General features: G+C 72.8%; 49 protein-coding genes and 1 tRNA gene (1 of these 50 running past the window's edge). 21 read left to right on the top strand and 29 right to left on the bottom strand.

From position 1 onward, the window contains the following. The 4 genes from ACLFMI_RS11100 to ACLFMI_RS11085 all read right to left on the bottom strand — a co-directional run. A protein-coding gene (locus ACLFMI_RS11100) for a cytochrome P450 (RefSeq protein ID WP_410947701.1) crosses the window boundary here: on the bottom strand, positions 1-994 show its 5' portion. The gene continues 239 nt to the left of window position 1, outside the view; 994 of the gene's 1,233 nt are visible here — the first part of the coding sequence; it begins with the start codon at positions 992-994; its stop codon lies beyond the left edge, outside the window. A gap of 322 nt (positions 995-1,316) precedes the next feature. Continuing rightward, entirely contained in the window at positions 1,317-2,216 is a 900-nt protein-coding gene (locus tag ACLFMI_RS11095; RefSeq protein WP_410947700.1) for an MIP/aquaporin family protein, read from the bottom strand. A gap of 64 nt (positions 2,217-2,280) precedes the next feature. Next, positions 2,281-3,813, bottom strand: coding sequence for a glycerol kinase GlpK (gene glpK, locus ACLFMI_RS11090; RefSeq protein ID WP_410947699.1), 1,533 nt, complete (start codon positions 3,811-3,813; stop codon positions 2,281-2,283). Further along, complete coding sequence (locus tag ACLFMI_RS11085) at positions 3,810-4,571, bottom strand: IclR family transcriptional regulator (protein ID WP_410947698.1); 762 nt, start codon at positions 4,569-4,571, stop codon at positions 3,810-3,812. The genes glpK (ACLFMI_RS11090) and ACLFMI_RS11085 overlap by 4 nt, the downstream gene beginning before the upstream one ends. A 145-nt stretch (positions 4,572-4,716) precedes the next feature. On the opposite strand from ACLFMI_RS11085, the gene ACLFMI_RS11080 reads away from it, so the two are divergent. From ACLFMI_RS11080 to ACLFMI_RS11060, 5 genes are all read left to right on the top strand, one after another. Continuing rightward, positions 4,717-5,565: an MIP/aquaporin family protein gene (locus ACLFMI_RS11080; protein WP_410947697.1), complete on the top strand. Its 849-nt coding sequence runs from the start codon at positions 4,717-4,719 to the stop codon at positions 5,563-5,565. 52 nt (positions 5,566-5,617) lie between these two features. Continuing rightward, complete coding sequence (glpK, locus tag ACLFMI_RS11075; protein ID WP_410947696.1) at positions 5,618-7,135, top strand: glycerol kinase GlpK; 1,518 nt, start codon at positions 5,618-5,620, stop codon at positions 7,133-7,135. A gap of 144 nt (positions 7,136-7,279) precedes the next feature. Beyond that, complete coding sequence (locus ACLFMI_RS11070) at positions 7,280-8,992, top strand: glycerol-3-phosphate dehydrogenase/oxidase (protein WP_410947695.1); 1,713 nt, start codon at positions 7,280-7,282, stop codon at positions 8,990-8,992. A gap of 264 nt (positions 8,993-9,256) precedes the next feature. Then, a complete protein-coding gene (locus ACLFMI_RS11065) occupies positions 9,257-9,844 on the top strand; it encodes a DinB family protein (protein ID WP_410947694.1) in 588 nt (195 codons plus the stop codon). A gap of 10 nt (positions 9,845-9,854) precedes the next feature. Further along, on the top strand, positions 9,855-10,409 hold the full coding sequence (locus ACLFMI_RS11060) for a DinB family protein (RefSeq protein WP_410947693.1): 555 nt from the start codon (positions 9,855-9,857) through the stop codon (positions 10,407-10,409). Here ACLFMI_RS11060 and ACLFMI_RS11055 read toward each other — a convergent pair. The 5 genes from ACLFMI_RS11055 to ACLFMI_RS11035 are packed head-to-tail and all read right to left on the bottom strand — an operon-like array spanning position 10,406 to position 15,381. Next, positions 10,406-11,431, bottom strand: a complete 1,026-nt coding sequence (locus ACLFMI_RS11055) for an LLM class flavin-dependent oxidoreductase (protein ID WP_410947692.1) — start codon at positions 11,429-11,431, stop codon at positions 10,406-10,408. The genes ACLFMI_RS11060 and ACLFMI_RS11055 overlap by 4 nt on opposite strands. A gap of 3 nt (positions 11,432-11,434) precedes the next feature. Next, positions 11,435-11,809, bottom strand: coding sequence for a nuclear transport factor 2 family protein (locus ACLFMI_RS11050; RefSeq protein WP_410947691.1), 375 nt, complete (start codon positions 11,807-11,809; stop codon positions 11,435-11,437). After that, entirely contained in the window at positions 11,806-12,927 is a 1,122-nt protein-coding gene (locus tag ACLFMI_RS11045) for an LLM class flavin-dependent oxidoreductase (protein ID WP_410947690.1), read from the bottom strand. The genes ACLFMI_RS11050 and ACLFMI_RS11045 overlap by 4 nt, the downstream gene beginning before the upstream one ends. An 18-nt stretch (positions 12,928-12,945) precedes the next feature. Next, the gene (locus ACLFMI_RS11040; protein WP_410947689.1) at positions 12,946-14,331 is read right to left on the bottom strand and encodes a phytoene desaturase family protein; all 1,386 of its coding nucleotides are present in this window, start codon (positions 14,329-14,331) and stop codon (positions 12,946-12,948) included. A 45-nt stretch (positions 14,332-14,376) separates the two neighbouring features. Further along, positions 14,377-15,381, bottom strand: a complete 1,005-nt coding sequence (locus tag ACLFMI_RS11035; RefSeq protein WP_410947688.1) for a MaoC family dehydratase — start codon at positions 15,379-15,381, stop codon at positions 14,377-14,379. Between the two features lie 82 nt (positions 15,382-15,463). Between ACLFMI_RS11035 and ACLFMI_RS11030 the strand changes: the two genes are divergently transcribed. Next, positions 15,464-17,113: an AMP-binding protein gene (locus ACLFMI_RS11030; RefSeq protein ID WP_410947687.1), complete on the top strand. Its 1,650-nt coding sequence runs from the start codon at positions 15,464-15,466 to the stop codon at positions 17,111-17,113. On the opposite strand, the gene ACLFMI_RS11025 is transcribed toward ACLFMI_RS11030, so the two are convergent. Next, on the bottom strand, positions 17,114-18,817 hold the full coding sequence (locus ACLFMI_RS11025) for a class I adenylate-forming enzyme family protein (protein ID WP_410947686.1): 1,704 nt from the start codon (positions 18,815-18,817) through the stop codon (positions 17,114-17,116). Positions 18,818-19,053: 236 nt separating this feature from the next. Here ACLFMI_RS11025 and ACLFMI_RS11020 point away from each other — a divergent pair, with 236 nt between their 5' ends. After that, entirely contained in the window at positions 19,054-20,010 is a 957-nt protein-coding gene (locus ACLFMI_RS11020) for a pyridoxal-phosphate dependent enzyme (RefSeq protein ID WP_410947685.1), read from the top strand. Between the two features lie 77 nt (positions 20,011-20,087). Beyond that, positions 20,088-21,203, top strand: a complete 1,116-nt coding sequence (locus ACLFMI_RS11015) for a flavin-containing monooxygenase (RefSeq protein ID WP_410947684.1) — start codon at positions 20,088-20,090, stop codon at positions 21,201-21,203. Between the two features lie 15 nt (positions 21,204-21,218). On the opposite strand, the gene ACLFMI_RS11010 is transcribed toward ACLFMI_RS11015, so the two are convergent. From ACLFMI_RS11010 to ACLFMI_RS11000, 3 genes are all read right to left on the bottom strand, one after another. After that, positions 21,219-21,740: a DUF2127 domain-containing protein gene (locus ACLFMI_RS11010; protein ID WP_410947683.1), complete on the bottom strand. Its 522-nt coding sequence runs from the start codon at positions 21,738-21,740 to the stop codon at positions 21,219-21,221. A 100-nt stretch (positions 21,741-21,840) separates the two neighbouring features. Then, the gene (gene gndA, locus ACLFMI_RS11005) at positions 21,841-23,277 is read right to left on the bottom strand and encodes an NADP-dependent phosphogluconate dehydrogenase (protein ID WP_410947682.1); all 1,437 of its coding nucleotides are present in this window, start codon (positions 23,275-23,277) and stop codon (positions 21,841-21,843) included. A gap of 290 nt (positions 23,278-23,567) precedes the next feature. Then, positions 23,568-24,431 (bottom strand): alpha/beta fold hydrolase, encoded by an 864-nt coding sequence (locus tag ACLFMI_RS11000; protein WP_410947681.1) that lies wholly within the window; start codon positions 24,429-24,431, stop codon positions 23,568-23,570. Between the two features lie 83 nt (positions 24,432-24,514). Here ACLFMI_RS11000 and ACLFMI_RS10995 point away from each other — a divergent pair, with 83 nt between their 5' ends. Next, entirely contained in the window at positions 24,515-25,435 is a 921-nt protein-coding gene (locus ACLFMI_RS10995) for a TSUP family transporter (protein WP_410947680.1), read from the top strand. Between the two features lie 23 nt (positions 25,436-25,458). Here the strand turns inward: ACLFMI_RS10995 and ACLFMI_RS10990 are convergent, their stop codons facing one another. The 4 genes from ACLFMI_RS10990 to ACLFMI_RS10975 form a co-directional block, all read right to left on the bottom strand. After that, positions 25,459-26,349, bottom strand: a complete 891-nt coding sequence (locus ACLFMI_RS10990; RefSeq protein WP_410947679.1) for an SCO1664 family protein — start codon at positions 26,347-26,349, stop codon at positions 25,459-25,461. Further along, positions 26,346-26,939 carry a DUF3090 domain-containing protein gene (locus tag ACLFMI_RS10985; RefSeq protein WP_410947678.1) on the bottom strand — a complete coding sequence of 198 codons (594 nt, stop codon included), beginning with the start codon at positions 26,937-26,939 and terminating at the stop codon, positions 26,346-26,348. Before ACLFMI_RS10985 ends, ACLFMI_RS10990 begins: the two co-directional genes overlap by 4 nt. A 133-nt stretch (positions 26,940-27,072) precedes the next feature. Then, a complete protein-coding gene (locus tag ACLFMI_RS10980; protein WP_410947677.1) occupies positions 27,073-27,789 on the bottom strand; it encodes a histidine phosphatase family protein in 717 nt (238 codons plus the stop codon). Positions 27,790-27,875: 86 nt separating this feature from the next. Beyond that, positions 27,876-28,697, bottom strand: coding sequence for an undecaprenyl-diphosphate phosphatase (locus tag ACLFMI_RS10975; RefSeq protein ID WP_410947676.1), 822 nt, complete (start codon positions 28,695-28,697; stop codon positions 27,876-27,878). Between the two features lie 135 nt (positions 28,698-28,832). On the opposite strand from ACLFMI_RS10975, the gene ACLFMI_RS10970 reads away from it, so the two are divergent. Next, entirely contained in the window at positions 28,833-29,783 is a 951-nt protein-coding gene (locus ACLFMI_RS10970; RefSeq protein WP_410947675.1) for an aldo/keto reductase, read from the top strand. 116 nt (positions 29,784-29,899) lie between these two features. Next, the gene (locus ACLFMI_RS10965) at positions 29,900-30,178 is read left to right on the top strand and encodes a DUF5703 family protein (protein WP_410947674.1); all 279 of its coding nucleotides are present in this window, start codon (positions 29,900-29,902) and stop codon (positions 30,176-30,178) included. Between the two features lie 102 nt (positions 30,179-30,280). On the opposite strand, the gene ACLFMI_RS10960 is transcribed toward ACLFMI_RS10965, so the two are convergent. The 3 genes from ACLFMI_RS10960 to ACLFMI_RS10950 form a co-directional block, all read right to left on the bottom strand. Next, a complete protein-coding gene (locus tag ACLFMI_RS10960) occupies positions 30,281-30,658 on the bottom strand; it encodes a VOC family protein (protein ID WP_410947673.1) in 378 nt (125 codons plus the stop codon). A 53-nt stretch (positions 30,659-30,711) separates the two neighbouring features. Then, positions 30,712-31,482, bottom strand: a complete 771-nt coding sequence (locus ACLFMI_RS10955) for an SDR family oxidoreductase (RefSeq protein WP_410947672.1) — start codon at positions 31,480-31,482, stop codon at positions 30,712-30,714. 89 nt (positions 31,483-31,571) lie between these two features. Beyond that, entirely contained in the window at positions 31,572-32,915 is a 1,344-nt protein-coding gene (locus ACLFMI_RS10950) for a M20/M25/M40 family metallo-hydrolase (protein ID WP_410947671.1), read from the bottom strand. A 98-nt stretch (positions 32,916-33,013) separates the two neighbouring features. Between ACLFMI_RS10950 and ACLFMI_RS10945 the strand changes: the two genes are divergently transcribed. After that, positions 33,014-33,098: transfer RNA gene (locus ACLFMI_RS10945), tRNA-Leu, on the top strand. 291 nt (positions 33,099-33,389) lie between these two features. Next, positions 33,390-34,100, top strand: a complete 711-nt coding sequence (locus tag ACLFMI_RS10940) for a hypothetical protein (RefSeq protein WP_410947670.1) — start codon at positions 33,390-33,392, stop codon at positions 34,098-34,100. A 162-nt stretch (positions 34,101-34,262) separates the two neighbouring features. Here ACLFMI_RS10940 and ACLFMI_RS10935 read toward each other — a convergent pair whose 3' ends face one another. Genes ACLFMI_RS10935 through ACLFMI_RS10920 form a run of 4 tightly spaced genes read right to left on the bottom strand, consistent with a single transcriptional unit; the run spans position 34,263 to position 42,095 of the window. Continuing rightward, the gene (locus ACLFMI_RS10935; RefSeq protein WP_410947669.1) at positions 34,263-37,436 is read right to left on the bottom strand and encodes a type I restriction endonuclease subunit R; all 3,174 of its coding nucleotides are present in this window, start codon (positions 37,434-37,436) and stop codon (positions 34,263-34,265) included. After that, the gene (locus ACLFMI_RS10930; RefSeq protein ID WP_410947668.1) at positions 37,437-38,582 is read right to left on the bottom strand and encodes a restriction endonuclease subunit S; all 1,146 of its coding nucleotides are present in this window, start codon (positions 38,580-38,582) and stop codon (positions 37,437-37,439) included. It lies immediately after the preceding gene. Continuing rightward, the gene (locus tag ACLFMI_RS10925; RefSeq protein ID WP_410947667.1) at positions 38,579-40,192 is read right to left on the bottom strand and encodes a class I SAM-dependent DNA methyltransferase; all 1,614 of its coding nucleotides are present in this window, start codon (positions 40,190-40,192) and stop codon (positions 38,579-38,581) included. The genes ACLFMI_RS10930 and ACLFMI_RS10925 overlap by 4 nt, the downstream gene beginning before the upstream one ends. A gap of 1 nt (position 40,193) precedes the next feature. Continuing rightward, complete coding sequence (locus ACLFMI_RS10920; protein WP_410947666.1) at positions 40,194-42,095, bottom strand: hypothetical protein; 1,902 nt, start codon at positions 42,093-42,095, stop codon at positions 40,194-40,196. Between the two features lie 183 nt (positions 42,096-42,278). On the opposite strand from ACLFMI_RS10920, the gene ACLFMI_RS10915 reads away from it, so the two are divergent. From ACLFMI_RS10915 to ACLFMI_RS10905, 3 genes are all read left to right on the top strand, one after another. Beyond that, on the top strand, positions 42,279-43,676 hold the full coding sequence (locus ACLFMI_RS10915; RefSeq protein ID WP_410947665.1) for a Fis family transcriptional regulator: 1,398 nt from the start codon (positions 42,279-42,281) through the stop codon (positions 43,674-43,676). Between the two features lie 645 nt (positions 43,677-44,321). Continuing rightward, on the top strand, positions 44,322-44,684 hold the full coding sequence (locus tag ACLFMI_RS10910; protein WP_410947664.1) for a type II toxin-antitoxin system RelE/ParE family toxin: 363 nt from the start codon (positions 44,322-44,324) through the stop codon (positions 44,682-44,684). Beyond that, positions 44,681-44,998 (top strand): helix-turn-helix domain-containing protein, encoded by a 318-nt coding sequence (locus ACLFMI_RS10905; RefSeq protein WP_410947663.1) that lies wholly within the window; start codon positions 44,681-44,683, stop codon positions 44,996-44,998. The genes ACLFMI_RS10910 and ACLFMI_RS10905 overlap by 4 nt, the downstream gene beginning before the upstream one ends. Positions 44,999-45,465: 467 nt before the next feature. On the opposite strand, the gene ACLFMI_RS10900 is transcribed toward ACLFMI_RS10905, so the two are convergent. The 3 genes from ACLFMI_RS10900 to ACLFMI_RS10890 form a co-directional block, all read right to left on the bottom strand. Then, positions 45,466-46,575 carry a plasmid pRiA4b ORF-3 family protein gene (locus tag ACLFMI_RS10900; protein WP_410947662.1) on the bottom strand — a complete coding sequence of 370 codons (1,110 nt, stop codon included), beginning with the start codon at positions 46,573-46,575 and terminating at the stop codon, positions 45,466-45,468. A gap of 151 nt (positions 46,576-46,726) precedes the next feature. Continuing rightward, positions 46,727-47,191 carry a hypothetical protein gene (locus tag ACLFMI_RS10895; RefSeq protein WP_410947661.1) on the bottom strand — a complete coding sequence of 155 codons (465 nt, stop codon included), beginning with the start codon at positions 47,189-47,191 and terminating at the stop codon, positions 46,727-46,729. A 164-nt stretch (positions 47,192-47,355) separates the two neighbouring features. Beyond that, positions 47,356-48,531 (bottom strand): MFS transporter, encoded by a 1,176-nt coding sequence (locus tag ACLFMI_RS10890; protein ID WP_410947660.1) that lies wholly within the window; start codon positions 48,529-48,531, stop codon positions 47,356-47,358. A gap of 181 nt (positions 48,532-48,712) precedes the next feature. On the opposite strand from ACLFMI_RS10890, the gene ACLFMI_RS10885 reads away from it, so the two are divergent. From ACLFMI_RS10885 to ACLFMI_RS10875, 3 genes are all read left to right on the top strand, one after another. Further along, the gene (locus tag ACLFMI_RS10885; RefSeq protein ID WP_410947659.1) at positions 48,713-49,906 is read left to right on the top strand and encodes an aminotransferase; all 1,194 of its coding nucleotides are present in this window, start codon (positions 48,713-48,715) and stop codon (positions 49,904-49,906) included. A gap of 16 nt (positions 49,907-49,922) precedes the next feature. Continuing rightward, positions 49,923-51,365, top strand: a complete 1,443-nt coding sequence (locus tag ACLFMI_RS10880; RefSeq protein WP_410947658.1) for an MFS transporter — start codon at positions 49,923-49,925, stop codon at positions 51,363-51,365. An 81-nt stretch (positions 51,366-51,446) separates the two neighbouring features. Further along, positions 51,447-52,583 carry a sensor domain-containing diguanylate cyclase gene (locus ACLFMI_RS10875; protein ID WP_410947657.1) on the top strand — a complete coding sequence of 379 codons (1,137 nt, stop codon included), beginning with the start codon at positions 51,447-51,449 and terminating at the stop codon, positions 52,581-52,583. A 35-nt stretch (positions 52,584-52,618) separates the two neighbouring features. Here ACLFMI_RS10875 and ACLFMI_RS10870 read toward each other — a convergent pair whose 3' ends face one another. Next, positions 52,619-54,271 (bottom strand): FAD-dependent oxidoreductase, encoded by a 1,653-nt coding sequence (locus ACLFMI_RS10870; RefSeq protein ID WP_410947656.1) that lies wholly within the window; start codon positions 54,269-54,271, stop codon positions 52,619-52,621. Positions 54,272-54,385: 114 nt separating this feature from the next. Here ACLFMI_RS10870 and ACLFMI_RS10865 point away from each other — a divergent pair, with 114 nt between their 5' ends. Further along, the gene (locus ACLFMI_RS10865) at positions 54,386-55,540 is read left to right on the top strand and encodes a DegT/DnrJ/EryC1/StrS family aminotransferase (RefSeq protein WP_410947655.1); all 1,155 of its coding nucleotides are present in this window, start codon (positions 54,386-54,388) and stop codon (positions 55,538-55,540) included. Between the two features lie 103 nt (positions 55,541-55,643). On the opposite strand, the gene ACLFMI_RS10860 is transcribed toward ACLFMI_RS10865, so the two are convergent. Further along, on the bottom strand, positions 55,644-56,309 hold the full coding sequence (locus tag ACLFMI_RS10860; protein ID WP_410947654.1) for a Dph6-related ATP pyrophosphatase: 666 nt from the start codon (positions 56,307-56,309) through the stop codon (positions 55,644-55,646). A 72-nt stretch (positions 56,310-56,381) separates the two neighbouring features. Here ACLFMI_RS10860 and ACLFMI_RS10855 point away from each other — a divergent pair, with 72 nt between their 5' ends. Continuing rightward, positions 56,382-56,993: a sigma-70 family RNA polymerase sigma factor gene (locus ACLFMI_RS10855; RefSeq protein WP_410947653.1), complete on the top strand. Its 612-nt coding sequence runs from the start codon at positions 56,382-56,384 to the stop codon at positions 56,991-56,993. The last annotated feature ends 53 nt before the right edge of the window (positions 56,994-57,046 follow it).

The following is a 57,046-nucleotide window of genomic DNA, read 5'->3' as shown; positions in this document are numbered from 1 at the left end:
GGTCGTCGCGGTGCAGGTCGAACTCGTCCGGCCGGGCGAACCGCTCGGGATCCCGGTTCGCGGCACCGATCAGGCAGGTCACGGTCCGGCCGGCCTCGATCACGCCACCGGAGAGCTCGACGTCCTCGGACGGCTGGCGCATGATCATGTGCACCGGCGGGGTCAGCCGCAGGGCCTCGGCGAACGCGGCCGGGATCAGCGCGTGGTCCGCGCGCACCGCGGCCAGCTGGTCGGGATGCGCGACCAGGTTGGACATCAGGCTCGCGATCGCCTTGTCGGTCGTCTCGCCACCGGCGGTCAGCAGCAGGCTGCAGAACGCCTTGATCTCGTGGTCGGTCATCCGGACGCCGTCGATCTCGGCCGTGCACAGCACCGACAGCAGATCGTCGCCGGGGTCCGCGCGGCGGGCGGCGATGATCGGGACCAGGTACTCGGCGAACTCGTCGCGGGTGCGCAGGCCGTCCGCGGCCACCTGCTCGTCGCCGGAGAGGTTCGACAGGAACCCCATGATCGAGGTGTACCAGCGGTGGAAGTGCTCGTGGTCGGACGTCGGCAGCCCGAGCATGTCGACGATGACGTTGATCGGGAACCGGGTGGCGTACTGTCCGACCAGCTCGACCTCGCCGTCGCCGGCGAACGCGGCGACCAGCTCGGCCGAGTTGCGCCGGATCACCGGCACGAACCGCTCGGCCAGCTCCCGGCCCCGGAAGGCCGGGGCGACCAGGTTGCGGTGGGTCGAGTGCTCCCGGCCGTCCATCTGCAGGATCGTCCGACCGTGCACCGGCTCGAGCTGCCAGTCGTAGTTCCGGCTGGTGAAGACCGGATCCTTGAACGCCCGCTCGACGTCGGCGTAACGGCTGATCACGTAGCTCCGCGTCGGCTCGTGCCAGATCAGCGGGTGCTCGTCCCGCATCACCCGGTACGCCGTGTAGGGATCGGCGGCGAACTCCGCGGAGAGGATGTCGGGCGCGCTCGGGGCGGCGGGTGCGGACACGGGCACCTCCGGTCTGTCGGTCCTCGTCGACCACCTGCGACCTGCTATGACCTACGACCGTCTGTCTACCGGTCGTTTGGTAGCGGCGACGCTAACAGGATCGAGCCGTGACGCACAACACCGCTTCGTCAGGACGGATGCGTTCCCGCGTTCAGCCCGGCGACCGCCGCACGGACCCCGGGCGTCACCGACCCGGGGGCCGAGCAACGCCGAGCAACGCGGAGCTACGTGCAGGTGACCGGCTCGGTGCGCACCGGGTGCGAGGCGCCCGACCTTCCGCCGATTCCACCGGAACGGGCCGCAGCAACCCGGTCCGGTCCCGTCACTCCGGGACGCGGCTCGCGCCGCCGGCGGCGTCCGGATCGTCGGGGTTCCGCGCCGCGAGCACCTGCCCGATGAACATGTCGTAGACCACGATTCCGACCACGCCCCCGATCAGCGGCCCGACGATCGGGACCCACCAGTAACTGCCGAAGTAGTCGCCGCCGCCGGGGAAGGCCAGCCGCCCCCACCCCTCGATGTAGGTCCACAGTCGCGGGCCGAGGTCACGGGCAGGGTTGATCGCGTAGCCGGCGTTCGTCCCGTAGGTCAGTCCGATCGCGACCACGACGAGCCCGATGAGGAACGGGCCGGTGTTGGCCGCCGGGGCCTGGTTGCGCTTGTCGATCAGCGCCGCGATCAGCGCGAGCAGAATGGCGGTGCCGACGATCTGGTCGAGCAAGGGACCCCACAGGCCCCCGTTGAAGTAGGGCGCGGGGTACGTGGCGAAGATCGCGAACGTGGACAGCGACCCGCTTCGGTCGGCGATCTGCTCGGTCGCGTTGAACGCGTCGATGGCCGGTGCGTACACGGCGTAGACGAGCGCGGCCGCGACGAACGCCCCGAGGACCTGGGCCAGCCAGTACAGGGGCACCTTGGCCCAGGAGAAGCCCCGGCGCACCGCGAAGGCCAGGGTGACGGCCGGGTTGATGTGCGCGCCGCTGACCCCACCCGCGACGTACACCCCGAAAACGACGCCCAGGCCCCATCCCCAGGCGATGATCAGCCAGTTCGCCGCGCCGAACGGATCGGACTGGCGATCCGAGCCGGGCAGCCCGACGACGGCCACCGCGACCGAGCCGCACCCGATCAGGATCAGGACGAACGTTCCGAGAAACTCCGCCAGCAACTCCCCACCGGTTCCCGCGCGCCACCGCTGCACAGCCGTTCTCCCAGTCACCATGAGACGAGCATCACACCGCCGGCACCTGCCGTCCAGGAGCGGCACAGGACGCCGCCGTCCCGGGTCACCAGGTCCGCGCCCAGCCGATGCTGCGCTCCACGGCCCGCTGCCAGTCGGCGTGCTCGCGCTCGCGCAGGCCCGGGTCCATGGCGGGCTCCCAGGCCGCGGCCCGGTGCCAGTTGCGGCGCAACACGTCCGGGTCCGGCCAGTACCCCACGGCGAGGCCGGCCGCGTAGGCCGCGCCCAGCGACACCGCCTCCGACCCGAGCGGGCGCTCCACGGTCAGGTCGAGCACGTCCGCGACGCACTGCATGAGCAGGTGGTTCGCCGTCATCCCGCCGTCCACCTTCAACCGGGTGACGCCGACGCCGGAGTCCCGGTTCATCGCGTCCAGCACCTCCCGGGTCTGCCACGCGGTCGCCTCCAGCACCGCCCGCGCGAGGTGCCCGCGGTGGATGTAGGACGTCAGCCCGACGATCACGCCACGGGCGTCCGGGTTCCACCGCGGGGCGTAGAGCCCGGAGAACGCCGGCACGACGTAGCAGCCGCCGTTGTCCGGCACCGACAGCGCGAGCGTCTCGATCCGGGCCGCGGTGGAGATCATCCCGAGCGCGTCCCGGAACCACCGCACCAGCGAGCCGGTCATCGCGATCGACCCCTCCAGCGCGTACACCGGACGGTCGCCGAGCAGGTACCCGACGGTCGGGATCAGCCCGGCCTCGGACGAGGCGATCCGGGATCCGGTGTTCTTCAGCAGGAACGCGCCGGTGCCGTAGGTGCACTTGGCCTCGCCCGGCGCGAAGCAGGTCTGCCCGACCAGCGCGGCCTGCTGGTCCCCGAGCGCCCCGGCCACCGGGACGCCCGGCAGCAGCCCGGTGCAGGTGCCGTAGACCTGCGCGTTCGGCACGATCCGCGGCAGCATCGCCTGGGGCACTCGCAGCGCCGCGCACAACCGCGGCGACCACTCCAGCGTCCGCAGGTCCATCAGCATGGTCCGGCTGGCGTTGGTGACGTCGGTGACGTGCACGCCGCCGTCCGGGCCGCCGGTGAGGTTCCAGATCAGCCAGCTCTCCACGGTCCCGAACAGCACGTCACCGCGCTCGGCGCCCTCGCGCGCGCCGGGGACGTGGTCGAGCAGCCACTGCAACCGCGGCCCGGCGAAGTAGGTGGCCGGGCCGAGCCCGGAGACCTCGCTGTAGAGCACGGCCGAGTCCGCCAGGCCGGAGACGATGCCGTCGGTGCGGGTGTCCTGCCAGGTGATCGCCCGGGCGAGCGGGACGCCGGTGTTCCGGTTCCACACCACGGTCGTCTCGCGCTGGTTCGCGATGCCGAGCGCCGCCACGTTCTCCGGGCCGAGCCCCGCCCGGCGCAGCGCGGCGGGCACCACCCGGGTCACCGCGCGCCAGATCTCGACGGCGTCGTGCTCGGCCCTGCCGGGCGCCGGGAAGTGCTGCCGGTGCTCGCGCTGGGCCACCGCCACCATCCGGCCGGAGCGGGTGAACAGCAGGCACCGGGTCGACGTCGTGCCCTGGTCGATCGCGGCGACCACGCGTTCCCCGGCCGGGACGCCGGCCCGGCCCGGCCCCACCCGGTTCACGTCAGTTCCTCCAGCCCGGCGGCGATCTCCGCCGCGGCCGCGGCCAACTCCACCACCGGCTCCGACCGGGCCCGGCCGTCCGGCCCGAACAGGTCCTCGACCGGCGCCCCGACGCCGAGCGCGGCCACCGTCAGACCACCCCCGCTGCGGACCGGGACGGCCAGCCCCCCGACCCCCGGTTCCCAGCCGCCCGGGTCGGACGCCCAGCCGCGGCGCCGGGCCCCGTCCAGCTCCCGGGCCAGCACCGCGGGGTCGGTCAGGGTACGCCGGGTGTAGCGCTCCATCGGCTCGGACGCCCGCACGGACGCCGGGGCGAAGGCCAGCAGGCACATCCCCCACGCCGTCGCGTGCAGCGGTTGCACGGTGTTGGTCAGCAGTCGCTGCGGGGTGCCGTCCGGCCGGAACACGTGGTGCACGACGTCCACCCCGGCCCCGTCGCCGGACGGGACTCCCAGGAACACCGCGCAGCCGGTACCGGCGGCCAGCGCGTCCGCCCAGTTCATCGCGCGGGCCCGCAGATCGTGCCGGTCCCACGGGGTGCCGAGCCGGTCCAGGGCGTCGCCGAGCAGGTAGCGGCCGGTGTCCGGGTCCTGCGCGACCAGCCCCTCCTCCCGCAGCGTGCGGAGGATCCCGTGCGCGGTGGGCCGGGGCAGGTCCAGCGCCGCGGCCAGCTCGGCCAGTGCCAGCGGGCGCCCGGCGCCGCCGAGCAACCGGAGCAACGCGGCGGCCCGTTCGACGGACTGGATCGGACGCGGCACGGGCCCATCATAAGCCGATCTTGACCCGCAGCGTTCGACATTGCCGAACGTTCTCCGTTGCCGCCGGTCCGGTCCGCTCCTAGCGTGCCTCCGCACGGCGGGGCCGCCCGGCCCCGACGAGGGCGAACCACGCGAAGGACGTTCGATGACGAGCTCCGAGAAGGCCGGAACCCCGGCCGCAGCACCGCCACCGACCGCGCCGGCCGAGAAGGCGCCGTCGTTGCTGGGTGAGATGAGCGCCGAGTTCGCCGGGACGATGATCCTGGTCCTGTTCGGTGTCGGTGTCGTCGCGCAGATCAGCACGACGCCGGACGGCTCGGCCGGCGGGCACGACTCGGTCGCCTGGGCGTGGGGGCTGGGCGTCGTCCTGGGCGTCTACGTCGCCGGGCGGATCTCCGGCGCGCACATCAACCCGGCGGTGACCGTCGCGTTCGCGGTCTACGACGGGTTCCCGTGGCGCAAGGTCGGGCCGTTCATCCTGGCCCAGACGCTGGGCGCGTTCGTCGCGGCGCTGATCGTCCGGGTCACCTACGCCGACTTCATCCGCTCGGTCGACCCGAACCTCACCGAGACCCAGGACATCTTCTCCACCCTGCCCGGCGACCCGGTCACGATCCCGACCGCGTTCCTGGACCAGGTGGTCGGCACCGCCATCCTGGTGTTCGTGATCTTCGCGCTGGTGCACCCGCGCAACAAGGGCCCGCTGGCCAACATGGCCCCGTTCATGATCGGCCTGATCGTCGTCGGCATCGGCATGGCCTGGGGCTCGAACGCCGGCTACGCGATCAACCCCGCGCGCGACTTCGGCCCGCGGCTGGCATCGTGGCTCACCGGATACGACACCGCCTGGGTCACCGGCGACGGCACGCCCTACTGGTGGCTGCCGATCATCGCCCCGATCGTCGGCGCCGTCCTCGGCGGCGGCCTGTTCAAGCTGCTGATCGACCGGTTCATCCCGGCCGATGAGGCACCACAGGAGGTCGGGCGGGTCTGACCGGACCACGCCCGCCCGCACACCCGCAACCGTTCGAGACACAGGAGAACTCATGGCCGAGTTCGTCGGCGCCATCGACCAGGGCACCACCAGCAGCCGCTTCATGATCTTCGATCACTCCGGCAACGAGGTGGGACGCCACCAGCTGGAGCACGAGCAGATCCTGCCGCAGGCCGGCTGGGTCGAGCACAACCCCGTCGAGATCATCGAGCGCACCAACGCCTGCCTGCAGTCCGCACTCAACGCGACCCGGCTCTCCGCGTCCGACCTGGTCTCGCTGGGGGTCACCAACCAGCGCGAGACCACGGTCGTCTGGAACCGGCGCAACGGCCGCCCCTACTACAACGCGATCGTCTGGCAGGACACCCGCACCGACCGGATCGCCACAGCGCTCGAGCGCGAGGGCAAGGGCGAGGTCATCCGGCGCAAGGCCGGCCTGCCCCCGGCCACCTACTTCTCCGGCGGCAAGATCCAGTGGATCCTGGAGAACGTCGACGGCGTCCGGGAGGCCGCCGAGCGCGGCGACGCGATCTTCGGCAACACCGACACCTGGGTGATCTGGAACCTGACCGGGGGCCCGAACGGCGGGCAGCACGTCACCGACGTCACCAACGCCAGCCGCACCATGCTGATGGACCTGGAGACCCTGAACTGGGACGACGAGCTCCTGGGCTTCTTCGGCATCCCGCGGCAGATGCTGCCCGAGATCAAGCCGAGCTCGTACGCCCCCGGCTACGGGACGACGCTGCGCAGCGGCGCGCTCGGCGGCGAGGTCCGGATCACCGGCGACCTCGGCGACCAGCAGGCCGCGACCGTCGGCCAGGTCTGCTTCGCCCCCGGCGAGGCCAAGAACACCTACGGCACCGGCAACTTCATGCTGCTCAACACCGGGAACGAGCTGGTCCGCTCGGAGTCCGGGCTGCTGTCCACGGTCTGCTACAAGTTCGGTGACGAGCCGGTGGTCTACGCCCTGGAGGGCTCGATCGCGGTCACCGGCTCGGCCGTGCAGTGGCTGCGCGACCAGCTGGGCATCATCTCCGGCGCGTCGCAGTCGGAGTCCCTCGCGCGCCAGGTCACCGACAACGGCGGCGTCTACTTCGTACCGGCGTTCTCCGGGCTGTTCGCGCCCTACTGGCGCTCCGACGCCCGCGGCGCGATCGTCGGCCTGTCCCGTTTCAACACCAACGCGCACCTGGCCCGGGCCACCCTGGAGTCGATCTGCTACCAGTCCCGCGACGTCAGCGAGGCGATGTCGAAGGACTCCGGCGTCGCGCTCGACGTGCTCAAGGTCGACGGCGGCGTCACGATGAACGAGCTCTGCATGCAGATCCAGGCCGACGTCCTGGGCGTGCCGGTGTCGCGTCCGGTCGTCTCCGAGACGACGGCGCTCGGCGCGGCCTACGCGGCCGGGCTGGCCGTCGGGTTCTGGAAGAACGCCGACGAGCTGCGGGAGAACTGGAACGAGGCCCGCCGCTGGGAGCCGCAGTGGGACGCGGAGACGCGCGACGCCGGCTACGCCCAGTGGAAGAAGGCCGTGCAGCGCACGCTCGACTGGGTCGACGTCGGCTAGCCGGGGCGCTCGTCGCCCCGCCGACCCCACACGACGGGGCGACGGGCGGCACAACCGTGCACGTCCGCGCGGGGAACGGGTACTCCCCTTGCGAGACACGACGACCCGAGACACGACCCGAGATTCGACCCGAAAGGCCTGATCATGAAATCGGTGGCACTCTCCCCGGAGGCCCGTACGTCCGCGCTGCGCGGGATGGGCGATCGCGAGCTGGACGTGCTCGTCGTCGGCGGCGGTGTCGTCGGTGCGGGGGCCGCGCTGGACGCGGCGACCCGTGGCCTCTCGGTCGGCCTGGTCGAGGCCCGCGACTTCGCCTCCGGCACCTCGAGCCGGTCCTCCAAGCTGATCCACGGCGGCCTGCGCTACCTGGAGATGCTGGACTTCCGGCTGGTCGCCGAGGCGCTACAGGAGCGCGGGCTGCTGATCCAGCACCTGGCGCCGCACCTGGTGCGCCCGGTGCCGTTCATCTACCCGCTCCAACACCACGTGTGGGAGCGGTTCTACGCCGGTGCCGGCGTCGCGCTCTACGACTCGCTCGGGCTGCTGTCCGGGCGCTCGCGGGGGCTGCCGCACCACCGGCACCTCACCCGCCGCGGCGCGCGCAAGGTCGTGCCGTCGCTGCGCCGGGACGCCCTGGTCGGCGCGCTGGAGTACTACGACGCGCAGGTCGACGACGCCCGGCACACGATGATGATCGCCCGTACCGCGGCCGCCTACGGCGCCCACGTCGCCACCCGGGCGCGCGTCGTGGAGCTGCTCAAGGACGCCGGACGGGTGGTCGGCGCGACCGTGCAGGACCTGGAGAGCGGCGAGCGGGTCGACGTCCGCGCGAAGCAGGTCATCAACGCGACCGGCGTGTGGACCGACGAGATCCAGGGCATGGCCCACGAGCGCGGGCAGTTCGAGGTCCGCGCCAGCAAGGGCATCCACCTGGTCGTGCCGCGCGACCGGATCCGCGGCGAGGCGGGGCTGATCCTGCGCACCGAGAAGTCGGTGCTGTTCGTCGTCCCGTGGGGCCGGCACTGGATCATCGGCACCACCGACACCGACTGGAACCTGGACAAGGCGCACCCCGCGGCCAGCGCGGCGGACATCGACTACCTGCTGCAGCACGTCAACCAGGTGTTGGAGCAGCCGCTCACGCACGAGGACGTGGAGGGCGTGTACGCGGGGCTGCGGCCGCTGCTCTCCGGTGAGTCGGAGGCGACCTCGAAGCTCTCCCGCGAGCACGCCGTCGCGACGCCGGTGCCCGGGCTGGTCGTGGTGGCCGGCGGCAAGTACACGACCTACCGCGTGATGGCCCGCGACGCCGTCGACGCGGCCGTGCACTCGCTGGACGCCAAGGTCCCGGCCTCCTGCACGGAGGACGTGCCGCTGCTCGGCGCCGAGGGCTTCGCGGCCCTGCGCAACTCGACGCAGCTGCTCGCCGCACGCAGCGGGCTGCACCCGGTCCGGATCGAGCACCTGCTCGGCCGGTACGGCTCGCTGATCGACGAGGTGCTGGAGCTCGTGGCCGAGGACCCCACCCTGGCCGAGCCGCTCGCCGGGGCCGACGACTACCTGCGGGCCGAGGCCGTCTACGCCGCGTCCCACGAGGGTGCCCGGCACCTGGACGACATCCTCGCCCGGCGCACCCGGATCTCGATCGAGACCTTCGACCGGGGTATCGGGGCAGCCGGGGAGACCGCGCGGCTGGTCGCCCCGGTACTCGGCTGGAACGACGAGCAGGTCGAGCGCGAGGTCGACCACTACCTCAAGCGGGTGGAGGCCGAGCGGGAGAGCCAGAAGATGCCCGACGACGCCACCGCCGACGCCGCCCGCCTCGGCGCTCCGGACGTGGTGCCGGTCAGCGGCTGACCGCCAGTACCCCGGCGCCCACCCGAACGCGCGCCCCGCAGGACCGAACGCGCGCGACACCGGAAGGACGCGCGGCTCCGGGGAGAGCGCGCGCGGCGCGTCGCGCGCGTTCTCCGGAGAGGTGCGCGTTCCGCTCGCGACGCGGGCCGCGCCGCAGGAAAGTCGGGACCGTCCGACATCGAGGACCAGACCTGTCCGCATCGGGTCCTACCGTTGTTCTCGTCGGGCCGGGAGCCCCGGCCCCCGAGCGAGAGGCGGCCCCGCATGAGCGTCACCGATACCGACACCCCGGCCACCGTCACCGGCGAGCGCGCCGAGCTGATCGCGACCCTGGAGCGGCACCGCGGCTTCCTGCTGCACACCGCCGCCGGGCTCACCGAGGAGCAGGCACGGACCGCGAGCACGGTCAGCGCGCTGACGATCGCCTCGCTGCTCAAGCACGTCGCGGACACCGAGGAGCAGTGGTTCCGGTTCGCGGTCGAGGGCGCGAGCGCCTTCGAGCAGGTCTACACCGACGACGTCGACTGGTCCGCGGTCGACGCCGAGGCCGCCACGAACGGCGGCGACTGGTCGGGCTCGGAGTGGGAGGACACCCGGTTCGTGCTCGCCGAGCACGAGACGTGTGCGTACCTGCGGGCCCGGATCGAGCAGGTCGCCGCCCGCACCGAGGAGGTGCTGCGGAGCGCGGACCTGGACACCACGCACGCGCTCCCGGTCGCGCCCTGGTTCGAGCCGGGTGCGTCCTGGTCGGTGCGCCGGGTCGCGATCCACATGCTGGCCGAGATCAGCCAGCACGCCGGGCACGCGGACATCGTCCGCGAGGCCATCGACGGCCAGAAGACGATGGGCTGAGGAGACGACGATGAGCACCGCGGATTCCATGACCGACCTGATGACAGGCGCCGCGAAGGGCCTCACCGGGGAGCGCGCCGCCATCGTGGAGACGCTCGCCAAACACCGGATGCTGCTCCGGCACACCTTGGCGAACCTGTCCGAGGACGATGCCCGTCGCCGCTCGACGGCGAGCGCGCTGACCCTGGCCGGCATCCTCAAGCACGTCGAGGGCGTCGAGCGGGGCTGGGTCGACTTCATCCTGACCGGCGTCGTGGCGGGCGCCGAGGACTGGGAACGCCTCGCCGATGCCGGCGACGAGCGCGACGACTTCGCGCTCGACGGCTCCGACACCCTGGAGGCGCTGCTCGCCCGCTACACGGCGACCGCGGCACGGACCGACGAGCTGGTGGCGACCGTCGACCTGGACCTGGCACACCCGCTGCCGCCGGCACCGTGGTTCCCCGCGGAGTCGACCTGGAGCGCCCGGCAGGTGCTCGCGCACATCATCGGCGAGACCGCCCAGCACAGCGGGCACGCCGACATCATCCGGGAGAGCGTCGACGGTCAGAAGTCGATGGGCTAGGTCGACGGGCCCGGGCAGAGGGGCCGGGTCCGCGTGATCGTGTCCAGCGGGCCCGCCACGTCACCGGGTTCCGCGCCGGGAGTGAGCAGCACCGGCAGGGCGATCCCGGCGGCCCGCAGGTCGGCGGCCCGGTCGGCGACGTGCGCGCCGTCGCCGACCGCGCAGAGCCGGTGCACCGCGGCGTCCGGCACCAGGCCCAGCGCGCCGGGTCGGTCGCCGCCGTGCCACAGCTCGGTGGCGCGGTCCAGGTCGTCCCAGGCCCCGGCGAACGAGCCCCGGTGCGTCGGCACCATCGCGTACTGCAGCACCAGCCGGCGCATCCGGGTCATCGCGTCGTCGTACCGGTCGCCGGCATAGGCCCAGTACGACGCCATCGCCCACACGCTGCCCGGCGGGCGCCCCGCCTCGGCCTCCCCCGCCCGGACGTGCGCGAGCAGTCCCGGCACCTCGTCCGGTGGGCACCAGGTCAGGAACACCCCGTCGGCGATCCGCCCGGCCAGGCGCAGCATCCGCGGGTTCATCGCGGCCAGCACCACCGGCGGCGCCTGCGGCGGCAGCAGCGACGACCGGAAGCCCCGGGTGCGCGGGTGCTCCACACGGACCCGCTCCCCCGCCCAGGCCGACCGCAACGCCGTCACGTACCCCTCGACGGTGGCCAGCGGCCGGTCGTGATCGCGGCCGTGCCAGTCCCGTACGACCATCGGGCTGCTCGCGCCGAGCCCGGCCAGCACCCGCCCGGGCGCGGCCGAGGACAGCGTCGCGAACCCCATCGCGGCCAGCGCCGCGGAACGGGCGTAGACGTTCGCGATGCCGGTGCCCAGCCGGACCTGCGACGTGCTCGCGGCCAGCACCCCGAGCAGTGAGAACACCTCGGGACCGGCCACCTCGCCGCACCAGACCGAGTCGTAGCCGGCCGCCTCCGCCGCCCGGGCCAGCGCCACGTAGTCCGGCACGTCCAGCCCGTCGTCGACCGGCATCGTCACGCCCAGCGGCGGCATCCCCTGCGGCGTCTCCTGGGGCACCCGTCAGCCCTTGATCTGGCGGGCCACCGAGCGGGTGTCGAACCAGGTGCCGACCCGGGTGACCCACCCGTCCGCGGTGTCGAAGACGTCGAGCGCGTCGAACGTGACCGCCCGGCCGTCGGTGAGCGTCCCGCTGAAGGCGATCTCGCAGACGACCGTGTCCCCGGCCTCGATCCAGCGGGTGACCGCGTCGTCGTGGCTCGAGTACCCGGCGAGGACCACCGGGAAGTGCGCGAGCGCCGCCTCCCGCCCGATCACCGGCGGCGCACCGGTGGTGACGATCTCGACGTCGGTGGCGAACACCGCGGCCAGGTCGGCGAACCGGTCGGAGTTGATCGCCGCGAAGTACGCGTCCACCGCGGTGCGTGCACTGCTCACATGCCCACCCGCTTCTTCAGTTCGGCCATCGCCCCGAACGACCACTTCGCCAGTGACGGGTCCCCGAACGGCGTGATGTTCCACATCGCCAGGTGCTCCAGCCCGGCCTCCCGGTACTCGTGGAGCTCCTCGGCGACCTGCTCCGGGGTGCCGCAGAAGGCGTAGTGCCGCACCACCTCCGGCGGGATCGCGTCGATGATCCGCAACGACTCGGCCCGCTCGATCGTGGACGGGATGAAGTCGTGGAACCCGGACCCGTGCGGACCGCCGTCCAGCGGCGGCTCCACGCCGAGCTCCCGGAACACCTGCGAGGGCAGCAGCACGCACAGCGCCCGCACCAGCGGGGCCTCGGTGAGCCGCCGCACGGTCTCCTCGTCCGGTCCCATGAGGACGTAGCCGAGCATGCCGGGGGTGAACCGGTCCGGGTCGCGCCCCTTCTCCTCGGCCGAGCGGCGGATCGTCGCCAGCGACGAGGCGTAGTCCGGGGCGGTCATCTTCGTCGGCAGCCAGCCGTCGGCCTTGGCCCCGGTGAGGCGCAGCATCCGCGGTCCGTGTGCCGCGGTCCAGATCTCCGGCGGCTCCTCGCCGTAGGGCGAGAGCCCGAGTACCGCGGAGTCCAGCCGGTGGAACCGGCCCTCGTAGTCGACCGGCCCGTCGGCCTCCCAGAGCAGCCGCATCACGTCGATGCCCTCGGACAGCTTGGCGACCGGCTTGTCGAAGTCCATCCCGTACGGGGTGACGTTGAGCTTCTCGCCCGACCCCAGGCCGATGATCGCCCGGCCCTTCGTGACGTGGTCCAGCGTGAGCGCGGTGGCCGCGGCCATCGCCGGGTGCCGGCGGATCAGGTCGGTGACGACGACCCCGACCTTGATCCGCTCGGTCTGCGCCCCGACCACGCCCATCATCACCATCGGGTCGAAGTAGACGTGCGGGTTGGACTGCACGTCGGCGAGCGGGGTGAGGTCGGGGGTCCACATCGTGTCGGCGTGCCAGCCCATGAGGTGGTCCGGCCACCAGACGGCGTCGTAGCCGTCGTCCTCGGCGCGGCGGGCGAAGCGCACCGCGGCATCGGCCGGCGGCATGATCTGGCCCGGCACACCCAGCTGCAGCGGCTTCACCTCAGTACCTCCACCATTTCAGTACCTCCAGCCGTCGCCGAACGCCGGGATCCGGGCACCCAGGTAGTCCTCGACGCAGGTCAGCGCGGCACGGGCGGCACGGTCGGTGCCGATCCCACGGCTGCGGAACGTCTCGCTGGCGAACCACAGGCCCTCGACGTTCGGGGCCCGCCAGTGCGGCCGGTAGCGCCCGACCAGCCCGGGCATCTGGATCACCCCGAAGCTCGGCTCGAACACCTTGTGCCTGCGCCGCCAGACCGGCTTCGCGAACTGCGGCCACATGGTCTCCGCGTCGCGCTCGAAGGCCTCCAGGGTGGCCCGGCACCACTCGTCGTCCCGCCCCTTCGCGCCGGGGATGATCGCGCCCATCACGTGCAGGTGCGTGCCCGGCGGCGAGCAGGACGGGTCCATCGCGCTCTGGTCGAACATGAAGCCCGAGCAGTCCGTCGACGGCGTCGACGTCCAGGTGGACAGCTCGCGCGGGTCGAACCTGGCGACCGGCTCCTCGGTGGCCAGGTAGAGCCCCAGCCAGGCGATCCGGAACTTGTCCTGGGCCAGGAAGTCGATCTGGCTCGCGTACCACTCGGGCAGCGCGGTGCGCGGCACCACGTTCAGCACGTTCCATACCGGCAGCGTGGAGATCACCGCGTCGGCCTCGAGGATCTCCTCCTCGAAGAACTCGTTGGGCAGCACCTTCGGCTCGCGCCCGACCGCGACGCCGCGCACCTCGCCGTCCTCGATCACGACTCGCTCGACGGACGTGCCGAGCCGCAGCTCACCGCCGTGCTCGGTGATGGCGTCGGCCAGGTCCCGCCAGATCCCGTCCCAGCCCTGACCGGGCCAGCACGAGTAGGCGGCGGTGCCCTTCTCCTCGAAGTGCATCTTGCGCACGTAGAGGTTGTCCGAGGCGGAGTGGTCGTACCAGTTGTCGGTCATGCACTCGAGCACCGAGATGAACTCGAACAGATCGACGACGCCCTGGTCGTCGGTGTACTGGTGGATCCACTCGCGCAGCGGCCGGTCGTCCCACGCGTCGAGCGCGTCGTAGGGGGTCTCGACCAACGCCTTGATGACCTTCTTCAGCTCGGTCCGGTCGGTGTAGCGGTCCCGGATCGAGGTCCAGCCCCGCTCGTTGTCCCAGATCGGCATGTCGTTCGAGACCTCGCCGTGGACCAGCTCCTTGCCCACGTGCTCGAAGACCTTGGTGATCCCGGAACCACCGTCCTCGATCAGGTGCCCACCCAGGTTGACGGTGAACCCCTCGTCCGGGACGGCCATCGCCCGCCCACCCAGGTACGGGCTGCGGTCGAGCACCACCACCCGCTTGCCCTCCCGGGCCAGCAACGCACCCGCGGACAGGCCCGCGGCCCCGGCACCGATCACCACGACGTCGTAGCGCGGCATGACACCCCTTACGGCAGTCGCCTACCAAACGATCGTTTTACAGTGTCACGAGCTGCGGTCCGGCGCAAGGCCGTCCCGCCGCTCCAGCACGGCCGTGCCGGACACCACCCGATGAACACGCGCCCCACCACCCGTGACGTCCAGCCACACCGCGCACTCGACGCGGTCCGGCCCGGCGCCGGTGACCACCCCGCCCGCGGTGACCCGGTCCCCCGCGTGCACCGGACCGAGGAACCGGAACGTCGCGGCCCGGACCCGGTCCACCCCGCCCGCGAACCCCGCGAGCATCGTCAGCACGTACCCGAGGTTGAGCGGTCCCTGGTTCACCACCCGCTCCCCCATCCCGAGCCGGGCCGTCTCGGCCGGCTCCAGGTGGATCATGTTCGGGTCGCGCAGGATCGCCGCCATCACCTTCATCGGCTCCGGGCGGACCTCCAGCGAGAGCTCCGGCAACGACTCGCCCACCGGATCCTCGGCCGACCCCGCACGGCCCGCCCCGGGATCACCGGCGCGACCGGCGTCCACAGAGCGCCCGGACCCTGACCCGGCACCGTCGTCCGGGGCCGAGCCGGGATCGCGCCGCGGGAAGACGTAGGTCGGTCGCACCTCGACCTCGACCGCCCCGCTCTCCCCCGGACCGTCCGGGATCAGCTCGATCCTCGGCGTCACGAGATCGAAGACCCCGCTGCGACCGCGGGTCCGCCGCACGTGCTCGACCCGGGCGGCGACCGCGTAGGCCGTCCCGGTGCGCAACGGCCGGTGCAGCCGCAGCGACCACTCGCCGAGCATCGGCCCGTCCGCCGAGGACGCCCCGAACAGCGTGAAGACGTCCTCCAGCTCCAGACCGACCCCACCCTGGGCCATCCCGAACGCCACCGCGGGGTGCGCCGTGCCGACGCCGGGCGTCCGCTGCGGCGCACCGAGGGCGTCCCGGACGAGCCAGTCCAGGTACGGCTCGGCGAGCGCGCGGCCGCCGGGGAACCGGTGGCCGACCAGCGCGGCGAGCTCGTCCTCGGTGGGCGGCTTCGGCGGCTTCGGCGGAGACGACACCTTGTCCACTCTCGGCAGCACCCGCTAGCTTGTCAAACGACCGTTAGTCAGGCTGAGAACGACGATGCCCGACGGAGGGCCGATGGCCGAGGACACCGTCTCCGACCTGCTCGACGCCTGCGCGGCGGCCGCGCCGGACCAGCAGGTCGTCCTCCCCGACGGCCGGGCGTCCTGGCCGGAGCTGCGCGACCTCGTCCGGTCCGACGCCGCCGCCCTGCTGGGACTCGGCGTCCGGCCCGGGGACCGGGTGGCGGTGCTCCTGCACGGCGGCCTGGACGCGGTGCGGTACTGGCTGGCCGCCTCGGCGATCGGCGCGATCACCGTGCCACTCACCGTGCGGATGCGCGAGCACGAGGCCGCGCACCTGCTCGGTGACGCCGGACCGGTGCTGCTGCTGACCACCTCGGAGTTCCTCCCGCTGCTCGACCCGCACCTGCCCGGGGCGGGGACCGCGCTGCGCACCGTGGTCGTCCTGGACCACACCGGACCGGACGCGCCCACCGGCGTCACCGGCCGGGACGCCCTCGCCGCGGCCGCCGCCCGCAGCTCCCCGGACGATCTGGCCCGGGCCCGCGCCGCCGTGCGCCCGGACACGCCGGCGATCATGCTCTACACCTCGGGCACCACCTCGCAGCCGCGCGGCTGCGTGCACGACCACCGCTCGATGACCGACGAGGGCGCCGCCGTCGCAGAGCGGCTCGGGCTCACCCCCGACGACCGCTTCTGGACGCCGCTGCCGATGTTCCACTGCGGCGGGTACGACGTCGCGCTGGCCGCATTGGCAGGGCGGTGCGGCTTCGTGCACGCCGGGACGTTCGAGCCCGGCCGGGCGCTCGACCAGCTGGAGGCGGAACGCTGCACGGTGGCGTTCCCGGCGTTCGAGACGATCTGGCTGCCGGTGCTCGACCACCCCACGTTCGGCGCCCGGGACCTGTCGGCGTTGCGGCTGGTGATCAACGTCGGGGCGCCCGAGCGGATGCGGTCGATGCAGGCTCGGGTACCGCAGGCGGTGCAGCTGTCCTGCCTGGGGATGACCGAGTCGTTCGGGTTCTGTTGCATGGGGGCCCCGGACGACCCGGCCGAGGTCCGCGCCACCACCAGCGGGCGGCCGCTGCGGCACATGGAGGCGGCGGTCGTCGACCCGGGCAGCGGGCTGCCGGTTCCGCCCGGGACGCCCGGTGAGTTCCGGTTCCGCGGAACGTCCCGCCTGGCCCACTACCACCGGGACCCGGACACCACGGCCGCACGGATCGACGCCGCGGGCTGGTTCGCCTCCGGGGACCAGGTCGTCGCCGACGACGACGGCCGGTTGCGCTTCCGCTCCCGGCTCGGCGACGTGCTCAAGGTCGGCGGGGAGAACGTGGCGGCGGCCGAGGTGGAGGGGTTCCTCTCCGAGCACCCGGCGGCCGGGATCGTGCAGGTCGTCGGGGCACCGGACGCCCGCTACGGCGAGGTGCCGTGCGCCTTCGTCGAGCTGCGCGACGGGCACGTGGCCTCGGCGGCGCTGGCCGAGGAGATGATCGCGTTCTGCCTGGGCCGGATCTCGACGTACAAGGTCCCGCGCTACGTCCGGTTCGTCGAGGAGTTCCCGATGTCCGGGACCAAGGTGCAGAAGTTCCGGCTCCGGGACCGGATCGCCGGGGAACTCGCCGCGGCGGGAGTCACCGAGGCGCCGCGGCCGGGGCGCGCCCCGGCCGCCACAGGGACGACCCCGGTGCCGGGGACGGAGTGATCACGCCTCCGCCGGGGATCCCACCTGCTCCGGCGGAACGGCCGTCCGCTCCGCCGGGGAGCCCGGCCCCTGGAGCCGCGGGGCCTCGGCGATCCCGGCGGCCGCGAGCTCGGCGGCGATCCGCTCGCGCAGCTCGAACTTCTTGATCTTCGTGCCGGACATCGGGAACTCCTCGACGAACCGGACGTAACGCGGCACCCGGAAGGTCGCGATCCGGCCCAGGCAGTGTTCGATCAACTCCTGCGCGGTGACCTCGTGACCGGGCCGGCGCCGGACGAAGGCGCACGGCACCTCGACGTAGTGGGCGTCCGGCGCGGCGACGACCGCGACCAGGTCCACCGCCGGGTGCCCGAGCAGGAACCCCTCCACCTCGGCCGCCGCCACGTTCTCCCCGCCGACCTTCAGCATGTCCTTGAGCCGGGACCGGAAGGTGAGCCGGCCGTCGTCGTCGGCGACGACCAGGTCCCCGGTGCGGAACCAGCCGTCGTCGGTGAAGGCCGCGGCGGTGGCGGCCGGGTCGCGGAAGTAGCCGTCGAAGGCGTTCGGGCCGCGGAACCACAGCTCGCCCGGCGTCCCGGGAGCGACATCGGCTCCGGTCTCCGGATCCACCACCCGGCAGCGCATCCCGGGCATCGGGTGGCCGCCGGTCGTCGCCCGCGCCTCGGCCGGGTCGTCCGGCCGGTTCAGGGTCAGGAACGCCGACGACTCGGTCATCGCCACGCAGGACACGTGCACCGCCTGCGGCAACCGGGACGCCATGTCCCGCAACCGCTCCGGCACGCCGACGGCCATCACCTGGCGGATCCGGGACAGGTCGAACGCAGCGAAGTCCGGCCGGTTCAGCACCGGCATCCAGATCGTCTCGAAGGCGGCCAGCGCGACCGTGACCCGCTCCTCGGTCAGCTGCTCGAGGGTGCTGCCCGGATCGAAGAAGCCGGGATGCACGAACGTCGCACCGGCGGCCAGGCAGCTCAGCGCGAACGTGATCCCGCCGCCGTGGAACAGCGGGATCGCGGTCCACACCCGCTCGTCCGGGGTCCAGCCGAGCCGGTCCCCGATCCCGAACGCCAGCCGGACCAGCGCCTCGTGGGCGAGCATCGCGCCCTTCGGCGCGGCGGTGGTGCCGGAGGTGTGGACGAGCACCGCGGTGTCCCGCACCCGGACCGCGGCCGCGAGCTCGTCGAGCACCGCCGTGGCCACCATCCCGGCGGCGAGCCGGTCCGCGCCGACGGCGCCCGGCGGATCGGCGGCCGGGGCCGGGACCACGACGTGCTCCAGCTCCGGCGCCGCCGGGCGCCGCCCGCCCGCGACCGGCGAGCAGTCCTCGACCGGCAGGCAGTCCTCGACCGTTTCCAGCAGCTCGGGGGCGGTCACCAGCACCCGCGCCCCGCATCCGGCGAGCACCCCGACGATCTCGGTGCCGCGGAACCGGGCGTTCACCGGGACCGCGATCGCGCCGAGCGTCGTCGTCCCGAGCAGCGTCACCAGCAGCTCCGCGCCGGCCGGCAGCAGGATCGCCACCCGGTCCCCCTGGCCGACACCGAGCCCGGCCAGCTCCCGGGCCCGCCGGGCGGATCGTGCGGCCAGGCCGGCGTAGGTCACGCGCTCGCCGGGGAAGACCAGGGCCTCGGCCTCCGGGCGCTCGACCGCCCGGCGGCCGACCAGGTCGCCGAGTGTCGTGGCCTCGATCCAGCGTCGCGTCATCGCGCGTGACCTCCTCGTCCCGGCCGACCGCGCCGACCGCGCCGACCGTGCGGAGCGCGCATCGGCACCGCCCGGATCGTCCCGGAGCGAGCGGGGCCTGTCTACCGACCGTCCGGCAGACAGTGCCCTCCCGCAGACAGTGCTCTCCGACAGACAGTGCCCTCCGGTAGACAGTCCGCGCTCCGGGACAGTGCGCCGTCCGACGGCGCAGCGCCGGGCGGGGTTACGGTCCCCGGGTGAGCGACCTGGTCGACCTGGCAGCGATCGAGACGGCGGCGGAGCGGATCTCCGGCGGGGTGCTGCGCACCCCCACCGTGCGTTCCCCGGGGCTGAGCGCGCTGCTCGGCGCCCCGGTGCTGCTGAAGCTGGAGCAGCTGCAGCGCGCCGGGTCGTTCAAGCCGCGCGGGGTGCTCGCCAAGCTGGCGACGCTGTCGGCGGCCGAGCGCGACGCCGGGCTGGTCGCCGTCTCCGGCGGCAACCACGGCCTCGCCGTCGCCGAGATGGCCGGGGCGGCCGGGGTGGCGGCGGTCGTCGTCATGCCGGAGAACGCGCCCGCCCGCTCGGTCGCGGCGGCCCGCGCGGCGGGTGCGGACGTGCGGCTCACCCCGGACATCCCGGCCGCGTTCGCGCTGGCCGGGGAGCTGCGCGAGGCCGGTGCGACGCTGGTGCACCCGTTCGACGACCCGGTGGTGCTGGCCGCCCAGGGAACCGTCGGGCTGGAGCTGGCCCGGGACGCGGTGGCGCACGGCGAGCCGCCGACCGACGTGCTGGTCTCGATCGGCGGCGGGGCGCTGCTGTCCGGCGTCGCGGTGGCCGTGCGGGCGCTGCTGCCGGACACCCGGATCTGGGGTGTGGAGACGGTCGGCGCGGAGGCCATGTCGGCGGCCCTGCGCGCCGGCGGGCCGGTGCCGGTCGAGATCACCTCGGCGATCACGACGCTGTCCGCGCCGTCGGCGTCGCAGCTGACCTACGACCACGTCCGCGCACTGGTGCACGACGTGCTCGTGGTGCCCGACACGGACGCGGTGCGCGGCACCGTCGAGCTGGCCGAGCACGCCGGGATCTGGGCCGAGCCCGCCGCCGGGTGCCTGGTCGCCGGCGCCCGGACGGTGCTCGGGCGCCACCCCGACGCCCGCCCGGCCCTGGTGATCTGCGGCGCGAACGCCGACGTCGCAGACGTCGCGGGGCGCTGAACCCCTGGGTGATCACCCGTTGCGGAGCGCAGCGGTCGCCTGGCGAACGCCACACTCCACGACCGGCGATCACCGGGATGGCCACGGCCGGCCCCAGCGTTGCATCCGGTGTGCAGCGGACCGGGGTGGTGGTGATCGGCGCGGGGCAGGCGGGCCTGTCCGCGGCGGCCGGCCTGCGCCGGGGCGGGCTCGAACCCGGCCGGGACTTCGTCCTGCTGGACGGCGAGGACGGTCCGGGCGGGGCGTGGCGGCACCGCTGGCCCACCCTGCTGATGCGCACCGTGAACGGCATCCACGACGTCGCCGGCGTCCGGTCCGGTTTCACCGACGACGGCTCCGACGCCCGGCCCGCCCGGGTCGCGGTACCGGAGTACTTCGCGGAGATCGAGCGGGTCCGGGACCTGCAGGTCGTCCGCCCGGTCCGGGTGCGGGCGGTCCGGGACGGCGGGGACCGGTCGGGCCCGCTCGACGTCGAGACCGACCGGGCCACCTGGCGGGCCGACGAACTGATCAACGCCACCGGCACCTGGAACCGGCCGTTCCTCCCGTCCTACCCGGGAGCCGCGGCGTTCCGCGGGTGGAGCCTGCACGCCCGCGACTACCCGGGCCCGGAGGCGATGGCCGGGCGGAGGGTGGTCGTCGTCGGCGGCGGGATCACCGCGGTGCAGCTGCTGCTGGAGATCGCCCCGCAGGCGGCCGCGACGACCTGGGTCACCCGGCGCGAACCGGCCTGGACCGACGGCCCCTTCGACGCCGAGCGTGGACGGGCGGCCGTCGCGATGGTCGAGGAACGGGTGCGTGCCGGGCTGCCACCGCGCAGCGTCGTCGGCGTCACCGGGCTCCCCCTGACGCCGGCGGTGCGAGCCGGGATCGCGAGCGGGGTGCTGCACCGCAGGCCGATGTTCTCCGCGATCACACCCGACGGCGTGGACTGGGACGACGGTGCCTCCGAGCCGGCAGACGTGATCCTCTGGGCGACCGGCTGGCGGCCGGCGATCGGGCACCTCGGCCCGCTGCGACTCCGGGAACCGGGCGGCGGGATCGTCCTGGGCGAGCCGCTGGACACCACCGTCCTCGCCGACCCGCGGGTGCACCTGGTCGGCTACGGCCCGTCGGCCAGCACGATCGGCGCGGACCGCGCCGGGCGCGCCGCCGCCCGCGCGGTGCTGGACCGGCTCCCGGTCGTCGCCTGACCGGCCCACCCAGGGTCAGCCCGGTGCCGCTCGCCCGTCCGGCCGGAGCGCGCGCTCCCGCCGCAGCAACCGGTACTCGCGCAGCACCAGCACGATGATCGCGACGTCCAGCAGCGCGAGCACCGGCAGCAGCACCGACCCGGTGTGCCGGGCGTGCACCAGCTCGTAGACCACGAACAGGCCCAGCAGCGCCACCGCCGGTGGGTAGGCCGGCAGCCACCTGCGCAGCAGCGCCCAGACCAGGACCAGCTTGATCACCCCGTGTAGCGCCAGGTAGGCGACGACGAACGTCCGGTTCGCGTCGGGGGCGAACTCGTCCAGGCCGTGGACGAGGTGCCGGGCCAGCGGCGCGTCCGGTGGGCCGACCAGGTCCCGGGCCATGACCAGGACCGCGAGCCGGTGCATCCAGTCGCCGGGGACCAGCCACAGCGCGACCGCCCCGAGAAGCTCCGCCGCGCCGTCGACACCCTTCACGACCAGCGCGGCACGGAACAGCCGCTCGGTCCACCGGGCGCCCTCGGTCGCCGGTCGCGTCATGGCTCCGAGACTAGCCACGCCACACCCGCACGACGGCTCCACAACGCGCCCGGGGTCGGGGCGGGCCTGCGTTGTGGAGCCCTGGTGCGGGGGCCGGTGATCAGTCGGCGGCGACCTCGGAGCCGTCCTGGGACCAGCGGGTGTGGAAGGCACCGTCGGCGTCGACCCGGTGGTAGGTGTGCGCCCCGAAGTAGTCGCGCAGGCCCTGCACCAGGTTCGCCGGCCCACGCTCACGCCGGTAACCGTCGTAGTAGGACAGGCTCGACGAGAACGCTGGGACCGCGACGCCCTGCTCGGTCGCCGTGACGACGACCCGCCGCCAGGCCTCCTGCGCTCCTCCGACGGCCTCGGTGAAGTACGGGACCATCAGCAGGTTGTCCAGGTCCGGGTGCTGCTCGTAGGCCTCGGTGATCCGGTTCAGGAACTGGGCCCGGATGATGCAGCCGCCGCGCCAGATCCGCGCCATCGCGCCGAGGTCCAGGTCCCAGCCGTTGACCTGCGAGGCGGCCCGCATCTGCGCGAAACCCTGGGCATACGCGACCACCTTGGACGCGTAGAGCGCCTGCCGGATGTCCTCGACCAGCCGGTCCGTGTTCTCACCCGCCCCCGGCGTCGGGCCGGCCAGCGTCGTCGACGCGGCCCGGCGCTCGTCGCGCAGCGCGGACAGCGTGCGGGCGAACACCGCCTCGGTGATCCCGGTGAGCGGGACGCCGAGGTCGAGGGCGTCGATCGCGGTCCAGCGCCCGGTGCCCTTCTGCTCGGCCTGGTCGACGATGACGTCGACCAGCGGCCGCCCGGTCCGCTCGTCGGTCTTGCCGAGCACGATGCCGGTGATCTCGATCAGGAACGACTCGAGGTCGCCGGTGTTCCACTGCTCGAAGATCTTCCCGATCTCCGGCGCGGACAGCCCGGCGACGTGCGAAAGCAGGTCGTAGGCCTCGGCGATCAGCTGGATGTCGGCATACTCGATGCCGTTGTGCACCATCTTCACGTAGTGCCCGGCACCGCCCGGACCGACGTGCGTGCAGCACGGGGTGCCGTCCACGTCCGCGGCGATCGCGGAGAGGATCTCCTCGACCTCGGCGTAGGCCGCCGGGTCCCCGCCGGGCATGATGCTCGGCCCGTTGAGCGCGCCCTCCTCGCCGCCGGACACGCCGATCCCCATGAACCGCAGGCCCCGCTCCGCGCAGTACGCGGTGCGCCGGTCGGTGTCCGGGAAGTGCGAGTTGCCGGCGTCGATGATGATGTCGTCGGGGTCGAGCAGCGGGGCGATCTCCTCGATGACGGCGTCCACCGGCTTGCCGGCCTTCACCATGACGACGACCTTGCGCGGGGTCTCCAGCGCGTCCACGAACTCCTGCAGCGTCTCGGCGCCGGTGAAGGCGCCCTCGTCGCCGTAGTCCTCGATGAACTCGGTCATCTTCGCGGTGGTGCGGTTGTGCACCGCCACGCCGAAGCCGCGGCGGGCCATGTTGCGGGCGAGGTTCGCCCCCATCACCGCCAGCCCGGTGACCCCGATCCGGCTCTTCTCCGCCATCCGCTCCTCCGTCTTCTGTGGCCTCTCGTCCGCGGCCGGGCCGCGCGTGTCCGCGGCGCCGCGCTCGCGCGGCGCCCCGGGCCGGATTCCCATCCTGGCCCCCGGCCGCCCGTTCCGCGCCTCCGGCCCGCCGTTCGCTGCATCACGACCGCGTGTCGCCCTCGGCGCGGCCACGTGGCCGGCCCCGCCGTCGCGGGTACAGCAGCGCTGTCCGATCTCGGCGCGACGACCGTGCTGTACCTCTCGACGTGCGCGGGTGGTTCCCCGCACGATCGGGCGCCACGGGCCGGTCAGGAGCCCAGGAAGTCCAGCAACAGTTCCGAGACCCGCTCCGGGGCCTCGGCCGGGATCCAGTGTCCGACGCCGTCGACCTGCTCGAACCGGAAGTCGGTGCAGACCTCCGACGAGCGCCGCATCTGCCCCTCTGTCAGCGCCATGTCACCGCCGCTCCACACGCCCAGCACCGGGATCGAGATCGTCGGCACCTGCGGGACCTCGGTCGGCACGAACGTCGCCGGGTCCACATTGGCCCGGTACCAGTTCAGCGACGCGGTCAGCGCGCCCGGCCGGGACAGGTCGGCGATCTGGCGGGCGGGCAGCGGGTGCGCCTCCGGGAACGACGCGTGCGCCCAGGCCCGCAGGAACTGCCAGTCGTCCGCGGGCAGCACCTTCTCGGCCACGCCCGGAAACTGGAACCAGAGCATGTACCAGGACATCGCCTTCTGCCGGAACCCGGCGGTGGCGAACGCGGCCGGGTGCCCGACGGAGAACGCGGCGTAGCGGGTGACCCGGTCCGAGCTCATCGCCAGTGCCCAGCCGAGCGCGGAGCCCCAGTCGTGCCCGGCGAGCGCGAACCGGTCGATGCCCAGCGCGTCGGCGACACCGAGGACGTCACCGCGCAGCGCCGCCATCCGGTAGTGCTCGACCTCCTCCGGCCGGTCCGAGTCACCGAACCCGCGCAGGTCCGGCGCGACGACGCGGTACCCGGCGGCGGCCAACGCGTCCACCTGGTGCGCCCACAGCGTGGCCCGGTCGGGCCAGCCGTGCAGCAGGAGCACCGCCGGGCCCTCGCCCCCGGTGTCGTGTACGGACAGGGTCGTCTCGTCGCGGGTCGTGCCGGGCACGGTGATCCGCTGCGGGGCGGGGAGAGCCATGCCGCCGACCGTATCCCGCCCATGCCTCCCACACCGTGGAACCGCCCGGGCCCGGCCGGCGGCGCGGGTCGAGAATCGCGGGCATGAGCTGCGGCCGCCCATCCCCCGCCGGCGGCCGTCCCGTTCCGGAGGAACCGGCGAGCCGCTCCGGCGCCGCGGACCGGGCCGGGTCGCCGGAGCCCGCGGACCGAGCCGGGGCCGGCCGGCCCCGGCTGGTCGCGGGGATCGGGCTGACCGGCGGCGTCGTCGGCGGGCTGATCGGCGGTGGCAGCGGGGTGCTGTTCGTACCCGCCCTGGACCGGTTCGCCGCGATGTCACGGGCCCGGGTGCACGGCACGTCGACGATCGCCAACATCGGCGTGTGCGCCGCCGGGGCCGCCACCTACGCGGCCGGTGGGGGTGCGCTGGACCTGCAGGTCGGTACCGGGCTGATCATCGGCGGGACCGTCGGCGGGTTCGTCGGGCCGCCGCTGCTGGCCCGGGCGTCCGAGACGGTCCTGCGGGTCCTGCTGATCGTGATCCTGCTGCTCACGGCGGCCAAGCTGTTCGTCGACGCGCTCGGCCTGCCGTTGCTCGCGCAGGCCCTGGTGCCGGCGTACGGGCTCGCGAACCCCTGGTTCCTGCACTCGACGACGGTGCTCGTCGGGCTCGTGATCGGGGCCTGGGCCGGGGCGATGGGACTGGGTGGTGGGCTGCTCGCGGTACCGGCGCTGGTGCTGCTGTACGGGGTCGAGCTGCACGTCGCCGCGGGCACGTCGCTGCTGATGTTCATCCCGAACTCGATCGTCGGGTCGGTCGTGCACCTGCGTCAGGGCACCGCGTCGGCTCGGTGGGGGCGGCTGCTCGCGCTGTCGGCCGCCCCCGGCACGGTCGCCGGGGCGTTCCTCGGGCTGGCCCTCGACGCCGTCGTCCTCGGGTGTGTGTTCGGGACGTTCGCGCTGGCCATGGCCGTCCGCGAGATCGCGCAGCTGGTGCGCGGGCACGGCCGGAGTACGGACGGGTGATCCGCGAGCCGGGCGGCGCAGGGTCAGAACGCGGGCCAGGGGATGGCGGGGCCGTAGCCGTCCGGCCCCGGGAACCGCGGCTCCCCCAGCAGCAGATCGATCCGGGAGCGCAGCGCCGCGACCTCCGCGCGGGTCACGTGCTCGTTCAGCGTGTCGGCGAAGTCCCCGGCCAGCCGCCCGCGCAGCTCCTTGAGCACCGTCGTGAGCTCCTCGCCGAGCTCCTCGCCGGTCCAGCCCCACAGCACGGTCCGCAGCTTCGGCTCGCGGTGCAGGGTCAGGCCGTGGTCGACGCCGTACACGCCGCCGTCGCCGCCGACGAGCACGTGCCCGCCCTTGCGGTCGGCGTTGTTCACGACGACGTCGAACAGCGCCATCGCCCGCAACTGCGGGCGGTCGGCGTGCACCAGCACGATCGGGTCCCCGGCGCCGTCCCGGGCGCGCAGCACCGGCAGCCAGCCGTCCGGGACCTCGCCCGGCTCGCACAGCTCGACCAGCGACTCGGCGGCCAGCTGGATCGTCTCCTCGTCGATCTCGCCGTCCAGCTCCGCCGCCTCGTCCGAGGACGGGTCGGACAGCGCGCTCTCGTCGCCGGAGGACACCCAGGCCTGCACCATTCCCGGCCCGAACGGCCCCTCCGCGCGCAGGACGGTCGGCGGGACGACCCGCAGCCCGGCCTCCTGGGAGATCAGGTACGCCGCGACCTCGCGGCCGGCCAGCGTCCCGTCCGGGAAGTCCCAGAGCGGGCGCTCACCGCGGACCGGTTTGTACACGCAGCGCAGCTCGATGCCGTCCAGGGTCGCGGTGCCGAACAGGGTCGCGTTGGACGCGTCGACCAGCCGCCCGGTGATCTCGATGCGGCCCCGGTCCAAGACCTCCAGCACGGCCGGGTCGCGCAGGTCGGGCGCCGGGCTCACTCCGCCTCGGCCACCGGGTTGCGGTCGTGATAACCGTTCAGCCGGACGCACACGTGACCCTCCGGGTCCAGCGGCTCGGCGCACAGCGGGCACGGGGCGCGCCCGGCGTCGACCACCTTCTCGGCCCGGTCGGCGAACGCCTTCGCCGCGGTCGGCGACAGGAACACCCGCAGCGCGTCCGGGCCCTCCTCGGTGTCGTCGAGGACGACCGACTCGTCGATCTCCTCCTCGGTGACCGCGAGCAGCTCGACGACTATCGAGCTGGAGTCCGCATCCCACCCCAGGCCCATGGTGCCGACCCGGAACTCCTCCTCCAGCGGCACCGTCAGCGGGTCGCTGTCCGAACCGGGCTGCGGCACGCCGGGAAGCTCGTCGGCGGCGAGGTTGTCCTCGCCGAACCGCTTGCCGACCTCACCGAGCAGCGCGGTGATGCGCTCCGCCAGCACCGAGACCTGCTGCTTCTCCAGCAGCACGCTGATCGTGCGGGAACTCTCGATCGCCTGCAGGTAGAAGGCGCGATCGCCGGGCTCGCCGACGGTCCCGGCCACGAAGCGGTCGGGACGGCGGAAGACGTGGATGACGCGTGCCATGACCGTTCCCAGGGTAGGCGAGAGCGGGTCCGGGAGCATCCCCGCGGTCGTGCACACCGGCCCCGAACAGCGTCGTCACCAGTGTCCTTCACCACTGCCGCCCCCGGGACGCGGCGAGCGGGATCACCCTATCTCACGCGTTCGTGGAGCCCCCGACGACGGCGTCCGACGCCGGCACCGCGGGCTCGGCCGAGTCGCCTGCCTGCGACTCCTTCGGCTTCGGGACCAGTCCGGCGACGTCGCCGGACTGCTCGTTCATCCGCGCCACGAACGGCCGCAGCTCGGTGTAGGTGATCACGCTCACCGAGCAGGTGTCGACGACGATCCGCTGGAAGTTGTCCAGGTGGCAGGCCAGCGCGTCGGCCAGCACCGCCTTGATCACGTCCCCGTGACTGCAGGCGAGCAGGACGGCGTCGTCGCCGTGCTCGGCGGCGACCCGCCGGACGTGCCGGCGCACCGCGGCCACCGAACGGGCCTGCATCGCGGCGAGACCCTCGCCGTCCGGGAATACCGCGGCGGACGGGTGCGCCTGCACCACCCGCCACAGGTCCTCCTTGGCCAGCTCGGAGACCGCCCGGTTGGTCCAGGCACCGTAGTCGACCTCGGCCAGCCCGTCGTCGACGACCGGCTCCAGCCCGCGGGCGCTGGCCAGCGGGGCGACCGTCTGCCGGCAGCGGATCAGCGGCGAGGTGACGATCTCCGCGATCGGCAGGTCGGCGAGCCGCGACACGACCTTGTCGGCCTGCTCACGGCCGCGGTCGTCGAGTTCGATCCCCGGCGTGCGACCGGCCAGGACCCCCGCGGTGTTCGCGGTGGAGCGCCCGTGCCGGAGCAGGATCAACGTCGTCACGACCGCCGAGGCTACGGGAGATCACCGATCCGGCTCGGCGCCCCCGCACGCACCGTGGCCCGCCACCGCGGCGCGCCACGGCCGCGTCAGTACGGCTGGACGGCGCCGAGGCCCAACGCGGCCATCAGGGCCGCCCCGAGCGCGATCCGGTAGGCCACGAACACGTAGACGGTGTTGTTCTGCACGAACCGCAGCAGCCAGGCGATCACTGCGTACCCGACGACGAACGCCACGGCCACGGTGACCAGCATCTGAGCCCCGGACGGGCCGTCCCCGGCGAAGACGTCCGGCAGCGTGAACAGCCCGGCGCCGAACACCGAGGGGATGGCCAGCAGGAACGAGTAGCGGACGATCGCGGGCCGGGTGAGGCCCAGCGCGAGCCCGGCGGTGATCGTCCCGCCGGAGCGGGACACCCCGGGGACCAGGGCCATCGCCTGCGCCAGGCCGAGCAGGACGCCGTCCCGCCAGGTGATCTTCTCGATCGGCTTCACCTGTCGCCCGAAGCGCTCGGCGAGTCCGAGCAGGACGCCGAAGCCGATCAGCGTGGTGGCGATCAGCCAGAGGTTGCGGGCCACGGTCTCGATCTGGTCCTTCAGCAGCACCCCGAGCAGGGCGATCGGGATCGAGCCGAGGATCACCAGCCAGGCCAGCCGGTAGTCGTCGGTCTGCCGGACCTCGGCGTCGCGGAACCCGCGTACCCAGGTCATGAACAGCCGCCAGATGTCGCGGGCGAAGTAGACGATCACCGCCGCCTCGGTGCCGAGCTGGGACACCGCGGTGAAGGCGGCCCCCGGGTCACGCTGGAAGAGGACCTCGGAGGCGATCCGCAGGTGCGCCGACGAGGAGACCGGCAGGAACTCGGTGAGCCCTTGGACGAGCCCGAGGACGAGTACCTCGAGCCAGCTCATGAGCGGCCCCGGACGGGCGGCGCCGCCGGGCCGTCGGCCTGATCCATCACGGGCCGTGACCGTACCCGGGTTGACGTGGGTCACAGTGCGCGCCCTCGCCGATGAACGGGGCCCGCGGGCATAGGCTTCGGCACCGTGCAACGCAGACCGGTCGGCGGCAGCGGCCTGGAGGTGTCCCGCATCGGACTGGGCACGATGACCTGGGGAGACGGCACCTCTCCTGAGGATGCCGGGGCCCAGCTGACCGCGTTCGTCGACGCGGGCGGCACGCTCGTCGAGACCGCCGACGACTACGGCGGTGGCGCCGCCCAGCAGGTGCTCGGCGGGCTGCTGCGCGGGGCGGTGCGCCGAGACGACGTCGTCGTCGCCGGGCGGGGTGCCGCGCTCGCCGGACCGCTCGGCGAGCGGGCGTCGCGGGCGGGTTTGCTGGCCTCGCTGGACGCGGTGCTGCGCCGGCTCGGCGTCGAGCACCTGGACCTCTGGCAGTTCCCCGGCTGGGACCCGCGGGTGCCACTGGACGAGACGCTGTCCGCGGTGCAGGTCGCCGTCTACTCCGGCCGGGTGCGCTACGCCGGCCTGGTCGCGCCGCGCGGCTGGCAGCTGGCCACGGTCGCCGGGCGGGCCGCCGCAGGCCCGGACCCGGCCGTCGTCCGGCCGGTGTCGGCGCAGGTCGAGTACTCGCTGCTGGCCCGGGAGGCCGAGGCCGAGCTGCTGCCCGCGGCCGCTCACCACGGCCTCGGCCTGCTGGCCTGGGCACCGCTCGGGCGCGGGGTGCTGACCGGCAAGTACACCGACGGCACCCCGGCCGACTCGCGCGCCGCGAGCGCGGTGCTGGCCTCCTACGTCGAGACCCGGCGGACCGCGCACGCGAACCGGATCGTGCAGTCGGTGCTGACCGCGGCCGACGGCCTCGGCGCCTCGCCGCTGTCGGTGGCGCTGACCTGGGTGCGGGACCGGCCCGGGGTGGCCTCCGCGGTGGTCGGGGCGCGGGACGCGGCGCAGCTGCGGGCGTCGCTGGCCGCGGACGATCTCACCCTGCCCGCCGAGATCCGGACCGCGCTGGACGACGTCAGCGACCCGGTCTGAGCACGCTGATGGTGGCCCGGGATCGGGCGGCCGACCTATGGTGGGTCGGTCCGGCGGTCATCGGGCGTTCATCCGGAGATCACCGCGGTCGAGGCACCACGAACCGGGAGGCACGAGTGGCGGCGAGCGAAGCGGAGGACCCCGGCGCCGGGAATCGGTACGCCGGGACTCGGGACGGCGAGGGCTGGACCGACGACCGGTACGAGTACCGCCCGGTACGGATCGACGGCGACGTCTCCCGGTTGACGGCCTCGATCCGGTTGGCCGTCCAGGCCGAGTTCTCCGGCTGGGAGCTCTCCCGGATGCGGCTGTACCCCGGCGGGGTGCGCAAGGTCGTGCTGCGGCGGCGGATCTCGCGCGAGCACCACGGGCTGCTGCCCGAGCCCACGTTCTGAGGGGCGCCGCCGTCATGGCCCGTGATCGACGATCGGGCGGCCGATGCGGTCATCGCTGACCGGGTCCACCGCCGGATCGTCGATCACGCCCCCGTGCGGGCGTCAGCCGCCGTAGGGCACCGTGAGGATCTCCAGGACGTGGCCGGACGGGTCGTCGAAGTAGACGCCACGGCCGCCGTCGTTCGTGTTGACCTCCCCGGGGCGGGTGTGCCCCGGGTCGGCCCAGTACTCCTGACCGCGGTCGACGATCCGCCCGAACGCGGCGTCGAACTCGGTGTCGGAGACGAGGAACGCGTAGTGCTGCGGGGCGATGTCCGAACCGCCGGAGTCCGTGTAGTCCAGGCTCACCCCGTTACCGGTCTGGAGGACCAGGAACGGCCCGAACGGCTGCGGCTCCGGCAGCGCGAGGATCTCGGCAAGGTACGCGGCCCCGGCCCGCTTGTCGTGGGAGTGGACGATCGTGTGGTTGAGCTCAGCCATGCCGGAAGTCTGCGACCTCGAGTCGAGTTCAGGTCAAGGCCGCGACCCGCCCGTCAGTGGTCGCGCCAGCTGACCTCGGGCGGCCGACCGGCGTCGCGCGGGCCCGGGACACCACGGAACCCGTACGCCGCGGGCGCCCGGCCCGGCTGCACGTACCAGCACTCCCCCGGCTCGGCCCGGTCGAGGATCCCCTCGATCGCAGCGGCGACCTCGTCCGCGGTGAGCAGCGGGAACTCCGCGAACTGCCCCTTCACCCCGGCGATCAGTGGGGTGTCGGCGAAGCCGGGGCAGACCGCGTTGACCCGGATCCCCTCACCGGCCAGCGTCGGAGCGGCCGACCGGACGTACCCGACGACGGCGTGCTTGGTCGCGGTGTAGAGCGCGTCACCGGGCATCGCGACGATCCCGGCCAGCGACGCCGTGGCGATCACGTGCCCGCCCCCGGCGCGGCGCAGCGCAGGCACCGCGGCCGTCAGCCCGAACACCACGTGGTCCAGGTTCACGCCGACGATCCGCCGGTAGCCGTCGACGTCCAGGTCCTCGATCCCGGACTGGCCGGCGGTGACACCGGCGTTGAGCAGGACGACGTCGAGCCGGCCGAACCGTTCCTCGGTCGCGGCGACGGCAGCGGGGAGGGTCGCCGGATCGGTGACGTCGCCGGGAATCGCGAGGCCGCCGTGCCGCTGCGCGACCGTGTCCGCAGCGTCCGCGTCCCGGTCCACCACGGCCACCGACGCACCCGCCGCGACCAGCCGCTCCACCGCCGCGGCCCCGATGCCCGATGCACCGCCGGTGACGAGGGCCGCCCTGCCCGAGAGATCCATCCTGTCACCCTGCCACGGGCCCGGGGCGATGTGTGCAGCAGCGGCCCGTCACGCCGTCCGCCAGGCTCTGCCGGACGGTCCTACCCAGCTCACGCGGTTCGCAGGAACGTGTCCAGCACCCGGGTACCGAAGGTCAGCGCGTCCACCGGCACCCGCTCGTCGATGCCGTGGAACAGCGCCGCGAAGTCCAGCTCCGGAGGCAGCCGCAGCGGCGCGAAGCCGTAGCAGTTCATCCCCAGCCTGGCGAACGACTTCGCGTCGGTCCCGCCGGAGAGCATGTAGGGCACGATCTCGGCGTCCGGGTCCTCGGTGCGCAGCGCGGCCTGCATCGCCTCGGTCAGCGCACCCTCGAACGGCGTCTCCACCGGCGGCAGGTCGCTGACCCACTCCCGCTCGACGTCCGGCCCGAGCAGCTCGTCGACCTCGCGCAGGAACTGCTCCTCGCGGCCCGGCAGCACCCGGCAGTCGACGACCGCCTCGGCCGTCGACGGGATCACGTTCGCCTTGTACCCGGCGTTGAGCATGGTCGGGTTCGCGGTGTCCCGGACGGTCGCACCGACGATCCGCGAGATCGGGCCGAGCTTGCCCAGCGAGCCCTCGAGGTCGTCCTCCGGGTACTCGACGCCGGTCAGCTCGGTCATCCGCTCCAGGAACGCCCGCACCGTATCCGTGATCACCAGCGGGAACGTGTGGTTGCCCAGCCGGGCGACGGCCTCGGCGAGGATCGTGACCGCGTTGTCGTCGTGCAGGAACGAGCCGTGCCCCGGCTTGCCCTTGGCCCGCAGCCGCATCCAGGCGATGCCCTTCTCCGCCGACTCGATCAGGTAGGCGCGCTGGTCCTCGCCGACCGTCAGCGAGAACCCGCCGACCTCACCGACGGCCTCGGTGCACCCCTCGAACAGATCCGGTCGGTGGTCCACCAGCCACTGCGCGCCGAACTTCCCACCGGCCTCCTCGTCGGCCACGAAGGCCCACACGATGTCGCGCGGCGGGACGACGCCGTCACGCTTGAAGCGGCGGGCCACCGCCAGCATCATCGCGTCCATGTCCTTCATGTCGACGGCGCCGCGCCCCCAGACGTAACCGTCCTGGACGGCCCCGGAGAACGGGTGCACCGACCACTCGCTCGCGTCCGCCGGGACGACGTCGAGGTGGCCGTGCATCAGCAGCGCCCCCCGGGACGGGTCGGCCCCCTTCAGCCGGGTGATCACGTTCATGCGCTTCGGCGCACCGGACTCGACGATCTCGACCTCGTACCCGACCTCGGTCAGCTTCGCGGCCACGTAGTCGGCCGCCTCGGCCTCACCGGCCAGGGTCTCCGGGTCCGCGGTATTGGTCGTGTCGATCCGGATCAGCTCGGAACACAGCGCGACGACCTCGGCCTCGGCACTGGCCGCCTCGCTGGTGGGGGTGTCGTTCGCGTCGCCGGTCATGGGCGCCTTCCTACCACCGGGAGCGCCCGCCGACCCGGGCACGACCCGGCCCGGGGCCTCGGCTATGCTTCTTCCCGACGCGATCGAGAGATCGCGGCGTCCGAGTGGCGGAATGGCAGACGCGCTAGCTTGAGGTGCTAGTCCCCGTGCTAGGGGGTGGGGGTTCAAGTCCCCCCTCGGACACAACTACTCCGAACGTGTGACTCTCCCTCGTAGGACATATCCACGGGCGGATTTGTCAGAGGTCGCTGGTTCACTGGTCCCATGCCCATGACCCGGGAGGGCACAGGATGACCGCAGAACTCGTCCATCTGACACGCAAGCAGCTTCTCGACCGTCGGCACCACATCCTCACGCGGATCGACGTCGACGAGCCGACCTCCAGCAGTTGGCTCGGGACCACGCCCTCACACCGGAGCAGCGCGACGCGCTGCTCGAACTGGAGGCCGTCAGGTTCCTCCTTGGAGAGGGTGAGTGACCTTCGACATCGAGACCGAAGTACTGGCGTTCGCCCAGGAACTTCAGGATCTTCTCGACGGGGTGCTGCCTCGCCCCGACTCCGTTCCCGCCGAGGAACGGCGAATCAGGGCCGAGGCGATGGTCGACCAGGCTCGATATCGCCTGCAGGTGGCGGCCCCGGGTGGCCTGATTACCCTTACCAAGGACGGCGACCCTGTCGCCTCGCTACGGGTCTCCATCCAGTGCACGCGAGATACCGACCGGACCTACTTGGCGGTGCATCGCTCGGACTTCGAGCTCCGCGGGTGGGCGGACAAGACCCCGATCGCGCGGTTGGACTTCCTACGTGACGCCCATACCGTCCCGGCGTGCCACTGGAACATTCATGCGGAACGAGGTGCCGCCTCGCGACTACTGACCCTGGGTAACCCGAGCCATTCGGGCGCGTTCTCGGAGCTCCACTTTCCGGTAGGCGGTGCGCGCATGCGTCCTTGCCTGGAGGACGTGCTGGCCTTCGTCCTGCACGAGTTCGGTGTCGACAGGTGCGCCGGGTCGGACCCGCTTCTCCACGCGGGCCGTGAGCGGTGGCGACGCCGCCAGATCGCGACGCTCGTCCGAGACGCCCCGGGCGAGGCCGTGCGGGTCCTCCGCGACCTCGGCTACGGCGTCACTGATCCGGTCACGGGGCCGGCGGCCACCAAGACCGGCAAGCTGAACGCGTGGTGACGACGCGGACGCACGAGCCCGTCGGCCGGATCCAGACGGTTCTCGTCGGCATCAGTATCCCGGAGCGACGTGCCCGCGCTCGACGCCGTTCGTTCTTACCATTCGGGCTGATCGCCGTGGAGAGCGCGGTTGGCTCCTGGACAGCGTCGAACAGCTCGGATCTCATGCCGCATACCGCGGCGCCATCGCTTCCATCTGTTCGATGACCATTCGGATCGCGCCGGGCTGCTTGTCCGGCGGGTACTTGTACTTCACCAGCAACCGCTTGACCTGCGAGCGCAGCTTGGCGCGTACGTCGTCGCGGACGGTCCAGTCGGTCTTGACGTCGCGACGCATGACGGTGACGAGCTCACGGGCGATCTGGGCGAGCACGTCGGGGCCCTGCACGTCGATAGCGGACTCGTTGGTGCTCACCGCGTCGTAGAACGCCAACTCGTCGTCGGAGAGCGGCGGGTCGAACGACGTGCCGCGGTCGTCCTCGGCCGCCACCTCCTTCGCGAGCTCCACCAGTCTGGCGATGACTTCGGCGGACGTGAGCTGCTCGTTCGTGTAGCGGCGCATCAACTCGCTGATGCGCTCGGAGAACGCCCGCTGGCGCACCAGGTTGTTGCGCGCGACCTTCGCTGACTCCGAGGTAAGCAGGTTGCGCAACGCCTCGATCGCCAGGTGCGCCTGGTCAGCCTCCTGCGCCTTCGTCAGGAAGTCCGGCCCGAGGTTGGACAGCGTCGGCGTCGGCAGGCCGGCCGCGGCGTAGATGTCGACGATGTCCCCGGTGGCTGTCGAAGACGCGACGAGCCCGGAGAGCAACCGCTGGATCTCCTCCGGAACCGGCTCGCCGGAGGCCTGCCGCTCCTGGGCGTCCAGCTTCGCCATCCAGACCCGGACCTCGCCGTAGAACAGCACCTCGTCGCGCAGGTCGGCAAGCACGTCGTCGCCCGCGAGCGCCCATCCTCGTGCCAACTGGCCGGTCAACCGGCGGAAGCGCCCGGCTAGCGTCTCCTCGCCCTCGTCGACCTGGTTCCCGGGAGTCAGCGGTGAGCGCAGGTGGTTGGTCAGGCCCGCCGTCGCCTTGACGAGGCTCGCATCGCTGCGGTCCCACACGGCCCGCCAGGGGTAGCCCGCACACAGCGAGTCGATCTGACCGACCAGCTCCCGGACCAGCGCAACGGCCTCCTCGACGTCACGCCCGACGGGCCTGCGTTGCTGGTCGGTGGCCGTGTACTGGGCGAGGGCGCTGGTGAGGTTCTCGATCAGGGGGGCGTATCCGACGAGCAACCCGTCCTGCTTGCCGCGGAAGGTGCGGTTGACCCGCGCGAGGGTCTGCATGAGCAGCGCCCCCTTCAGCGGCCGGTCCAGGTAGAGCGTGTGCAGCGGTGGGGCGTCGAAACCGGTCAGCAGCATGTCCTTGACGATGACGATCTGCAGCGGGTCCTCGGCGTCCTTGAGCCGGTTCTTGATGGCCTTGTTCTGACCCTCGCGGCGGACGTGGTCCCTGACCGGTGGCTGGTCGGAGGCGGTGCCGGAATACACGACCTTGACCACGCCGCGGTCGACGGCGTCGTCGTGCCAGTCCGGACGCAGCGTGACGATCTCGTCGTAGAGCCGCGCGCAGATCTCGCGAGTACCGCACACGACGAGTGCTTTGCCCGGCGACGACCCGTCCTCCGAGGAGAGGTACGGACGCATCGCCTGCGAGCGATGGTCCCAGTGGTCAACGAGGTCGCGTGCCAGCGCCTTGAGACGCTCCGGGGCACCGTAGACGGCGTTGATGACGGCGACGGACTTCTCGATCCGGTCGCGCTCGACGTCGTCGAGGCCGGTGGTCGCCTCGTCGGCAGCCCGGTCGAGTTCCTCTTCTGTGAGCGCGCGCTGCACGCCGATGAGGCGAGGGGCAAACCGCACGGGAACGGTCGCGCCGTCGTCGACGGCGCGGGTGAGGTCGTAGGTATCGATGACGTCGCCGAACACCTCGACGGTGTCGCGTCCGGCCATCGAGATCGGCGTGCCGGTGAAGGCGATGAACGTCGCGTGCGGCAGGGCCTGGCGGATGTGGCGGGCCAACCCGTAGCGCTTCTCGTAGTGGCTGCGGTGCGCCTCGTCGACGACGACGACGATATTCGTGCGATCTGAAAGCTTCGGATGGTCACGACCCGCCCTACGTTCGGCCTCGGTGAGGCCGAACTTCTGCAGAGTCGTGAAGAAGATGCCACCCGTGTTCTTCTCCCCCAGCTTGGTGCGCAGCTCCTCCCGGGTGCTCACCTGCACCGGGCTCTCGCTCAGCAGCTCGGAACGCTGGAACGTGTCGAAGAGCTGGGTGTCGAGTTCGGTACGGTCAGTGACCACGACGAGCGTCGGGTTCTTCAAGGCGGGGTGGTGCGCGACGAGGTGGGCGTAGAGCTCCATCTCCATCGACTTGCCCGAGCCCTGGGTGTGCCAGACGACGCCGGCCTTGCCGTTGCTGCGTACGGCATCGACGGTCGTGCCGACCGCCCCGGTGACCGCGAAGTACTGGTGCGGTTTCGCGACCCGTTTCTGATAGCCCCCGGCACCGGCGTCGAACGCGACGAAGTTGCGCAGCAGCTGCAGGAACCGCTCCGGGTTGCCGATCCCGTCGACGAGGTACTCGAGCTCGACGCCGAGGCTCTGGTCGTCGGCATCTGTTGCCGTGTCGAGCGGCTCCCCGTCCTCGTTGACATTCCACGGCGAGTAGTGATTGAGCGGGGTGAACGGTGTGCCGTACCGGGCCGTGAGACCGTCGCTGATGACGGAGAGTACACAGAAGCGGAACGCGGTGGGGAACTCGTCGAGGTAGGTCACTAGCTGGCCGTGCGCCGTGCTGAGTGTGGCGTTCGCGTCGCCGGCGTTCTTCAGCTCGACAACGATCACCGGCATGCCGTTGAGATAGAGCACGACGTCGAAGCGCCGCTCGTGGTCCGTCGACCGGACCGTGACCTGGTTGACGGCGAGGAACTCGTTGTCCTCCTCGCGGTGGCTGACCAGACGGATCGTCGGGCTCTGCTCGATGCCCTCCGCGTCGACATAGCTGATCGCGTTGTACCCGTCGACGAGCACTCGATGGATGCGTCGGTTCTCGGTAATAGCGTCCCGCGAGGTCGGCGAGAGGATCTCGGCGAGCGCCTGCTCAAGGTACCCGACCGGCACGTCGGGGTTGAGCTCACGCATCGCCTCCAGCATCCGTGCGGGCAACGCGATGTCGGTCCAGGACTCCCGGCCGCGGTCGGTTCCGGGCGCGATGTCAGTGCCGTGCAGCGGCCGCCACCCCTGCCCGGCGAACTGCTCGAGCGCGATCTGCTCCCACTGTGCCTCGCTGAGCATTTACACCACCTCCTCCACGACCTTCTCGGCGTCCTTGACCCGCACCTTCCCCGACATCAACAACGGCAACAGCTCGTCTCGCGTGGCGGCAAGAACATCCGATTCATGGCGAGCAACGCTTGCGCGAAGGAACCGTCGACGGACCTTCGCAGCCAGGTCCGCAGCCACCTCGGCCGGAGGAACCAGTGCATGCTGGGCGTACGCCTCGTCACGATTGAGTCCCGGCACGGCCGAGTCATTGTTGAGACTAGACAGCGGTAACGTCCGCAGAATATAGTAGAGGACTTCGGCCGGGATCGCCCCTACCGATTCAACGTAGTAGGTAGTGTCAATCGGGTAATGCGGACCGTCCGCCCAATAGACGGTTCCGACGCTCCCCTTTCTTCCCACCACTACGCCAGGTGCAGCTACAAGAGCTTCGTCGTGCCATCCGGTGATGCCGCTACTGCCGTAAACAGCGACCTTACCGCTACGTCGCCTCGAAACAGGGAGAGCCTTTCCGTAATGCAAGCGCAAGACATCCCGAAGCTGAACAGCATTCTCCTGACCGAGCAGGGCTCTTCGAACCTCGGTCGCACATGTCTCGTCCAGCAGATCCACGAGTCGGTAGTTGACGGCGATCTTGTCGTCGAGTGCTTCCAACACCCCAGCGATCGACCGTTGTAGCGCCAACCTCGGGAGGTCGATTACGACGCGGGCCTGATCTCGAAGACTGAAGTATGGAGCCATGTCCGTGCCAAAGGCAAGATTCTTGAGTTGGCGCATAAAGGCCGAGCTCCTCGACCAATAGTAGAGGTACCGCGGATGGATCACCTCGCGATTGAGTGACCGCCAGAAGGAGAGATGTGGCGAATAGATGAACGCTGGCGCTCCTGTAGGTACGAAGCCAACCCTTCCAATACTGTTACCCTTCGTAGTGATCACAACATCTTCGGCCTGTCCAATCTTACCAAGCAGACGCGTGGTCGACTCGACTCCGAATTCTTCCAGACCTTCCCACGAGAATCCTTCATCAGACAACGACCCCGCCCGCAGGAAAAGCGGCCCACCACCCGTGAGCTCTTCAAGTCTTGCCCGATGACCGTCGCCGATCTTCAGAGCTCCATCCGAAACCAAATCAGCGAACGAGATTGGTGAGCCGCTCATGCTGACACTCGCTCCATTTGCTCGCGCACGACGGTGTCAAGCCGCGCGGACTCGTCGAGAGCCTCGAAGAGTTCCTTCTTCAGTCGCTCGATCTTCGCGTCGATCGGCTCGCCGTCGTCGGCGACCTCGGCGGCGCCGACGTAGCGGCCAGGCGTCAGGGCGTAGTCCGCGGCCTTGATCTCGGCGACCGGGACCGACTTGCAGAAGCCCGGGACGTCCTCGTACACCTCGGCCGAGGACTCCCCCCGCCAGGCGCGGAAGGTATCGCCGATGCGGACGATGTCCTCCTGCGACAGGGCACGTTCGGCGCGGTCGATCATGTGCCCCATCTCGCGGGCGTCGATGAACAGAACTTCGCCCGAGCGGTCGGTCGCGCCCCACTTGGCACCGCTCTTGCCGCGCGTGAAGAACCACAGACAGACCGGGATGCCGGTGCTACGGAACAGCTGGGTCGGGAGGGCGACCATGCAGGAGACGAGGTCGGCGGTGACGATCCGGGCCCGGATGTCGCCCTCGCCGTTGGACTGCGACGACATCGAGCCGTTCGCCATGACGACGCCGGCCTTCCCGCCGGGGGCCAGCTTGTACAAGATGTGCTGGATCCATGCGTAGTTGGCGTTCTTTGCCGGTGGAACGCCGAAGCGCCAGCGGTCGTCCTCGGTGTCCCGCGTCCAGTCCTTGATGTTGAACGGTGGGTTGGCCATCACGAAGTCCATGGCGGTACCCGGGTGCTGGTCGCGGGCGAACGTGTCTCCGGCGACCGTGCCCAGTCCGCTGTGGTCGATACCGTGGATGGCGAGGTTCATCTTGGCCATCCGCCAGGTCTCGGCGATGGCCTCCTGCCCGTAGACGTGGATGTTGGTCGGGTCGCCGTCGTGTCGGCGGATGAACCGCTCGGTCTGCACGAACATCCCGCCCGAGCCGCAGCACGGGTCGTACACACGGCCCGACGTCGGCTCCAGCACCTCGACCAGCGTCTTCACCACCGACGGCGGGGTAAAGTACTCGCCGCCACGCCGACCCTCGGCGCGGGCGAAGTTGCCGAGGAAGTACTCGTAGACCTCGCCCATGAGGTCACGCGCGCGGTGCTCGCCCTGACGGCTGAACCTGGCGCTGTTGAACAGATCGATCAGCTCACCGAGGCGGCGCTGATCGATCGCGTCCCTGTTGTAGCGGACGACGAGCGTGCCCTTCAGGCTCTCGTTCGCCTTGGTGACCGCGTCCATCGCCGCGTCGACGAGCTCGCCAATCGACTTGGCCGACTCGCGGCCCTCGGCTGGCTTGCCTTTCGCGTTCTCGGCCAGGAAGCTCCACCGCGCCTCTGGCGGTACCACGAACACGCCGTATCCCTGGTACTCCTCCGGGTCGTCGATCAGGTCGGCGATCTGCTCGTCGTCGAGGCCGTCGGCGGTGAGGTCGGCGCGGATCGTCCCGCGACGCTCCTCGTAGGCGTCGGAGACGTACTTGAGGAACACCAGCCCGAGGATCACGTCCTTGTACTGGTGCGCCGACAGCGAGCCGCGCAACTTGTCGGCCGCCTTCCACAGCGTGTCCTCCAGCTCCTTCATGGTGGACGGCGCCGTGGAGGCCTTCTTCGTGCGTGTGGGCACGTCAACCTGCTTCCGTTCGGGTGAGGGTCGGGTCGAGCGTCACCGCGCCGGCGGCCACGCCCTCGATCAGGCTCGTGACGAGATCGCGCGCCGCGTCGGTGTGTCGCCGCAGCTCGTCCTGATGGTTCGCGACAGCGACAAGCGCCTCGTCGAGCGCAGCCGCATCGACCTCGGACAGCAACGGCACTCTCCATGTCGTCCACGCAGTCCCCTGCGGCGTAAGCGTGTTGACGACGGCGGCGAGCACGTGGGGGCCGAGGGGGGCGCCGGGTTGCAGGCGCAGGATCCGGCTCGGCGCGGCGACCAGCGCACCACCGACCTCGTCGACCCGCGCGGTCGGCGATGGCCGTTCGAGGAACACGACATCGCCCGGTTCGGTTCGGGTCGCGCGTGGATAAAGACGGGCCGCGTCGAATGGGTCGAGTCGCACATGGTCGGCCGCACCGTCCGCAGTCAGCACTGCCACCGTCCCCGCCGGATCGACGTGAGCGAGATTGACACGCGTCCCGTGCTTCATGACGAGTTGTCCGTCCGACCTCAACTCGGCGAGCGAACGCCGACGCAACGTGATGTTGGTGGGGGCTGGCGCAACGGGGACGTCACATCTGGGGATGGCACGGCTCGTAGTGAGCGTAGCTGCGTACACCCGGTCCAGATGAGAGGACGATCGCCCGCTGCCGAGATGCACGGCCGTGACGCCGCGGGGTACGACCGCTGTCTGCGCCAGCACGGCGGTCAGATCCCGGCGACGGGCGTAGCGCGGGGCTCGGCTCCCCCGAGTGGCTTCGGAGGCCGGCTCGAGCAACGCCGCGGCGACATCCGCGCCGAGGTCGTCGAGGTCGATCGTCAGGCCCTCGAGATCCGCGAGGGACACGAATTCGTTGCGGCGGGCCCCGTGCAGCACCCAGAGCGCCAGACTCTGCCGGTGGGCGCCCTTCCACAAGCCGCGTGGCAGGCGGATCGCGGCTGCTAGGACACGGCCGGACACGGTGTCGGTGCGGTCTCGGCTCGCGTCACCGACAAGTGGATCGCACAGCGTTCCCGCCGCGCCCACCACGACGCCGACATCCGTCGAACCCAGACCGAGCACGAGATCGTCTGCCGCCCTCAGTGCCTCGACGTCGGACATCCCGATCACGGAGAGAACGTGCACCGCGGAGGCACCACCGGTGCCATCATGAATATCGGCCTCCTCGATCAGCGCCCGGCGCCGCAGAGCCCGGTGTTGTCCGGGCGCGAGCACGACACCGGAGAATCCCGTGACGAGCGTCCGGAACATCGTGGCGTCGGCCGGCGGCACGAGAACCACACCGTCGTTCCCCAGCGCATCGCGCGCCGCCCCGGCGGCTGCGGCGACGATGTCGACAAGGTCTTCGTGGACACCGCGTCCGCCCTGTCCCCGACGAAGTCGGCTCGACTCCAGACGGGCCAGCGCGTCGGAGGGGCCGAACGACGCCGCGACGAGGTCGTCGACGTACACCGTCAACGCCTCCGTGACTGTCACCGCACGCACCTCCCTGAGCAGCAGGGCGTCGGCGGGGTCGGCCAGGCTCGCGAGGCCGGTCAGCTCTGCTGCTGAGCGGCCGCCGATGTCCTCTCCGGTCGCGGCGTGCAAGGCCAGCAGGGTCACGACGTCCTCGGCGTCGACGTCGTCCGGCACCGACAGCGCGGGCGCATCCTGGTCGACCTCGGTGTTGTACCCCCGGCCGGTCGTCTGCAAATAGGCAACGATGTCGTCGCGGTCGAAGTGCTCCACACCGTCGGCCGAGGACACCACCTCGGGAAACGAGACGATGCGGCCGCGGACCCGCGGGCGCCTGCGCCACATCGTCACCACGTGCCGGCGGACGTGCGCCAGGTCGGCGATGTCCTGCAACGTGACGGTCGAGCGCTGTGCCACCATGGCGCACCTCCTTCCGCAGTCCGACTCCGCAGAGACTAGGGCAGCATCCTTCGTTTCGTGGATGGGTCGCTGAGAACCCGGCTTCTCAGAGTCCGGCCTTGGCTCTATTAGCTGATCTGCGCATCCTTCGTCGCATCGGTCGGCCACCCAGGTCAGGTCGGCCACGAGACTGCGAGGAAGCACATGCCCGCACACTTCGACGCCGACGGCCCCGCGCTGATCGCCGAGCATCTGACCCTGCACGACTCGAATGTCCTGGCGGAGGCGCGCCACTGGCCGACCGGCCGCCGCGGCGCCGCCGTGCCCGCGACGGAGATGGCCGACTGCGACCTGACCGCCTTCGTCACCCAGGCCGCCGTCGTCGGTTCCCAGGCGATCGCCACCGCAGGCGGTACCCAGGAGGCGTACCGGCTCGACGCGCTCGTGGCCGACGTCGGCGAGCGCACGAGCCAGCTCTCCCGCGAGGCCGAGCGTGCCACCGGCGCGGCCGTCCAGCAGGCCACGGCAACGATCGAGGCATCGACCGCCGCGGCCCGCAAGACCTTCGACGAGATCGCCGCACAGTCCCGGCGCAGCTTCACCGAGTCCGTCGAGACCGCTGGCACGGCCCTGCGCGCGGACCTCACTCGGTTGCTGGGCGGCGAGAACTCCGAGTTGCTGAACCGTCTCGGCCCCGTGATCGAGAAGTTCGGCCGCGAGCTGGAGGCCCGTACCGCAGCACAGACGGTTGAGCTCATCACCAAGGCCGCCCGGGCGCTCGATCCCGCCGACCCGGCCTCTCCCGCTGCGCAGCAGGCCCGCGCTCTCGCCGAGCAGCAGGAGCGGCTCGCGGCCACGCTCACCGCCGGCTCTCAGGCGCTGACGGACAAGATCGACACTCTCGTCGAGGCAACGAAGGTGGCGCAGGCGGCCTCGAGCGCGCGGGCGGCCGTGGTGAGCACCAGCTCTCTCAAGGGCGACGAGTTCGAGGACGCGCTGCAAGGACTGCTTGCCGAGCTGGCCACGGGCTTCGGCGACGAGTACCGCGTCACCGCCCGCAAAGCCGGCCGCTTCCCGAACAACAGGAAGGGCGACGGGGTGCTCGCCGTCAACGGCGGCGACGTGCGCGTCGCGGTGGAGATGTCGGACTCGCAGCGCAACGGCTGGAGCGACTACCTGCGCGACACCGAACGCAACAGGGACGCCGTCGCTTCGCTCGGCATCGTCCGGTCGCCCGAGCAGCTCGGTGGTCACAGCGTGCTGAGTCTCGGCCCGCGCCGCATCGTGGTCGCCTTTGACCCCGACACCGGTTCGGCGGACCTGCTGCGCACCGTCCTGCAGCTGCTGCGCCTGGCCGCCCTTGCCGCGGCGAGCCGGCAGCAGGACGGTGACGTCCGCGTCGCTGACGAGAAGATCGCTTCCGCGCTCGCGGTCTTGGTCCGCATCGACGAGATCACCAAGTCGGTGGGCCTGATCCAACGGCACGCCAAGACCATCGGCGGCGAGTCCGACGAGCTGCGCACCGAAATCTCGCGCCTGCTCACCCAGGCCCGCGCGGCGCTCGGAGCCCACACATCAGGCACCGACAATGCCGGCGCCTGACGACGCCGCCGCGGTGCTCGGGCTGGCCCTGTCCGGGCCGGATCGACCTCACCGTCGACCCGAACTCCGTTCTGCTCAGCCCGCACGCCGTCCAGCGATACCGCGAGCGGATCGAGGTGTGTCGGTCCGTCTGGCAGTTCGCCGGCTCCGTGGGCGTATCTCGACGGTGCGCTGGCAGTCACGGCCCGCCGCCCGTGGTACTGCGGTCTGGCGTGATCTACGGGTTCAGCGAGAGCAGCCCGGACGCCTGCCTGCTCCTGCGCAGCCGGGTGCTCGTGACCGGCCTGGCGGGTGACCGGCCGCAATCGAGGGATGTCGCCGCAGACCCCGGCCCGCGGCACCGCGCGCAGGGGCGCCGACCGCGGTGACAGGCCGCCGTTACCGACCGGACCGGGTCGCCACCGGGACGAGCCGACGCTCGTCGCCAGCGACTGCCCAACCCTGGTCATCGGCTTCAATCGGGCCGGGTCAAGGACCTTCAGCGAGCCCACCATTTCATGCGTACGGCTGGCGCTGGAGGCGACCGGTTGGTCTGCCTCGCACGTCGGCCGGTAGCCCGCCGCCTGGCGCGCCGGCCCGGGTCCCGGCGGACACCGGCTGCCGGCGCAGGCGCGGCGCATATACCAAAAGCTATACTCTGTTGGCGTGAGTGACGCCCCCTGGGAGGTGTACATCGCCAACGAGGTACTCGACTGGCTCGAGAGCCTCGACCACACTGTTCACAGCCGGGTAGTCCAGGCCATTGACCTTCTCGCTGACAGCGGACCTGGACTCGGTCGGCCCCTCGTCGACACCATCCGCGGATCTTCGATCCCCAACCTCAAAGAACTCCGCCCCGGCACCGTCCGGATCCTGTTCGCCTTCGACCCGTGGCGATCCGCGATCCTTCTCGTGGCAGGCAACAAGGCCCGACGGTGGAAGACTTGGTACGCCGAGGCGATCCCGATAGCCGAGCAACGTTACGAGCGATACCTAATGGAATGCGGTCAAGAGAAGGGACAGCCATGAGCAGCCACGTCGCCTGGCGCGACATCCGCGCCGACCATGTCGAACGCGCCGGCGGCGACGCCGCCGTCGACGCCGGCAAACGCCAGATGCTCGCCGAGACCGTCGGCTACCGCCTCGCCGAGGTCCGTCGCGCCCGCGGCCTCACCCAGCAACAGGTCGCCGACCGCATGGACATCACCAAGGGCCGCGTCTCCCAGATCGAATGCGGCAAGGTCTCCGGACAGGACGTCCTCGCCCGATACGCCGCCGCACTCGGCGGTCGTCTCCACCAAGCCATCTACTTCGACGACGGCGACATCACCGCTATCGCCTGAGCTATCCGAAGACCGACAACTGCAGCTCAGCGGGACGCACAACGGTAGGGTTACGGTTCGACTCGCCCTCGGACACACGATCAGCTTTGTAGATCGACGCAGTTCTGCGTACTGCCAGACGGGGATGTATTGCGGGCGCCAGAGACGCCCCTCCGCGCGCGCTCCCCCGGACTCTGCGCACGACCGTCGGTCGATGCGCCCTGCCGGAGGTCGGCACCAGGGTGACTCACGAGTCCTGCACACGTCGGCAGGCCGGCCGGCACCGTCGGCGAGCCGGCAGATCCGACCCACGGCTCCGTGCCGGGCGTACCCGCACCCACGCTGCAACGACCGCGGGTCGGCCAGCCGCCGGGCCCGGTCGATGTCGATCCCCATCAGCGGTCCGTCCCCCTGTACCCCGCGCCGGCCGGCCGGGCACGGGCGCCGCCCCGCGCAGCTGTCTCGTCCACTCCCGCCGACCACCCGGCTCACCAGGCCGGATCGCGCGACCAGATCGCGGACAGGGCCGTCGCGCGCGGTAGCAACGTCTGCGCCGACGGGCCCGCCCGCCACGTGCGCCCCTCCCCCTCGACGAGGTCCAGGGCCTCGAGGTCGGCGCGCATCCCGTTGATCATCGAGTCGACGTCGGCGCCGGTCAGTGGCCGACCGTCCAACGACCAGCGGTTACCCAGCAGGGCGTACACGCGCTCCGCGAGCTCCGCGCACCGGATCGGGCCGGACGCCGACAGCAGGGCGACGGCGGCCGTGGCGAGGATCCCGCGGAAGCCGTCCTCGGGCTCGAACCACGACCGCAGCCGGCGGACGGTCTGCAGGTCGTCGGCGGCCGCGCGGGTCGGTGTCAGCACGCCCCGGGCCAGGCGCAGCAGGCCCACCCGGCGCAGCATGTCGTGCAGCACGGCCAGCGGGACGAGGTCCTCCTCGATCGACGCGGGCCGGTCCAGCGGGTGCCAGCCGGGGCGGTGCTGCTGCATCTGCCGCACGACCGAGCGGGGCAGGCGCCCGCCGGGGGTCAGCCGGACGCCGCCGGCGAGCAGGTCGAGCAGCAACCGGACGCTCACCGGGACCTCGCCCACGGTCTGCCGGACCAGCAGGTCGGTGGCCGCACGATCGAACGACGGCAGCTCCCCCGCCCACTCCCGCAGCCGGGCGTGGTCCTCGTGGCCGGGGTCGGCGAGCACCGCCTGCAGCTCTGCGTACCCGGGCGCGCCACCGCAGTCCTCCGGCGGACAGCCACCCGTACCCTCGACGCAGCCCGGGACCTCGCCCCCGGCACCGACGACCTCGACGTCGTGCTCCCAGCCGTCACCGAAGTCGTAGTGGTACTCGAAGTGCGCCGGCAGGTCCCGCAGCCGCATGCGGGCCTCGTCCTGCTGCAACCCGTCGTCCCAGTCGGGGTTCGCTACGCCGTAGGTCCGGTCGCTTGCGACGAACTGGTGGAGGTGGCTGTTCGTCCAGCCCAGCGCCATCTGGAGCAGCTCGTGCAGCTCCGGCAACGAGGCCGTCGCCGGGACGTCGATCACCCGCACCACGGCAGGCGAGACCTCCCGCAGCGAGATCCGCAGCCGCACCGTTCGCACGGCCCGGACCGTACCTGCCCCCAGGATCCGGATCTCTCGGCGATGGCCCCAGGTGGTGGACAGCGTCGCTACCAGCGGGAACGCTGGTGGGTGTCTCCGCCTGCCGCCTCGCCGTCGTGGATGGTCGACCAGCGTGGCCGGCTGTGACCGGTCAGAGCGGGACCACCAGCCGGGCTTTCCTCTGCTCGGTGGCGTAGTTGAGCGTGTACCAGGTGCCTCCGCCGGCGGACTCGTCCCCCCTCGGGAATCCGATCACGAGGCCGCAGTGGTCCACCATCCATCGGTTGCGGGCGTGGTAGGCGTCCTTGCCGAGGAGCGTGGCACCCATCTCGACGACGTCGGCGAGGCGCTCCTCGCCCCGCAGGCTCTCGATGACCTCGGCGGGACCGACCGGCTGATCGACGATCCGGCAGGGCACGACGACGGTCAGCGCCGCCTCGGAGTTCCTCGCCAGCCACTGCAGTGCGGCGGTGTCGACGCCGGAGGCCCCGCCGACGTAGAAGTGCGCCGTCGAGTCGGCGAACGGCCTGAGGTAGGCCGCGAACACCTCGGCCAGCTCGTCGACGGGAGCATCGCCGATGCTCCGCGTGCCGGTGATCGCCACGCTGCGTTCCACTCGGGTGCGCTCCTTGGGATGAGGTGCGGGTGCCATCGGACCTACCCGCCGAACCTACCGCTCCGAGCCGTTCGCGGTTCGGTTCAGACGCTCGTCGGCTGCGCCTGCTCACCCACGATCACGACGTCGGCGCGCCTGCTACCGGCACCGGCGGCCGGCGGTGGTCAGTCCGGCTCCGACAGCTCGCGCGGCCGGCTGCCCAGGGCGAGCACCGCGCCCAGGGTCGCGGCGCCGGCGAGGATCCCGAACACCACGGGGTAGCCGCCGAGCACCCCGGCCAGCGCCGCGCCCGCCCACGGCGACACCGCGACGGCGACCATCGCCGGGGCGGACAGCAGGCCGTTCAACCGGCCGTAGTACCGCGACGGCCACCGGTCCGAGACCGCCGTGGCCTGCAGCAGCGTGGTGATCCCGCGGGCCGCCCCGGCCAGCATCGCGGCCGCCACCAGCAGCCACCACGGCCCGGGCAGCACGGCGAGCAGCGCGGTCGTCACGCCCAGCGCGCCGAGCACCGCGACCGCCCGCACCCGGACGCCGAGCCGGCCCACCACCCGGGTGTAGAACGCCCGGCCGAGCACCTGCCCGACCCCGCCGAGGCCCAGCGCCCAGGCCGCCGTCCCGACATCCAGGCCGCGCTCGATCAGCAGCGGCACCTGGTTCACCGCCACCGCGAACGCGGTGAAGGCGCCGAGGAACACCGCCGCCGTCGTCAGCAGGAACACCGGGCTGCGCGCGATCACGCCGGGATCGGCGTCCGCAGGCGGCTCGGGCGCCTCCGGCCACGGCCCGCGCAGCCCGAACAGGTGCGCGGGCACGGTCACGACCGCGAGTACCGCGGCCAGCACGAGGTAGGTGCCCCGCCAGCCGAACGGTTCCAGCAGGGCCGCCGTCAGCGGCGCGAACACCGTGCTGGCCAGGCCCGCGACCAGGGTCAGCCCGGTCAGCGCGCGCACCCGGTCCGAACCCCACCAGCGGGTCAGCGCCGCGAACGCGGGCGGGTACAGCGTCGCCGACTGGGCCAGCCCGGCGAGCAGCCACGCGGCCAGGAACCACGGCCAGGACCCGGCGTAGGAGATCGCGACGACCGCGGGCACCCCGAGCAGCGAGCCGGCCGTCATCACCCAGCGCGGGCCGTGCCGGTCGATCAGCCGGCCGACGACGATCCCGGCCAGCGCCGAGATCCCCAGGCCCGCCGAGAACGCCGCGGTCACCGCGCTCACCGACCAGCCGGTGTCGTCGGCGATCGCCGGGGCCAGCACCGGGAAGGCGTAGTACAGGACGCCCCAGCTGGTGATCTCGGTCAGGCACAGCACCAGCAGGACCCGACGGCGGAACCCCACTCCCGATCACCCCCGGGCCAGTCTCACCCCGGGGCGGGCCCGGGGCCCGATCGGGTTCCGGAGACCGGTCACCGCCGTCGCTACACTGCCCCGGGCCTGCGCCGGGCTCGGGGCACGTCCCGCCGGTGCCCGGCGACGGCCGCGCCCGGTCCGCACATCCGACGCGAGGGGGTTCCCGCCGGTGCGACTCGATCCCACGACCGCCGCCGGCATCGACTCCCCGATCGGCGCCGCCCAGGCACTGCTCGCGCTGCGGGACGACGCCGGGCGGGCCGGCCGCCCGCTGCTCGACCTCTCCCAGGCCGCGCCCCCGTACCCGCCGGCCCCCGAGGTCGTCGAGCACGTCGTCGAGGTCGCGCGGGATCCGGACGGTGCCGGCTACACCCCGGTGCCCGGCCTCCCGCCGCTGCGCCGGGCGATCGCCGACGAGCTGTCCCGCGAGTACGCCGGCGGGGTCACCCCGGACGGCGTCACCCCGGAGGATGTCGTGGTCACCGCGGGCTGCAACCAGGCGTTCGGGGTGGTCGCCTCGGCCCTCGCCGACCCCGGCGACGAGATGATCATGCCGCTGCCCTACTACTTCAACCACGACATGTGGCTGCGGATGCACGACGTCCGTCCCGTGTACCTGGAGCCGGACGCCGGCCTCGTCTCGCGGGCCGCCGACGCCGAGGCCCTGATCACCCCGCGCACCCGGGCCATCGTGCTGATCACCCCCGGCAACCCGACCGGGGTGACGATCCCGCCCGCGGAGATCGCCGAGTTCGCCGCGCTCGCCCGCCGGCACGACCTCGCCCTGGTCGTCGACGAGACCTACCGCTCGTTCCGGGACGCGGGCACCGCCGGGACTCCCCCGCACCCGCTGTTCGCCGACCCGAACTGGCGGGACACGCTGGTCAGCCTGCACTCGTTCGCCAAGGACCTCGCGATCCCCGGCTACCGGGTCGGGGCCGTCGTCGGCGCCCCGGCACTGACCCGCGAGGTACTCAAGCTGATGGACTGCGTCGCGATCTGCGCGCCGCGGATCGGCCAGGAGGCCGCCTGGGCCGGTCTCACCCGGGCCGGGGACTGGCGGGCCGAGCGGGTCGCCGAGATCGCGCAGCGCCGCGCCCACCTCGGCGCGGCCCTCGCGACCCGCCCCGGCGGGTTCGAGGCGGTCGCGCTCGGCGGGTTCTTCGCCTGGGTCCGCCATCCCTTCGACGACCGGCCCACCGGTGACGTCGTGCGCGACCTGGTGCTGACCCACGACACCCTGGTCATCCCGGGGACCGCGTTTCTGCCCGACGACCGCCGGATGTTGCGGGTCAGCGTCGGCCGGGTCGACGCCGGTGCCGCCGACCTGCTCGCCACCCGGCTGGCCGCGGCCGGGCGGTGAGGGAGATGCCCGCACCGTGACCGACACCGGCCTGCGCACCGGAACCGCCGCCGGTCGGTGGGTGCTGCTCGCCTGCATCCTCGGCTCGGGGATGGCGATGCTCGACAACACCGTCGTCGCCATCGCCCTGCCCGCGATCGCCGAGGACCTCGGTGCCGGGTTCGCCGGTCTGCAGTGGACGGTGAACGGGTACACGCTCACCCTCGCCGGGCTGATCCTGCTCGGCGGCTCGCTGGGCGACCGGTTCGGCCGTCGCCGGATCTTCGTGACCGGCGCCGCCTGGTTCGCGACCGCCTCCCTGCTGTGCGCGCTGGCACCGACCGTCGAGCTGCTCGCGGTGGCGCGGGCGCTGCAGGGCGTCGGCGGCGCGCTGCTCACCCCGGGGAGCCTGGCGCTGATCTCGGCGTCGTTCCGCGGGCCGGACCGGGCGGCGGCGATCGGTCTGTGGTCCGGGCTCGGCGGGGTCGCCGGGGCGCTCGGCCCGTTCGTCGGCGGGACGCTGGTCGAGTGGTCCTGGCGGGCGGTGTTCCTGATCAACCTGCCGCTGGCCGCGGTGGTCGTCACGGTCGCGCTGCGGCACGTGCCGGAGTCCCGCGACCCGGACGCGCCGCGCCGGCCGGACGTCCCCGGCAGCCTGCTCGCGGTCGCCGGTCTCGCCGCGCTGACCTGGGCCGGTACCGAGGCCGGCACCCGGTCCCCGGGACTCGGCGTGCTCGCCACCGGGCTCGCCGGGATCGCGGCACTGGTGGCGTTCGCCCTGGTCGAGCGCCGCAGCGAGGTCCCGCTGGTGCCGCCCGCGCTGTTCACCGGCGCCGGACCCGGCGGGTCGCCGGCGGCCGGGCGGCGGTTCACCGGGGCGAACCTGGTCACCGTGGCGGTCTACGCCGCGCTCTCCCTGCTGTTCGTGCTGATCGCGGTGCAGCTGCAGGTCGTGGCCGGGTTCTCGGCGCTGCTGGCCGGGACGGCGACGCTGCCGGTGACCGTGCTGATGATGTTGCTCTCGGCCCGCAGCGGCCGGCTGGCCACCCGCACCGGCCCGGCTCCGCCGGTCACCCTCGGCCTGCTGCTGGCCGCGGCCGGGGCGCTGCTGGTCTCCCGGCTCGGCGCCGGCTCGTCGTACCTGTTCGCGGTCCTCCCGTCGACGGCGCTGGTCGGGCTGGGCCTGGCCGCGGCGGTCGCGCCGCTGACCACCGCCGTGCTGGACGCCGCCCCGGACCGGCACGCCGGCGTCGCGTCCGGGGTGAACAACGCGATCGCCCGGGCCGCCGGCCTGCTGGCGGTGGCGACCGTCCCGGCGGTGGCCGGGATCCGCGGTGACGGGCCGCCCGACCCGGCGTCGTTCGGGTCCGGGTTCAGCACCGCGATGACGATCGCGGCCGGCCTGCTCGTGCTCGGCGCGCTGCTGTCCGGCGTCCTGCTGCGGGGCGGCGGGATCTGCACCGCGCGAGGTCCGGCGTAACGATCGCCCACGGGCCGGCCCGCATCCCGGTCGTGCACAATCAGTGTGCGGCCCGGACGTTCGCCGCACCGGAGTGGTGAGATGCGTGGTGAGCAGGGCCCGGCCCCCGCACCCGACGGCCCCCCTCCCCCGTCACGGACGGTCACCACGCCGGTGCTGCTCGCGCTCGCCAACGCCGTCGAGGAGTTCGCGCTGGCCGCGTCCGGGGACCGGACGGTCGCGGCCGTCGCGCTGTTCCAGCGGGCCCCGTACTTCGCCGCGCACCAGGACGCCTGGGCCCGGATCGCCGCCACCGCCGGCGAGGGTGCGCTGATCGCGCTCGCCGGCGCGCCGCCCGCCGGGCTGCCGGCCGGGCTGGGCTGCGTCCCGCTGGCCGAGCACGAGCCGCTGTCCCGGGAGTGGAGCGTCACGGTGCTCACCCCGCGGTCCGGGGCGACCGTCGTCGGCCGTGACCTGGAGGCCGTCGACGGCTCCGCCCGGTCCTTGGAACGCGGACGGCTGTTCGCGGCGCACTGGTCGTTCCGGCACGGCGACGCGCACGCCGAGCTGCTGCGGCTGCGCCACGAGCTCGGCCCCCGGCTCGGCTCGCAGCGCACCGGCGCCCTGGACGAGGTGCTCTCCCGGGTCGTGCCGGTGCCCGGCACCGCCACCGACGGCCGGCACGACGCCGCCGCGGACCGGCTCGCCCGGCAGGTCTCCGCGGAACGCCGGCGGGCCGACGACACGCTGAACCGGCTCTCCGAGCTCGAGCCCGGCGCCGAGCGCGACCCGCGCAGCGGCCTGCCCACCCGGGCGTTCCTGGAGCGCTGGACGGCCGGGTCGGTCACCGGGACGCTGCCGGTCGGGCTGGTGCTGCTGCGGGTGCAGGAGCTCGGCCTGGTGCAGGGCCGGCACGGCTACCGGGCCGAGACCGCGGTGCTGCAGTCGGTCGCCCGGTTGCTCGGCAGGCACGTCGGCGCGGCCGGGCGGGCGGTGCGGGTCGGTCGCGAGGAGTTCCTGCTGGTGCTGCCCGGGCTCGACGTCGCGGCGCTGGCCACCGCCGCGCAGCGGCTGTCCGAGGCCGTCGCCGAGCTGTCCGGTGGCTACCCGTTCGTCCCGACGCCGTGCACCGCGGTGATCACCCGGACCCGGCTCCGGCCGTTCCCGCTGGACGCGCTGTGGGCGGCCCTGGACGACGCCGTCACCGCCGGTCGCGCGGTCACGCTGCTGCGCACCTGAGCGGGCCCCGCCCTGCGGGGCGGCCCGGACGGGGCTCAGCCGGCCTCGTGCGTGATCAGGTCCGCGGTCCGGCAGGCCAGGGCGACCAGGGCGAGCGTCGGACCGACCGCCCCGGCGGACGGGAACGCCGCGCTGGAGGCGACGTGCACGTTCGGCGTGCCGTGCACCCGGCAGTCCGGATCGACGACGCCGGTGCGCGGCGAGTCCGACATCCGCAGGAGGCCCATCTGGTGGGTCCCGTCGCCCATGTCCATCTCGTGCACCCGCTCGACGTCGGACAGGTCCACCTGCGCCAGGCCGGCTCGCTCCAGCTCCTTGCCGATCAGCGTCAGCGAGGTCGCGATGGCGTCCCGGTCGGAGGCCGACACCCGGTAGTCCACCCGCAGCCGGAGCTGGCCCAGCGCGTCCCGCTCGCGGTCCAGGGTGACCCGGTTGTTCGGGTCCGGGGTCTGCTCTGCATCGAACCGCAGCCGGGTGTGCTCGCTGTCCAGCGGCATGAACGACGGCACCCGCCGCTCCCCGGTCACCCGCGGCCGGGCCCAGCCGCGGGCGAACCGGGCCACCCGCAGCGGGTCGCCTGCGACGTTACGGACGTGCCGGCCGATGCCGGCGGTGTGCGAGTAGTGGGCGTGCGTGCCGGCGGCCTTGAAGCCGGTGCGCAGCTTGCCCAGCCCCCAGTAGGTCAGGGCGAACGTGGACAGCAGCGCGTCGCCGTGGTCCGGGTCCTTGGGATCGGCGAACCACAGCGCCGACTTGAGGTTCCCGAGCCGGTGCGCGGCCTGGGTCCGGGGGCTCAGCGCCAGCATCCGGCGGGCGTAGACCCCGTCGTCGGTGGGCAGGTAGCCCAGCCCCAGCGCCCGACCGGCCGGGGTGAGCCGGATCCGGCCGACCTCGCCGACCGGGTGGGTCATGTAGTGCCGGCCGACCTGGCCGTACTCGTCGCCGATGCCCGAGCCGAGTCCGGTGCCGCCGTAGCCGTCCGAGGCGAGCAGGATCCGGGTGGACTCCAGACCGCCCGCGGCGAGCACGAAGTGCCGCGCCCGGACCCGCACCTCCAGGCCCGGCCGCGGGACGACGACGGCCTCGGTCGCCGCGCCGGAGAGCGGGTCGCGCTCCAGCCGGGTCACCGACGCGTGCAGGAACAGCCGGATCCGCCCGGCCCTGGCCATCTGCTGCACCCGCGGCGCGAACGACGTCGGCGGGCTCCACCGCCACAGGTCGTCCCACCGCAGCACCTCGCTGGAGACCCCCGGCGGCACCGGCGGGAACCCGGAAGCGGCGGCCGAGTACTCGCAGGCGCCGGCGTCGAGGTGCCGCTGGGCGACCGGGTACCAGGACCGCAGCTCGTCGTGCGGGATCGGCCAGGCGCTGCCGGGCAGCCACTCGCGGTCGGCGAAGTCGACGTCGTCGAGCGGGGCGCACCGCCCGCCCCAGACCAGACTGGTGCCACCCAGCCGCTTCTGCCGGACGGCGTCCACCGGGTCGTGCGCGCCGCCCCCGCGCACCCCGCGGTAGGTGTCGCGGGCGGTGCGCTGCAGCCCGGGCCCACCGCCCTCCAGCACCACGACCCGCACCCCGCGGTCGGCCAGCTCGGCGGCCGCGGCGGCGCCGGCCGGGCCGCTGCCGATCACGCACACCTCGGTCTCGAACCAGGACCCTGGCAGGGCCCGCCGGGAGTCGATGAGCATGCGGATCGGCCCTTCCTGACGTCGGTGCGTACCGTCATGTCCGGTTCTGCCGTTATCGGCAGCTTGTTGTCGTTCGTACTCGGTGACCGGTTCGACGGTCGGAGGGAGACAAGTATGGGGCTCGCCGCGATGGCCACGACCGCGCGGGGTATGGCCGCGACCGTGCGGGTGCTCGGACGGGGCGAGCTCGGCCGGTTCACCGGGGGTTCGCGCTCCGAGGTCGCGCGGTTCGAGCAGGAGCTCGGCGACGTCGTCGGGACCCGGCACGCGCTGGCCGTGAACAGCGGGACCAGCGCGCTGGTGGCCGCACTCGTCGGGGCCGGGGTCGGCCCGGGCGACGAGGTGCTGGTGCCCGCCCACACCTGGGTGTCGACGGCCGCGGCGGCGCTGGCGGTCGGCGCGGTGCCGGTGCTGGTGGAGATCGACTCCTCGCTGACCATGGACCCGGCCGACCTGAAGGAACGGCTCACCCCACGCAGCCGGGCGGTTATCCCGGTGCACATGCTCAACCATGTCGCGGACATGGACGCGATCATGGAGGTGGCGGCCGACCACGGCCTCGTCGTGATCGAGGACGCCTGCCAGGCCGTCGGGGTGACGTATCGCGGGCGCCGGGTCGGCTCGATCGGCCACGCCGGCTGTTTCAGCTTCAACCAGCACAAGAACATCCGCGCCGGTGAGGGCGGCGCGGTGCTGACCGACGACTCCGCGCTGTTCGAGCGGGCGTCGATGTACCACGACGTCGGCAGCTACTCCCGCTCCGGCTTCGCAAGCTCGGACGCCGACCTCATCGTCGGGGTCAACCTGCGGATGCCGGAGCTCTCCGCGGCCGTGCTGCGCCCGCAGCTGGCCGCGCTGGACACGCAGCTGGCGCGCCGCCGCCGGCACCGCGCCGTCGTGCTGGAGGCGCTCGCCGGACGGGTCGGGCGGGACCTGGCCCCGGTGCCGCACCACGACCCACCGGCCGCCGCGGGCCTGGCCGTGAGCTTCGACGCCGAGCCCGCGGCCGTCGAGTTCGGGACCGGCCGCGGGGTGCACCGGCTGATCGACACCGGCCGGCACGTCTACACCAACTGGCGGTCGCTGCAGGCCCGCAACCCGGTGCACCCGGCGCTGGACCCGTACGCCGCGGTGGACGCCGAGATCGACCACGGCCCGACGGCCTGCCCGCGGACCCTGGAGGTCCTCGCCCGGACCTGCGCGGTCGACCTGGCCCCCGAGCTGCCGACGCCGGCGTTCCGGGCGCTGGCCCGCCGGATCGCCGCCTGACGGCCGGGGCCCGGCCGTAGAACCGCCCGGCCGTACGGCTGCCCGGCGTACGGCTCCCCGGCCGTCCGGCTGCTCGGCCGACACCTGCTCGGCCGACACCGGCTCAGCCGTACACCGCCTGGACGTGGCCGTCCCGGGTCACGGTGCCGGTCACGGCCAGCGGGACCGGCCGGGCGAAGCCGGGCCCGTCGGTGACGACGGTGTGGAACTCGCCGTTCTCCCCGCACGGGTCGGTGCCGGCCGGCAGCGCGGCGAGCAGGGCGTCGTCGAACGGGCGGCCGGCCAGCGCGGCCGGGACCCGGGCCGGGTCCACCGCGGCGACCCGGGCACGCAGGCCGCCGTCGACGATCCGGCGGGCCAGCGCGGCGGTGTCCGCGCCCCACAGCGGGAACAGCCCGGCGACGCCCGTGCCCTCGAGCACCGACTCGCGGAACGCCCGGACGTCGGCGAGCGCGACGTCGCCGTGTACCAGCGCGGTCACCCCGGCGTCCCGGGCGCCCGGCAGCGCGGTGCCCAGCCGCTCCCGGTAGACCGGGTCCGGACAGCCCCGCGGCAGGACCACCGGGTGAAGGTCCACGCCGAGCGCGTCGGCCTGGGCCGCGAGCACCGCCAGCGGGACGCCGTGCACGGGGACCTCGACGCCGGTGCCGTCGGCGCGCTCGGCGACCGTGCTGAGCAGGCCGGTCACCCGGACGCCCGACGCCCGTGCCGCAGCGAGCGCGGTCGCCGCGTCCTTGCCACCGGACCAGCTCACGAGGGCGTCGACCACGGCCGCGACGGTAGCCCGGATCCGGCGGTGGCGGCGCTCCGCAGCCGGGGGCCCGCCCGCTACCGTGAGGTCGTGCCCGACCGCCCCGCCCGCGTCCCCGACGCCGATGTGACGTCCTGGGCGCTGGCCGCCGGGGCCGGCGACCGGGCCGCTCTGGCGTCGTTCGTGCGCGCGACGCAGGCCGACGTGCACCGGTTCCTGGTACACCTGTCCGGCCCGTCCGAGGCCGAGGACCTCGCCCAGGAGACCTACCTGCGGGCGCTGCGCACGCTGGCGTCGTTCGAGGGCCGTTCCAGCGCGCGCACCTGGCTGCTGTCGGTGGCCCGCCGGGTCGCCGCGGACGCGGTGCGCACCGCCGTGCGCCGGCCGCGGACCCGGGACCTCGGCGCGGACACCCAGGACGCCCTGGAGCGGATGGTGCCGCGCGGCGGAGCCCAGGAGGCGGTGCTGCTGCGCACCCTGGTCGACGCCCTGGCCGCGGACCGGCGGGAGGCGTTCGTGCTCACCCAGCTGCTCGATCTGGGCTACGCCGAGGCGGCCGAGGTCTGCGGTTGCCCGGTCGGCACCATCCGGTCCCGGGTCGCCCGGGCCCGCGAGGACCTGGTCCGGGCCCTGGACGCCGACCGCCCGGGCACGGCCGGGGACGCCGGGCACGGCCGGGCCCGGCGCCGCGGCGGCACCTGAGCGACGGCGATCGAGGCCCGGACGACCCGAGCATCGACGATTTCCATGGTCAA

It is taken from the genome of Pseudonocardia nantongensis (assembly GCF_046546495.1).
Taxonomy (GTDB): domain Bacteria; phylum Actinomycetota; class Actinomycetes; order Mycobacteriales; family Pseudonocardiaceae; genus Pseudonocardia; species Pseudonocardia nantongensis.
This window is presented reverse-complemented; position numbering and strand designations above follow the sequence as displayed.

What these genes read in the sequence shown, in the direction of transcription:
- ACLFMI_RS11065 (WP_410947694.1), top strand. Translation starts at nt 9,257, where the DNA reads ATGAGCGTCACCGATACCGACACCCCGGCCACCGTCACCGGCGAGCGC.
- glpK (WP_410947696.1), top strand. Translation starts at nt 5,618, where the DNA reads ATGGCCGAGTTCGTCGGCGCCATCGACCAGGGCACCACCAGCAGCCGC.
- ACLFMI_RS10875 (WP_410947657.1), top strand. Translation starts at nt 51,447, where the DNA reads ATGCGTGGTGAGCAGGGCCCGGCCCCCGCACCCGACGGCCCCCCTCCC.
- ACLFMI_RS11060 (WP_410947693.1), top strand. Translation starts at nt 9,855, where the DNA reads ATGAGCACCGCGGATTCCATGACCGACCTGATGACAGGCGCCGCGAAG.
- ACLFMI_RS10955 (WP_410947672.1), bottom strand. Translation starts at nt 31,482, where the DNA reads ATGGATCTCTCGGGCAGGGCGGCCCTCGTCACCGGCGGTGCATCGGGC.
- ACLFMI_RS10995 (WP_410947680.1), top strand. Translation starts at nt 24,515, where the DNA reads ATGAGCTGCGGCCGCCCATCCCCCGCCGGCGGCCGTCCCGTTCCGGAG.
- ACLFMI_RS10935 (WP_410947669.1), bottom strand. Translation starts at nt 37,436, where the DNA reads ATGCTCAGCGAGGCACAGTGGGAGCAGATCGCGCTCGAGCAGTTCGCC.
- ACLFMI_RS11095 (WP_410947700.1), bottom strand. Translation starts at nt 2,216, where the DNA reads ATGGTGACTGGGAGAACGGCTGTGCAGCGGTGGCGCGCGGGAACCGGT.
- ACLFMI_RS10915 (WP_410947665.1), top strand. Translation starts at nt 42,279, where the DNA reads ATGCCCGCACACTTCGACGCCGACGGCCCCGCGCTGATCGCCGAGCAT.
- ACLFMI_RS11010 (WP_410947683.1), bottom strand. Translation starts at nt 21,740, where the DNA reads ATGACGCGACCGGCGACCGAGGGCGCCCGGTGGACCGAGCGGCTGTTC.
- ACLFMI_RS10950 (WP_410947671.1), bottom strand. Translation starts at nt 32,915, where the DNA reads ATGACCGGCGACGCGAACGACACCCCCACCAGCGAGGCGGCCAGTGCC.
- ACLFMI_RS10920 (WP_410947666.1), bottom strand. Translation starts at nt 42,095, where the DNA reads ATGGTGGCACAGCGCTCGACCGTCACGTTGCAGGACATCGCCGACCTG.
- ACLFMI_RS11025 (WP_410947686.1), bottom strand. Translation starts at nt 18,817, where the DNA reads ATGACGCGACGCTGGATCGAGGCCACGACACTCGGCGACCTGGTCGGC.
- ACLFMI_RS10960 (WP_410947673.1), bottom strand. Translation starts at nt 30,658, where the DNA reads ATGGCTGAGCTCAACCACACGATCGTCCACTCCCACGACAAGCGGGCC.
- ACLFMI_RS10975 (WP_410947676.1), bottom strand. Translation starts at nt 28,697, where the DNA reads ATGAGCTGGCTCGAGGTACTCGTCCTCGGGCTCGTCCAAGGGCTCACC.
- ACLFMI_RS11080 (WP_410947697.1), top strand. Translation starts at nt 4,717, where the DNA reads ATGACGAGCTCCGAGAAGGCCGGAACCCCGGCCGCAGCACCGCCACCG.
- ACLFMI_RS11040 (WP_410947689.1), bottom strand. Translation starts at nt 14,331, where the DNA reads ATGCCGCGCTACGACGTCGTGGTGATCGGTGCCGGGGCCGCGGGCCTG.
- gndA (WP_410947682.1), bottom strand. Translation starts at nt 23,277, where the DNA reads ATGGCGGAGAAGAGCCGGATCGGGGTCACCGGGCTGGCGGTGATGGGG.
- ACLFMI_RS10905 (WP_410947663.1), top strand. Translation starts at nt 44,681, where the DNA reads ATGAGCAGCCACGTCGCCTGGCGCGACATCCGCGCCGACCATGTCGAA.
- ACLFMI_RS11000 (WP_410947681.1), bottom strand. Translation starts at nt 24,431, where the DNA reads ATGGCTCTCCCCGCCCCGCAGCGGATCACCGTGCCCGGCACGACCCGC.
- ACLFMI_RS11030 (WP_410947687.1), top strand. Translation starts at nt 15,464, where the DNA reads ATGGCCGAGGACACCGTCTCCGACCTGCTCGACGCCTGCGCGGCGGCC.
- ACLFMI_RS10870 (WP_410947656.1), bottom strand. Translation starts at nt 54,271, where the DNA reads ATGCTCATCGACTCCCGGCGGGCCCTGCCAGGGTCCTGGTTCGAGACC.
- ACLFMI_RS11070 (WP_410947695.1), top strand. Translation starts at nt 7,280, where the DNA reads ATGAAATCGGTGGCACTCTCCCCGGAGGCCCGTACGTCCGCGCTGCGC.
- ACLFMI_RS10865 (WP_410947655.1), top strand. Translation starts at nt 54,386, where the DNA reads ATGGGGCTCGCCGCGATGGCCACGACCGCGCGGGGTATGGCCGCGACC.
- ACLFMI_RS10985 (WP_410947678.1), bottom strand. Translation starts at nt 26,939, where the DNA reads ATGGCACGCGTCATCCACGTCTTCCGCCGTCCCGACCGCTTCGTGGCC.
- ACLFMI_RS11015 (WP_410947684.1), top strand. Translation starts at nt 20,088, where the DNA reads ATGGCCACGGCCGGCCCCAGCGTTGCATCCGGTGTGCAGCGGACCGGG.
- ACLFMI_RS10930 (WP_410947668.1), bottom strand. Translation starts at nt 38,582, where the DNA reads ATGAGCGGCTCACCAATCTCGTTCGCTGATTTGGTTTCGGATGGAGCT.